Genomic DNA, 57,671 nt, shown 5'->3' with positions numbered 1-57,671 from the left:
GGACGCGCGCCGCGCGATCCGGGACCGGTGAGCCGGGGCAGTTGTTGTTTGTGCCGCGAACCATATCCGGAAGGCCTTGGCTCACCGGTCCCGGCTCTCCGCTTCGCTTCGGCCGGGATGACGATGGAAGAGCTGGAGCAAGGCAAGTCGCCCCGTCGCGCCGTCGCGCCAGCATTTCCTTGCAATCCACCTGCTGCCAGTCCCCCTCTCTGGCCATCCCCCCACGTGCCTGCTAACACTGTCAGCCGGAAAACATGAGATCGGCAGAAGGACGGGCTGCGGGGATGAAGATCGCCACCTGGAACATCAACGGGGTCAAGGCCCGCATCGACACGGCGCTGCAGTGGCTTGCCGAGGCAAAGCCGGACATTGCCTGCTTCCAGGAAATCAAGTCGGTGGACGAGGCCTTCCCCTCTGCGCCTTTCGAGGAACTGGGCTATCACGTCGCCACCCACGGGCAGAAGGGCTTCAACGGTGTTGCGATCCTCTCCCGCCAGCCGCTGGAGGACATCCAGCGCGGCCTGCCGGGCGATGACAGCGACGAGCAGGCCCGCTACATCGAGGCAACCGTTTCGACAGACGGCGGGGCGCTGCGCGTCGGCTGCCTTTACCTTCCCAACGGCAACCCGCTGGGCACGGAAAAATTCCCCTACAAGCTGCGCTGGATGGACCGGCTGATCGCCCATGCCCGCACGCGCCTTGCCGAAGAGACGCCCTTCCTGCTGCTGGGCGACTACAACGTCATCCCCGAGCCGAAGGATGCGCGCAATCCGCAGGACTGGCTGGGCGATGCCCTGTTCCAGCCCGAGAGCCGCAGCCGCTTCCGCAGCCTTCTCAATCTCGGCTTCACCGAAGCCGTGCGCGCCTCGACGGATGCCGCCGAAACCTACACTTTCTGGGATTATCAGGCAGGCGCCTGGCAGCGGAACAACGGCATCCGCATCGACCACATCCTGCTGTCGCCGCAGGCAAGCGACCTGATGCGCGGCTGCGGCATCGACGCCCATGTGCGCGGCTGGGAAAAGCCCTCCGACCATGTGCCGGTCTGGGTCGACCTCGCCGCCTGATATGTGACGAGCCTCGACGGCTCGCCGGTGGATCTTTCGGCCTATCCGGCCGGCTCGCGGCTCCGGGTTCTGCCCAGCCACGCCTGCATGACGGCGACGGCCTATGACGGCTACCACATGATCGAAAACGGCGCCGTGACGGGCTGGTGGCCGCGTGTAAACGGCTGGTGAGCCGTCGCCATCCGGGTGAGATTACCGTAATCAGTGCCCTTGCGGCTTGAAGACCGCGCCTCCCGTGCTACGCTCAAGCCATGAAGACCTTGCGCCTGATCCCCGGGGCTCTGCTATCGGCACTGATCCCCGCCCTGATCACGGCAACTCTCCCGGCTCCTGCGGGGGCCGGCGAGAAGCCGAAGGTCAACTGCATCTGCAAGGCCAACAGTCAGGACTATCACGTGGGCGATGTGATTTGCCTGCGCGGCGTCATCGCCCAATGCGTGATGTCACAGAACGTGACCTCCTGGGACGTGAGCAAGGCCCCCTGCCCTTCGGTTGAAGCCCCGGCGCCTGAACCCGGCGAGCCCACGGATCTGGCTTATGCCAACTTCGAATGAACTTGACTCATCGGAAGTTGGTCAAGCCCGTGCGGCGTCTGAGCATTTTCAAGGCGTGATGCGTCGGATGCCCTTCCCGTGGCTGAATAGCAAAACGCCTGCGGCGCGGAATGGCAAAACGCCTGCGGCGCAGGCCACAGGCGTCAATTTCCACGTGATGCAAAGAGATGTTACCGCAGCGTCGATGCGCTGAGCGCTTCGGCAGAAGGCGCGCGCATCGGCTCATGCTTGGCCATCCAGGCATCGGCACGGCGGGCGGCGGAGCGGCGGATATCCTCACTTGCCAGCGAGAAATACCGCTCCTGCATGTCGACGACCCAGCCCAGATCGCCAACGCCTTCTTCAGCCGCATGGGCGCGGGCAATGGTCATCCACATCAGCCCGCGTTCGCGGTTTTCCAGCGAGTCGGCCAGGTTGAACAGGGTCTCGCCCAGAAGCGCCTGCGCCCCGATGTGCCCCTTGAGGGCCGCAAGGTTGAACCAGCGCACGGCCATCAGATCATTGTTCTCGCGGTAGATCTGCCCCAGCTCATACTGGGCCTCCGCATCGCCGAAATACGAGGCGGCGTGGGTGAAGATCTGGCGGGCACGGGCCGGATTGGCCTTGACCTGCGTATTCTTGATGCCGGTCATGTAGTATTTGCCAAGCGCCACGAAGGCGCTGGAGACGAAAGGTGCCTGCGGAGAGGTGGGGCTTTCGTCGCCATAGAGGCTGACGACCTGATTGTAATACTCGAAAGCCTTGTAGTCGTCCTCGGCAACGCCGTCACCGGCCGCATACATCTGGCCCAGCTTCCAGGCAGCCATCGGCTGGCCGTTCTCGGCCGCGTAGCGCAGGGAATCAAGCGCTGCCTGCTTGTCGCCGGAATAGTATTTCCTAGCGCCAAGGCGCAGCGCCTCGCTCGCAGTCATGCGCTCCGGCGTGATCTGCTCGTTGCTGGCCGGTGTTCCGTCAAAGGCATGAGCAGGCACCAGCAGCATGAGCTGCAGACCGGCTATCTGGACGAGATTCCGCAAGATACGCATGACTCTGGATCTCACCTTGGTGCGGACTGGCGCACCTTTTCCGGCCAAAGCTGCAGCGCGGCTGGCAGCCAGCCTGACCGCCATGCCCGTGGCGCCGTGCGGCGCTGGCCCTGTGTGAATTCGATGGAGAGAAAAATACCCCGGCATTCCGGCAGCATTTGGGCCAGCAGCGCTCCGGCCGCCGGTATTTGAGCTGGCAGCTACGGCACCATGCGAAAAAAATCTGCGGGAGATGGAACCGAAGAAAGAGGAATGCGTTTCACCGCTGTAAAGACAGACTCGGGATGTCATCCCGTCATTCCCTGTCCTGTTCAACGCAAAGATAACGCGCACACCAAACCCCTGATCCAATGGCATACACACTGATGCGTATGCCCGCTTGACTGCCTCGCTCTTCATGCCTGCCACTCATTCCCCCAAGGGGGCGGCGGCAATTTGCTGAAGATCATTCTGCCCTTCCATGCCACAAAGGGTTGAAGCCCAATCGTGGCTGAACGGCGGCAATTCCGGCGCCACAAGTCATAGCGCATCACATCGCGTCTGACTGTTGCGGCGGCGCCACAGACTCGCGTCTGTTTTTTATTCAATCCCGCCACCCTGAGCGCCGCAAAGCTCAAGGTTTCTGCCGCGTCCTGCCGCCAGAACACCTTCCAAAAAGCAAGCCGGGCAACCATTCACGGCTGCACAGCTCCTCTTGCTGCTTCATGGCAGGGACTGGCGCGGGGCCGGACGGCCCTTGCACTCACACTGGATGAAAGCGGTTGACATTCGGTTGTCCAGACCGTTCAAAAGCGCCGTTTCGTTGGAAATCCGCGCGGTTCCGGGGCTTTCCCCTTTCGCCGCAGGCTGGCGGCTGAGACAATCGCGCCGAATCGGGCAGCAGCGAATCGGGCTCCGGCAACGGGAACCGGACATACGGCACGGCCATTTGCGTCACACGCAAGGGCCTGCCCCACAGACTATGGAACATGGAAACGGCATGAGCGCAGACGAGGATCTCTTCGCAGGATCAGCAGCAGCGGCAGGGAGTGCGCCCGCAAAGGCAGCCCCCAAGGCGGCCAGCAAAGCAGCCCTTGCGCCCGCGCCCGCCGTCCTAGCGGCCGCAACAGCACCGGCTGAAGCGGCAAGCCCCGCACCGCAGCGCAGTTCCGCAGCCGGTGAGGACTATACGGCAGCCGACATCGAGGTGCTGGAAGGCCTTGAGCCGGTGCGGCGCCGTCCCGGCATGTATATCGGCGGCACCGATGAAAAGGCGCTGCATCACCTCTTTGCCGAAATCATCGACAACTCGATGGATGAGGCCGTCGCAGGCCATGCCACCTGGATCGACGTTGCCGTTGGCGCCGATGGCTATATCACCATCACGGACAATGGCCGCGGCATTCCGGTCGATCCGCATCCGAAGTTCAAGGACAAGTCCGCGCTCGAAATCATCATGACGACGCTGCATGCGGGCGGCAAGTTCGACAGCAAGGTCTACGAGGCCTCGGGCGGCCTGCACGGCGTGGGCTCCTCGGTGGTGAATGCCCTGTCGGAGGAAATGGTGGTCGAGGTGGCGCGCGCGCGCAAGCTCTACCGTCAGGTCTTCCAGCGCGGCAAGCCCGTGGGGCCGCTGGAACTCGTCGGCGACGTGCAGAACCGGCGCGGCACGCTGGTGCGTTTCAAGCCCGACTGGCAGATCTTCGGCAAGGAAGCAAAGTTCGAACCGGCGCGCCTTTTGCGCATGGCCCGCTCCAAGGCCTATCTGTTCGGCGGCGTCGAAATCCGCTGGCATTGCGACCCTGCCCTGCTGGACGAGAAGGACAAGACACCGGCCGAAGCCGTGTTCCACTTCCCCGGCGGCCTGAAGGACTTCCTTTCCGAAAAGCTGGGCAAGGAGCGCAAGGTCATCGACGACATCTTCGCCGGCAAGCTGGGCCAGCCCGGCAAGCACGGCGCGGTGGAATGGGCCGTCACCTGGTTTGCGGGCGACGGGTTCCTGTCTTCCTACTGCAACACGGTGACGACACCGGAGGGCGGCACGCATGAGGCGGGCCTGCGCTATGCACTGCTGCGCGGCCTCAAGGCCTATGCGGATCTCGTCGGCAACAAGAAGGCCGCGATCCTCACCTCGGAAGACATCATGACCTCGGCCGCCGGCATGCTGTCGGTCTTCATCCGCGAGCCGGAGTTTGTCGGCCAGACCAAGGACAAGCTGGCCACCAACGAGGCAACGCGCATCACCGAAAATGCCCTGCGCGATGCCTTCGACCACTGGCTGACCGCCTCCCCCACCCAGGCCAACAAGCTGCTGGAATGGGTGATCGACCGGGCAGAAGAACGCCTGCGCCGCCGCCAGGAAAAGGACGTGGCCCGCAAGACCGCCGTGCGCAAGCTGCGCCTGCCGGGCAAGCTGGCGGATTGTTCGGCCAACCAGTCGGAAGGCACGGAGCTGTTCATCGTCGAGGGTGACTCGGCCGGCGGCTCCGCCAAACAGGCCCGCAACCGCAACAATCAGGCCGTGTTGCCCCTGCGCGGCAAGATCCTGAACGTTGCCAATGCCGGGCGCGACAAGCTGGTCGCCAACCAGCAGCTGGCGGACCTGATCCAGGCGCTCGGCTGCGGCACCCGCACCCACTACAAGGATGCGGACCTGCGCTACGAGAAGGTCATCATCATGACCGACGCCGACGTGGACGGTGCGCATATCGCCTCGCTGCTGATCACCTTCTTCTACCGCGAGATGCCGGAGCTGATCCACAACGGCCACCTCTATCTCGCCGTGCCGCCGCTCTACCGCCTGACGCAGGGCGGCAAGACCATCTATGCCCGCACGGACGAGCATAAGGACGAGCTGATGGCCACCGTCTTCAAGGGCAAGAGCAAGGTCGAGATCGGCCGCTTCAAGGGCCTTGGCGAAATGCTGCCGGGTCAGCTGAAGGAAACCACCATGGATCCCTCCAAGCGCACCCTGCTGAAGGTGCAGGTGGTGGCGGGCGACGAAGCCGGCACCAGCGACACCGTCGAACAGCTGATGGGCAACAAGCCGGAAGCCCGCTTCCGCTTCATCCAGGACCGCGCCGAATTCGCGCATGACCTCGACATCTGAGCGTGAAGCGCCCGTTTCAAGCTAACGGCGAAGTCAAGCTGCGGCATTTGCGATGAGAGGCAGGCGCCCGCGTGCCTGCTGATTTGCTCCCAACTGGCGGCTGTTAGCATTAACAGGGCCGTTTCAGGGTCAAAACCTCAGGAAAACATTGACAAGAGGGCCTTTAACTGTAGGGTGGCGCCAATTCCGGACCCGGGCAGAGCTTGGGTCCGTCCAGCTACAGCGACCCAGAATCGGACCTCGTTCTCAATGTCATTTGACACTCTCGGCCTCAGCGAGAAAGTACTTCAGGCGGTTACGGCTGCCGGTTACAACGAACCGACCGCCATCCAGAAGGGCGCCATTCCCCACGTGCTGGAGCGGCGCGATGTTCTGGGCATCGCCCAGACCGGCACCGGCAAGACGGCCTCTTTCACGCTGCCGATGCTCACCCTTCTTGAAAAGGGCCGCGCCCGCGCACGTATGCCCCGCACCCTGATCCTTGAACCGACGCGCGAACTCGCGGCGCAGGTTCAGGAGAATTTCGAGCGGTATGGCGTCAACCACAAGCTGAATGTCGCCCTGCTGATCGGTGGTGTTTCCTTCGGCGAGCAGGACAAGAAGATTGACCGCGGCGCCGACGTTCTGATCGCCACACCGGGCCGTCTGCTGGATCACGTCGAGCGCGGCAAGCTGCTGCTGCAGGGCGTCGAGATCCTCGTGATCGACGAAGCCGACCGCATGCTCGACATGGGCTTCATCCCGGACATCGAGCGGATCTGCAAGCTGATCCCCTTCACCCGCCAGACCCTGTTCTTCTCGGCCACCATGCCGCCGGAAATCCAGCGCCTGACGGAAACCTTCCTGCAGAACCCGGCCAAGGTTGAAGTTTCGACACGCTCCTCCACGTCCTCGACCATCACCCAGCATCTGGTGGCGACCGGCGGCGAAGACTATGAGAAGCGCCAGACCCTGCGCGATCTTCTCGCCCAGGCCGAAGACCTGCAGAACGCCATCGTCTTCTGCAACCGCAAGGTTGACGTGGCCACCCTGTTCCGCTCGCTGGAGCGGCATGGCTTCAATGTCGGCGCGCTGCATGGCGACATGGACCAGCGCACCCGCATGACCATGCTGGACAATTTCCGCAAGGGGAACCTGAAGCTGCTCGTCGCCAGCGACGTGGCTGCCCGTGGTCTCGACATTCCGGATGTGAGCCACGTGTTCAATTTCGACGTGCCGATCCATGCGGAAGACTATGTCCACCGCATTGGCCGCACGGGCCGCGCCGGACGCCTCGGCGTTGCCTATACGCTGGTTGACGGCGACGACCAGAAGTATCTGGGCGCCATCGAGAAGGTGATCGGCAAGAGCATCGACTGGCTGGGCGAGCCGCTGGACTTTGAAGCTGCCATTGCCGAGCGCAAGGAGCGCCGCAAGGCCGCCCGCTCCGGCGGTGCCAAAGCCGAGCGCCCTGCCCGCCGCCCCCGCGGCGGCAGCCGCACCCAGGAGGCTGCGCCGGACGAAAGCCCGCGCGAGGAAGCTGCAGAGGTTGCTGAGGCCAAGGCACCCGCCCGCACCCGGACACGCCGCCCGCGCAAGAGCGAGACGGCCGAGGTGCAGGATGCGGCGCCGGCCGTGATGGCGGAAGATGCTCCGCAGCCGCGCATTGCCCCGCAGCAGGCACAGCCGCAGGACACCGGCCGCGAGCGCAACGACCGGCACCCCCGCGACGGCAACCGCAATCAGCCGCAGCGCGACCGCAACGGTGGCAACAACCGCCGCGGCCGCCATCAGGATGACGACCAGCCGGTTATCGGCCTCGGCGATCACATTCCCGCTTTCCTGCTCCGGGATCCGCGCGCTAAAAAGGCGTCCTGATCCAGGTTCTGAAGTCAGGTGTGGAAGCGCCGCCGCATCTGATCAGTGCGGCGGCGTTTTGCTGCGGCAACGCAGCCTGCGCCAACTGCAGCCGGAACGTACAGGGCAATCTCTGGCCGTAACGGAAACATTGTATACAGTAGAACGGAGGGCAACCGCCCCAGATTTATGCGCAATTTAACTCAGCGTTAAATTACATACTACTAGTGTTACAACATATCGAAGCGCCTCTTTGCAAGTGGCGCTCTTTTTTGGTGGGGGCCAGGATGGCAGATGCGGAGGATTTCAAGAGAACCATCACTTATGGTGAAGCGGCGCTCTCGTATATTCGACGCAATGTGATTCCTGCGCATCCGCGCAATTACGAAACCTGGTATACATATGCGGCCGGTTTCAACCAGGCCCTCAATCGCGCGATCAACGATCTGATCGCGACGAAGGGCTCGATCTCAGCCGACGATCTGCAGCGGATCTATTCGCGCTTCCTGTCTCCCAACCGGCTTGGTGACCGGGTTGACGAGGTGGGCACACGCGTTGCCGAAGAAGTGCAGGACCTGGTCGATGCGATCCGCATCAGCACCGATGCGACGTCTGACTTCGGGAGAGCCCTCGACAATGTTCTGGGCAAGCTGCATGAAGCGCTGAATGATGAAGGGCTGAGGGATTTGACCTCGGCCATGGTCAAGGCGACCCATGCCGCCATTGCGGCCAACCGCAATCTCGAGAGTCAGCTGCTGGAATCGAACCGGCAGATCCGTTCGCTGAAGGAGAGCCTTGAGGCGATCCGCTACGAATCCCTCACCGATGAACTGACCACGCTCAGCAACCGGCGGCATTTCGACCTTGCCATTGACCGGGCGATCGAGCTGGCTTCACGCACCGGCGAAGGCTTTGCCCTGCTGCTGACGGATATCGATCACTTCAAGAGCTTCAACGACCGGTTTGGTCATCAGACCGGCGATCAGGTTCTGCGCCTCGTGTCTCTGGCCGTGAAGCAGAGCATCAAGGGTCAGGACATTGCCTGCCGCTACGGTGGCGAGGAATTCGCCATTATCCTGCCCGAGGCGCAGATCGACGATGCCATGGAGGTGGCAGAGCAGATCCGCAAGGCCGTCATGGGCAAGGAACTGGTGAAGCGCTCGACGGGTGAAAATCTCGGCCGCCTGACCCTGTCGATCGGCGTCAGTCTGTATGAAGGCGGTGATACGAGCCAGATGATCATCGGCCGCGCCGATGCTGCACTTTATGCCGCCAAGCACAGCGGCCGCAATGCCGTCCGCAGCCTGCAGAGCAACGAGCTTGCGGCCCATCAGAACGGCAGCCGCGTCGCCTGACACCCCTTAGCGGACCGCGCCCTGTTCGGGCACGTTCAGGCCCCGTCCAGCCCCATCTGCCAGAAATCAGCCTCCAGAACGCTGGCCTGCCGGAACAGATGCTCCAGCCGGGCCTTGCGTGCCGGTGTCTCATAGTCTGCCGCCAGACGGTCCATCCAGGCCGCAAAGCCGACGGCGACGTCCTGATAGGCTTCACTGGCGTATTCACTGATCCAGCGGGCATAAGGGTTCTGCGGGTCGGAGCCGGACGGCGTCTTTGCGAGCCTGGCGCCGATCTCGGCATAGCCCAGAACGCAAGGGGCCAGCGCGACGAGGAGATCCAGCAGATCCCCCTGCCCGCCCGCGTCCAGGACAAAGCGGGTGTAGGCCATGGTCTGGCGCTCTTCCCGCGCCCTTTCCAGATCCTCGCGCGAAAGCCCCCAGCCGGCGCAGAGCTCGACGTGAAGATCCATCTCCATGTCGAGAATGGCCTTCACTCCGGCAAGCGCGTGGCGCATGTCGCCGAGCGTCGGGCTCTTGTAGATGGCCAGCGCATAGGCCCGGGCAAACTGGATGAGGAACAGATAGTCCTGCACCAGATAATGCCGGAAAGCGGCTTGCGGCAGCGTGCCGTCCTGCATCTGGCGGACAAAGGAATGCTCGACATAGGCCGTCCAGTCCGGACCGGCGGCCTCACGCAGGCGGGCAAAGAAACTCATGGATCTGCCTTCTGAAGATTCTGGCGGAGGTGTCAGGCGAAAGACGTGTCAGGCGGAAAGCGCAGCCGGATCGGCCGCCTTGAGCGATACGGATTCGCCGCAGCCGCAGGACGACACTTCATTGGGATTGCGGAAGACGAAGCCGGAGCGGAATTTCGTCGTTTCGAAATCCATCTCGCTGCCGATCAGATAGAGCACCGCCGCCGGATCGATGAAGACCTTCGCGCCATCAGCCTCGATCACATCATCGCCCGGCTGGACGCCGTCCACCAGCGCCATGGCATATTCCATACCGGCGCAACCGCCCTTCTTGATGCTGATGCGCAGACCGGCCTTGGGCTCATCGGCGCCGTCCACCAGCTCGCGCACGCGCTCTGCGGCTGCCGGGCTCACCTTCATGATCTGCATCTTGCGGGCCAGTGCCATGGGCTTGTTCCTTTGTGGGGGAGATGCCCCTTCAAATAAACCGGTGGGTATTATATGGGGATTCCGCTCAGCTTTCCAACCGGCTGCCTCCCCTGCCCGCTCTCAATACCAGTTGAGCGCGACGCGGGCTTCCTCGGACATGCGGTCCGGCGTCCACGGCGGGTCAAACACCATGCTGACGTCCACGGCGCCGATGCCGGGCACAGCGCTGATGGCGTTTTCCACCCAGCCCGGCATTTCCCCGGCCACCGGGCAGCCCGGCGCGGTCAGAGTCATGTCCACCTTCACCGAGCGGTCATCCTCGATATCGACCTTGTAGATGAGGCCAAGCTCGTAGATGTCACAGGGGATTTCCGGGTCATAGACGGTCTTCAGCGCCGCGATGATGTCATCGGTCATCCGCGCCAGTTCCTCGGCCGGGATGGCGGAAGAGCTGGTGTCTGCGGCGGTTTCCGGCTCAGCGGAAACGTGAGCGGGACTGTCGTTCATGGGTCGATCCTCAGGCAAAGAAGTCCTGCGCCTTCTGCAGGGCGGCCGCAAGGGCGTCCACTTCCTCGAAGGTGTTATAAAGGCCGAAGCTGGCGCGGCAAGTGGAGGTGACGCCATAGCGCGCCAGCAGCGGCTGGGCGCAATGGGTGCCGGCACGTACCGCGACGCCTGCCCGGTCCAGCACGGTGGCCACGTCATGCGCGTGGGCGCCCTTCATCTCGAAGGAGATGATCGCGCCCTTGCCTGGCGCCGAGCCGAAGATGCGCAGGGAGTTGAAACCGGCGAGCTTCTCCGTGGCATAGGCCAGCAGCGATGCCTCATGCCGGGCGATGTTCTCGCGGCCGAGGCTGTCCATGTAGTCAAGCGCAGCGGCAAGGCCGATCGCCTGCACGATGGGCGGCGTACCTGCCTCAAACCGGTGCGGCGGCTTCGCATAGGTAACGATATCCTCGGTCACGTCGGCGATCATCTCACCGCCGCCGCAGAACGGGCGCAGCCGCTCCAGCGCCTCCGGCTTGCCATAGAGCACGCCAATGCCGGTCGGACCATAGACCTTGTGGCCGGTCAGCACATAGTAGTCGCAGTCCATGTCGCGCACATCGACGGGCATGTGCACGGCAGCCTGACTGCCATCCACCAGCACCTTGATTCCGCGCGCGTGGGCGATGCGGCAGACGTCCTTCACCGGCACCACGGTGCCCAGCACGTTGGACATCTGGGTGATGGCGACGAGCTTGGTGCGCTCGCTCAATGCCGCCTCGAAGGCCTCCAGATCGAAGGAGCCATCCTCGCGCACATAGACCCACTTCAGCACCGCGCCGTTGCGCTCGCGGTGGAAGTGCCAGGGCACGATGTTGGAGTGGTGCTCCATGATCGACAGCACGATCTCATCGCCCGGGCCGAACGTATCCGGGCCAAGGCCGTAGGACACGAGATTGATGGCCTCGGTCGTGGAGCGGGTGAAGACGATCTCGTCCACCGATCCCGCATTGAGGAAGCGGCGCACGGTCTCGCGCGCGGCTTCGTAATTCTCCGTCGCCGTGTTGGAGAGGAAATGCAGGCCCCGGTGCACGTTGGCATATTCCTGCGAATAGGCCTTCACCATGGCATCGATGACCGCCTGCGGCTTTTGAGCCGAAGCGCCATTGTCCAGATAGACGAGCGGCTTGCCGTAGACTTCCCGCGACAGGATCGGGAAATCACGGCGCACGGCGGCAACGTCATAGCCGGTAGCAGGGGCAGCAGCAGTCTGGCTGGCGGTCATCATTCTCTCCAATCAACAGCAGCTTACGGTCAGCCGGCGATAGCCAGCCACTCCCGCACGCGGGTCTCCAGCAGCTCGGTCACGCTCTCGCTGCCGAATTCCTCGATGGCTTCCGACAGGAAGGCGAGGACCAGCAGGGTGCGGGCTTCCGCCTCCGGAATGCCGCGGGCGCGCAGGTAGAACAGCAGGTCTTCATCGATCTGGCCGCTCGTCGCGCCGTGGGCGCACTGCACGTCATCAGCGAAGATTTCGAGTTCCGGCTTGTTGGCCATCTCGGCATCTTCGGACAGGAGCAGCGCCTGCGTCATCATCCGGCCGTCCGTCTTCTGGGCGTGCGGCCGCACGATGATCTTGCCCTGATAGACGCCCTTCGCACCGGCGTCGATCACCGTCTTGAAGAATTCCCGGCTCTCGCAGTTCGGCACCGCGTGGTCCACCACCAGCGTCTGGTCGCCCAGTTGCTGGCCGCGCACCATGGTCACGCCGTAGAGCTTGGCCGTGGAGTGCTCACCGGCAAAGGTGACGTAGGACTGGTTGCGGGCAAAGTCGGTCCCGGCGATGAAACCGAGCGTCTTCAGCTCGGCCTTCGCACCAAGATGCGAGAAGGCGGTGGAGATGTGCGGCGCACGGCCCGAGCCCACGATCAGGCGGGTTACGGTCAGTGCAGCTTCATCGGCCAGCACCTGATCGGAGACGGCGTTGACGACAGCATCCTCACCGGCGGTGACGAAGCTCTCCAGCAGGGTCAGGCTCGCGCCCTTGGCCAGTTCGGTCCGCACGCGGGAATAGACCGCGCCACCAAGCGCCAGATGCACGATTTCGACCGGCAGGTCCACGGCCGTGCCCGCCTTGACCTTCAGCACCACGCCGCCCTGCAGCAGCGCCGTATTGAGTTCAAGTGCCGGATTAACTCCGGCGATTTCCGAATTGGAAAGAAGGGCTTGCGCAGAATTTTTCACAGCATCATTGAAGTTTGAAACCTCAACGCCAGCTGCTTCCAGCTTCGCCAGATCGGACACTTCGGCCACAAGACGGCCATTGGCGAGCACGATGCGCAGGCGCTCCAGCTCCGCATAGGTCTCGGCATCTGCGAGAGCAGCCTTGACCGCCTCCAGGGAAGCCGCGGCTGCCGGGGCAACGTAGCTCTTCAGGAAGGCGCGCAGGTCCGTGTACTTCCACTCCTCGATCCGCCGGTGCGGCAGGCCGGTCGCCCGGAAACGGGCGAAGGCGGCTTCCCGCAGGCTGATCAGATCGGCGCCACCGTCCTTGAGCGCCGCAAAATGGGCCTCAAGATCGGTTTCGGCCTGTGTCGAGACGACACGCAGGTTCGCAGTCATGGTCACTCCCCGTGGCTCAGGCCGCCGCGCCGACGTAATCGGCGTAGCCGTTCTTCTCCAGCTCAAGCGCCAGTTCCTTGCCGCCGGTCTTGACGATCTTGCCCTTGGACAGAACGTGGACGACATCCGGCACGATATGGTCGAGCAGGCGCTGGTAGTGGGTGATGACGATCATCGCCCGCTCCGGCGAGCGCAGCTTGTTGACGCCTTCCGAGACGATGCGCAGGGCGTCGATGTCGAGGCCCGAGTCCGTCTCGTCCAGCACGCAGAGCTTGGGCTCCAAGAGGGCCATCTGCAGGATTTCCGAACGCTTCTTCTCGCCGCCGGAGAATCCGACGTTGAGCGGACGCTTCAGCATGTCCATGGTGACGTTGAGGTCGGCCGCCCTGGCCTTGACCAGCTTCAGGAAGTCCGGAACCGACAGCTCGGCCTCGCCGCGCGCCTTGCGCTGTGCGTTGAGGGCGGTCTTCAGGAACTCCATCGTGGCAACGCCGGGAATCTCTATCGGATACTGGAAGGCGAGGAACACACCTGCAGCCGCACGCTCGTCGGCTTCCATCTCCAGCAGGTTCTCGCCGTTGAACAGGATCTCGCCCTCGGTGACCTCATAGTCTTCCTTGCCCGCCAGAATGTAGGACAGGGTCGACTTGCCGGAGCCGTTCGGGCCCATGATGGCGTGAATCTCACCTGCCTTCACGGTCAGGTCGATGCCGCGCAGGATCTCGGTGCCGTCTTCGGCGATGCGGGCGTGCAGGTTCTTGATCTCAAGCATTGAGATGGTCCTCATTTCAGTCCGGATTCAAGGTCCGGTGTGTGTCATCAGTGTCAGGAGCCGGATGCCGGGCATTCGCCCGCCCCCGGCGTTCAATTGCGTTTGCCTAAGACCTTACTTCTGTCATCCCCGGGCTTGTCCCGGGGATCTGAAGCAGGCTCCATCCGAAGACCGGTCCGACTGATTGCAGTCATTCCACGTCCTCGTGTTTTGATTTGGCATTCCCGATCCCGTCCCATAACCCATACATGCTGATCCAGTCTGGCAGATCCTCGGGACAAGCCCGAGGATGACGGAGTGGGTGTTCGACTTCTCGCCTACGTTACCCCACGCTGCCTTCCAGGCTGATCGAGATCAGTTTCTGGGCTTCGACGGCGAATTCCATCGGCAGCTGCTGGATCACGTCCTTGACGAAGCCGTTGACGATCAGTGCGACCGCCTCTTCCTGCGAAAGGCCGCGGGCGAGGCAGTAGAACATCTGGTCGTCGGAGATCTTCGAGGTGGTGGCCTCGTGCTCGAAGACGGCCGATGCGTTCTTGCTCTCGATATAGGGCACCGTATGCGCGCCGCAGTCCTGCCCGATCAGCAGGCTGTCGCACTGGGTGAAGTTACGGGCGTTCGAGGCCTTGCGGTGCGCCGAGACGAGGCCGCGATAGGTGTTCTGCGACTTGCCTGCGGAAATGCCCTTGGAGATGATGCGGCTCGACGTGTTCTTGCCGAGATGGATCATCTTGGTGCCGCTGTCGACCTGCTGATAGCCGTTGGAAACGGCGATCGAATAGAACTCGCCACGCGAATTGTCACCGCGCAGGATGCAGGACGGATACTTCCAGGTGATGGCCGAGCCGGTTTCCACCTGCGTCCAGGAGATCTTGGAGTTCTTGCCACGGCAGTCGCCACGCTTGGTGACGAAGTTGTAGATGCCGCCCTTGCCGTCCTTGTCGCCGGGGAACCAGTTCTGGACGGTGGAATACTTGATCTCCGCATCATCGAGCGCGATCAGCTCGACGACAGCCGCATGCAGCTGGTTCTCGTCGCGCTGCGGCGCGGTGCAGCCTTCCAGATAGGACACGTAAGCGCCCTTGTCGGCGATGATCAGCGTGCGCTCGAACTGGCCGGTGTTCTTCTCGTTGATACGGAAGTAGGTGGACAGTTCCATCGGGCAGCGCACGCCCTCCGGCACATAGACGAAGGAGCCGTCGGAGAAGACCGCCGAGTTCAGCGTCGCATAGTAGTTGTCCGTCACCGGAACCACGGAGCCGAGATACTTGCGGACGAGGTCCGGGTACTCGCGAAGGGCTTCGGAGATGGAACAGAAGATGACGCCGGCCTTCTTCAGCTCGTCCTTGAAGGTGGTGACAACGGAGACGCTGTCGAACACGGCGTCCACGGCGACGCGGTTCTTCGGCTCGACGCCGGCAAGAATCTCCTGCTCGCGCAGCGGAATGCCCAGCTTCTCGTAGGTCCGCAGCAGCTCCGGGTCCACCTCGTCAAGGCTCTTCGGCCCTTCGACGGACTTCGGCGCGGACCAGTAGTACAGCTCCTGCAGGTCAATCGGCGGATAGCTGACACGGGCCCAGGTGGGCTCTTCCATGGTCTGGAAGCGGCGCAGCGCATCGAGGCGCCACTCGGTCATCCACTCCGGCTCGTTCTTCTTGGCCGAAAGGAAGCGCACGGTTTCCTCGGAAAGGCCCTTTGCCGCCGTTTCCGACTCGATGTCGGTGACGAAGCCATATTTGTACTGGTCGACGTCAATCGCTTTGACCCGGTCGATCGTTTCCTGCACAGCGGGCATGTCTTTGTCTCCATTCCGCCGCCCTCAAGTGCGGGGCGGTCCATCTTCCCTGCCCCCGTTCTACGGCAGCAGGGTCATCTCAGGTTCAGCCCGCCGGCACAAAACTGGCCGCGGGCGGTTTCAGGCCCCGTTCGGGGCAATTTCGAAGCCGTATCTTCAGGCTGCCTTGCCGGTTGCCGAAGGGTTGAGCGTGGCCGCCACACTGGCCCAGACCTCCAGGAAGCGGGCAATGTCCGCCTCCTGCGTTGTCCAGCCAAGGCTGACCCGCAGCGCACAGCGTCCCAGATCCTCCGAAACGCCCATGGCGGTGAGCACATGCGACGCGCCGACCTTGCCCGAGGAGCAAGCCGAGCCGGAGGAAAGGGCGATGCCGTTGAGGTCCAGAGCCATAAGCGCCATTTCGGACGGAACGCCCGGAACGGCAAAACACGTCGTGTTCGCAAGGCGGGGCGCATCCGCGCCAAACACCACCGTTGATCCAGATATAAGGCGCAAACCCTCTTCGAGAAGCCCCTGAAGCCTTGCGAGACTTGCGAATTCCTCAAGCATTGTGGAGCCATCGCGCGCAATGGCACCGAAAGCAGCAATAGCGGCGGCATTTTCCGTGCCCGCCCGCCGGTGCTGCTCCTGCCCGCCACCAATCAGCAGAGGCGCAGGTGCCAGCGCAGATGTGCGCAGCACAAGCGCGCCGATGCCCTGCGGACCGCCCATCTTGTGGGCCGACAGGCTCACCGCATCCGCCTGCCATCCGGCAATATCCACCGGCAGGCGGCCACCGAACTGCACGCCATCCACATGGAAGATGCCGCCAGCGGCCTTCACCTTTGCACCGATTTCGGCCAGAGGCTGGATGACGCCTGTTTCATTGTTCGCCGCCATCACCGACACAAGCGCGGGGCCTCCAGCGGCCAGCAGCTCGTCCAGATGATCAAGCCGCAGGACGCCGTTTTCGCCGGTGGCGATATGGGAAATCTCGCGCGCAGCAAAGCGCCCGCCCGCGCGCACGCTCGGGTGCTCAACGGCGGACATCAACAGCCGGTCCAGATAGACCGGACCATCATTGCCCTGCCAGCGCGGGCTGAGGGCCAGCACATTGGCTTCCGTCGCACCGCTGGTGAAGATGACGGAGCGGGCCTTGACGCCGCACATGGCGGCCAGCGCCTCGCGCGCATCCTCGACGACACCGCGCAGCTTGCGCCCTTCCCCATGCACCGAAGACGGGTTGCCCGTGACGCCCAGCACCTCGACCATGCGCGCAAGCGCCTGCGGGCGCAGAGGCGCGCTCGCGTTGTGATCCAGATAAAGCCGCTCGGTTCCGCCGTTCATGGCCCGGTTCCAACTCCATTCAGCCTGGTTTGCCCTCTTCGCCTGCAGGCGTTCGGACAAGGCCGGTAGCGCCTCTTTTTCAAGTCAAGTCAACGGAAAACTTGAAATTCCCCGCCCACATGATGATAAGTGCGCCAAGCGCCCGAATTCGAACCGGCACGCTTCACGCGGCTGCATTCGAATTTGAAGCATTCTAAAGAAGCTTGTAGAAACTCGGAACCTCAGAGTCAAGTTTCCTGCTCAGGGATTCCACGTACAAATTCCTCATTTTTTCCGGACCAGAAGGCCCGGAAAGCGAGAAAAGGACATCGCGCTTCATGCCCGAGGTGATTTTCAACGGCCCTGCCGGACGTCTGGAAGGCCGTTTCCATCCCGCCAAAAAGCGGAACGCGCCCATCGCACTGGTGCTGCATCCGCATCCGCAGTTCGGCGGGACGATGAACAATCAGGTCGTCTACCAGCTGTATTACATGTTCGCCCAGCGTGGTTTTGCCGTGCTGCGCTTCAACTTCCGTGGCGTCGGCCGGTCGCAGGGGTCCTTCGACCACGGTCAGGGCGAGCTTTCGGATGCCGCCGCTGCCCTCGACTGGGTGCAGACGGTTCATCCCGACGCACGCGGCTGCTGGATTGCCGGCTTCTCCTTCGGCGCCTGGATCGGCATGCAGCTTCTGATGCGCCGTCCGGAAGTGGAAGGCTTCATCTCGGTTGCCCCTCCGGCGAACCTCTTCGACTTCTCCTTCCTTGCCCCCTGCCCGTCGTCCGGCCTGCTCATCCATGGCGATAACGACAAGGTCGTGCCGCAGAAGGACGTGCAGAACCTCGTCGACAAGCTGAAGACGCAGAAGGGCATCGTCATCGATCACGAGACGATCCCCGGCGCGAACCACTTCTTCGAGAACAGCGTCGAGGAACTGATGCTGCGCTGCGGCACCTATCTCGACAAGCGCCTCGGCGTTGACGCCCTCCCCGTCCTGCCGCCGCCCCCGGCCGACACGGGCGAGGAGTTTGCCGAAGATCTGGACGAAGACGAGGAGTGATCCCCGTCATTTGTCCGGCGAAAGCCGTTCACGGCGTATCGAAACCCGTCAGAGCAATCTGGCGGGTTTTTGTTTGGGGGGATGCAGCGTTCCTTCCATTTTTTGCGAAGCCTCTGCATCCTCCACGCCGTCCCGGCTTCCGGGCCTGGACCCGTCAGGTGCACGTCTCCCCTCCGCCGTCATCCCGGTTTGCCGCACAGCGGCAAGACCGGGATCTAGTAACCCCGGCGGAGATGACGGCAAAGACCGGGAATACTGGATCCCCGCATGCGCGGGGATGACAAGCTGAAGCGCTTTGGGCATTTCCCCGCGAGTGGCCGCAGAGGCATCGGCCTGTCCGGACAAACTCATGCCATCGCCCCCCGCTCAACAAAAAAACCCGCCGGATAACACCAGCGGGTTCTTCAAATTCAAGCAGCACTGCGCGGCTTACTGGCCCAATTACTGGCCAGGCGTCCAGGCCTGATAGTCGCCGGTCACTTCCGGGCGCTTTTCCGGGGTCAGGATCGAGCCCTTGGGACGGTAAGCCTCCGGCGTGCCGGTGCGGTTGCCGTGATGCGGCGCCTGCCAGGACTTGGCGTGATAGTTCTCTTCTGTCGGCGGCGTATCGACGCGGTGGTGCATCCAGCCATGCCAGCCCGGGGGGATCATCGAAGCTTCGGCGAGGCCATTATAGATGACCCAGCGCTTCTTGCCGCCCCGCTCCTTGTAATAGGTGTTGCCGAACTCGTCCTGACCGACAAGCTCGCCCTTGCGCCAGGTGAAGAACCGGGTGCCCATGGTCTGGCCGTTCCACCAGGTGAAGATTTGCAGGAGAAGGGTCTTCATCCGCTGTCTGCTCCGAATCGGGCGGACCAACTGCCGCCCCCGAAAAGGACTGGCTGCCAATGCAGCCAGATGTTGCGGCAACATGTAGCCGGAATTCTCCGGCCCGTCCACACGGCTGCGGCATTTTGCGCCGCTTCGCCGCAGCGCCGGAACAGGAAACCGGCCGCCTGGCGCTGCAGCTATCTCAGAGCCTTGCGCAGCGCAGCGAATCGCGGCCCCGGCACCGGCGGTTTCGGCTCGTCCGTCTTCGGCTTCTGCACCGGCTTTGGGGCGGTCCGGGCAACAGCCGCCATGCGTCCGGCCTGCGAATCAAGCGCCGCTGCGGCGTTCGAGCCATCCTCGTTGAAGACGTGCTCCACCGTCTCCTTCACTTCCTGATAGCGGCGGGTCGCCCGCTGGTGATAGGCGCGTGCTCCATCCAGCGTCTTCATCTTGTCCGCCTGCTGCTCCAGCAAAAGGCCAACGCCTTCAATGGAGTAAAAACCGTTCTTGTCAGGGATCATCTCCCTTGCATCATTGAGCAACCAGTTCAGCCGGGCGTGGAGCATGGAGGGCGAAACGGGCTTGGCCAACAGATGATGCGCCCCTGCCCGGAAGGCCTTCTCGACAAAGGCCCGCGTGCCATGGGCGGTGACGAACAGCAGCGGCACAAAACAGAGCGGTGCCATGTTCTTGTGCCGGATCAGCCGCAACATCTGGTAGCCCGTAGCCGGTTCCATACGCCAGTCGGAAAGAATGAGATTGGGCGGTTCGGTGAGCATGGATTCCAGTGCCGCATCCACCGTATCGAACACCCGCACCCGCTCGACCTTGAAACTTAAAAGTATCGAGCGAAGAATGGTCTGCATCTGCCTTGAATCCTCGACGACAACCACGTCGAGTTCCTCAAAGGTCAGGCCATAGGCCGCATGATGGTTGGACATGAAATCAGGGCCCCTGCCGGAGATGAACCGCCCTTCTTCTCGCATGCCGCGCTTAAGCCCGCTTGAAATGCGGTGGCGGCCTTTTCGTCAAATTGTCATCATCAATCAGCAACATGGCAGGCATTGCTGGCATCGTCACCGCTTGGGCCCCTCGCGCGCTTCAACTTGATGCAAAATTGCAATGACCTGCATCAAATCACGGCTTTCCCCCGCTCTCCCCGATTTCCACAAGAGCTACTAGATTTAGATTGCCGGCCAATTTTTACACACAAGCGATAGTTCCACAAACTTGACGGTAACCGATGATTCACACTAATGTCCGGAACGTCACGATGAGTGTTCCGGCGGGCAGACTGGCGTCTGTTTCCGCCCAGTAGAACCGGTTTCCGGCAGCATCATGGACAGCGGCAGCGGCCTCCCGCGCGCCGCCTTCCGTTGCGCTGGCAGCTTGGACATCGCGGCACCCGGCTTCTGGCCGTCCGCATGCGGAAACACCAGTGGCAGGCCACCAGGGTGGCAGGATCAGGGAATTCCTCACTGAAAGAGTGAGCCCGGCTCTGAACCGGGCCTCGATTGACAGGGTAGCGGCACTATTGAACGTCCGGGATGCGGCTGCGCCCGGGCAACGGATTTTTGCGGCCTGACGCAAGGCGGATCGCCTGCCGGGCCGGCACGTTGAAGGGGGCATGGGAATGCGGATTGAACGGCGTTACACCAAGGATGGACAGTCCCCTTACGCTGAGATCGACTTCACCACGACCACGAGCGAGATCCGCAATCCGGATGGCTCCGTCGTGTTCCGTCTCGCGGACATTCAGGTTCCGGCCCAGTTCTCGCAGGTCGCCTCCGACATTCTCGCCCAGAAGTATTTCCGCAAGGCCGGCGTTCCGGCCCGCCTGAAGCCGGTGGAAGAGAACACCGTTCCCTCCTGGCTGTGGCGCCGCGAGGCCGACATGGCCGCTCTCGAAGCCCTGCCCGAGGGCGAGCGCTTCGGCTCTGAAACCGACGCACGCCAGGTCTTCGACCGTCTGGCCGGCACCTGGACCTACTGGGGCTGGAAGAGCGGCTATTTCGACGGCGAGGCCGATGCCCAGACCTTCTACGACGAGCTGCGCTTCATGCTGGCGACCCAGAAGGTGGCGCCGAACAGCCCGCAGTGGTTCAACACCGGCCTGCACTGGGCCTATGGCATCGACGGCCCCAGCCAGGGCCACTTCTATGTCGATTTCCAGACCGGCGAGCTGGTGAAGTCCGCCACCGCCTATGAGCACCCGCAGCCGCACGCCTGCTTCATCCAGTCCGTCGAGGACGATCTCGTCAACGAGAACGGCATCATGGACCTGTGGGTGCGCGAGGCGCGCCTGTTCAAGTATGGCTCGGGCACCGGCTCCAACTTCTCGCGCCTGCGCGGTGAAGGCGAAAAGCTGTCCGGCGGCGGCCGCTCCTCCGGCCTGATGAGCTTCCTGAAGATCGGCGACCGGGCTGCGGGCGCCATCAAGTCCGGCGGCACCACACGCCGCGCCGCCAAGATGGTGGTCGTGGATGTGGACCATCCGGACATCGAGGACTACATCAACTGGAAGGTCAAGGAAGAGCAGAAGGTGGCCGCCCTCGTCACCGGCTCGAAGATCTGCCAGAAGCACCTGACCGCCATCATGAAGGCCTGCGTCAACTGCGAGGCGGACAATGGCGACTGCTTCGACCCGGCCAAGAACCCGGCCCTGAAGCGCGAAATCCGCGCTGCCAAGAAGATGATGGTGCCGGAAAACTACATCCGCCGCGTCATCCAGTTCGCCCGTCAGGGCTACACCAACATCGAATTCCCCGCCTACAACACCGACTGGGATTCGGAAGCCTATCTGACCGTTGCCGGCCAGAACTCCAACAACTCCGTGCGTGTGACCGACGGCTTCCTCAAGGCCGTGACGGATGACGGCACCTGGGACCTGACCGCCCGCAAGGACGGCAAGGTGATGAAGACGCTGAAGGCGCGCGAGCTGTGGGAGCAGATCGGCTATGCCGCCTGGGCCTCGGCCGATCCCGGCATCCAGTATCACACCACCATCAACGACTGGCACACCTGCCCGGCCTCGGGCGAGATCCGCGCCTCCAACCCCTGCTCGGAATACATGTTCCTGGACGACACGGCCTGCAATCTGGCGTCCCTGAACCTGATGCAGTTCCGCCGCGAGGACCGCTCCTTCGACGTGGACGCCTATGAGCATGCGGTGCGCCTGTGGACCGTGGTGCTGGAAATCTCCGTGCTGATGGCGCAGTTCCCGTCCAAGGAAATCGCCGAGCTGTCCTACCGCTTCCGCACCCTCGGCCTTGGCTATGCCAACATCGGCGGCCTGCTGATGACCTCGGGCATCCCCTATGACAGCGATGCGGGCCGCGCCCTTTGCGGTGCCCTGTCGGCCATCATGACCGGCGTGTCCTATGCCACCTCCGCCGAAATGGCCGGTGAGCTGGGCGCCTTCCCCGGCTATGGCGACAATGCCGCCCATATGCTGCGCGTCATCCGCAACCACCGCCGCGCCGCCCATGGCGAGGCAGCGGGCTACGAGGCGCTGTCCACCAATCCGGTGCCGCTGGACCATGCCTCTTGCCCCGACAAGGCGCTGATCGAGCGGTCGAAGCTGGCCTGGGACCGGGCGCTGGAGCTGGGCGAAAAGCACGGCTACCGCAATGCGCAGGTCTCCGTCATTGCCCCCACCGGCACCATCGGCCTGGTGATGGACTGCGACACCACCGGCATCGAGCCTGACTTCGCGCTGGTGAAGTTCAAGAAGCTGGCCGGCGGCGGCTATTTCAAGATCATCAACCGCGCCGTGCCCGAAGCCCTCGAGGTGCTGGGCTACAAGCCGAGCGAGATCGCCGAGATCGAGGCCTATGCCGTCGGCCATGGCTCGCTGGATCAGGCGCCCGGCGTCAATCCCTCCAGCCTCAAGGCCAAGGGCTTCACCGAGGACAGCCTTGCCAAGCTCAAGGGCTCGCTGAAGTCGGCCTTCGACATCAAGTTCGTCTTCAACCGCTGGACGCTGGGCGATGAACAGCTGACCGCCCTCGGCGTCACGGCTGAGCAGATGAACGACCCGGCCTTCGAGCTGCTGCCGTTCCTCGGCTTCTCCAAGGCCGAGATCGAGGCTGCCAACATTCACGTCTGCGGCGCCATGACGCTGGAAGGCGCGCCCTTCCTGAAGAAGGAGCATTACCCGGTCTTCGACTGCGCCAACCCCTGCGGCAAGACCGGCAAGCGCTACCTTTCGGTGGAAAGCCACATCCGCATGATGGCCGCCGCCCAGCCCTTCATCTCCGGCGCCATTTCCAAGACGATCAACATGCCGAACGAGGCGACCGTCGACGACTGCAAGGAAGCCTACATGCTGTCCTGGCGGCTGGCGCTGAAGGCCAACGCGCTCTACCGCGACGGCTCCAAGCTGTCCCAGCCGCTGAACTCGCAGCTCATCGCCGATGAGGACGAGGACGCGGAAGAGGCCGCCGAGGCGATTGCCGCAAAACCCGCCGCTGCCAAGGCAGAAGTCATTGCCGAGCGCATCGTCGAGCGGATCATCGAGCGCACCGTGCGTGCCCGCGAAAAGATGCCGGACCGCCGCAAGGGCTACACCCAGAAGGCCCGCGTCGGCGGCCACAAGGTGTATCTCACCACCGGCGAATATCAGGATGGCCGCCTCGGCGAGATCTTCATCGACATGCACAAGGAAGGCGCCGCCTTCCGCTCCCTGATGAACAACTTCGCCATCGCCATCTCGCTCGGCCTGCAATATGGCGTGCCGCTGGAGGAATATGTCGACGCCTTCACCTTCACCCGCTTTGAACCGGCGGGCATGGTGCAGGGCAACGAGGCGATCAAGAACGCCACGTCGATCCTCGACTACATCTTCCGCGAACTCGCCGTCTCCTACCTGGGCCGTCATGACCTTGCCCACGTGCCGCCGGAAGCCATCGGCAACACCGGCATCAGCGCGGGCGCCAGCGAAGGGCGCGGCGAACAGGGCGTCGTCTCCCACGGCCTCGTGCGCGGCCAGACCGAGCGCTTCCGCCTCGTCTCCGCCAGCGGCGAACCGGCCGGCTCGCTCGCCGGTCAGGGTCCGGCTCATGGTGCAGCTCCGGCCGTAAAGGGGACCGCAAGCGCCCCCATCGCCCAGACTGTCGCCCAGACCTCCGCCGTCGCCACCGCCTTTGCCCGCTCGGGCAACACGGAACTTGCCGTCAAACTCGAAACCGCCCCCGCCCCGGTAGCGGCGCCCTCTTCCGCAGCCGAGCGCATCGCCCAGGCCCGGATGAAAGGCTACGAAGGCGAAAGCTGCTCCGAATGCGGCAACTTCACCATGGTCCGCAACGGCACCTGCCTGAAGTGTGACACCTGCGGCTCCACGAGCGGGTGCAGCTGAGGGGGGTGAGGTTTGTCTGAATGGGTTTGTCACCGATGTCGCTAGAGCAGTCATTAGAAGCCATTTAGCTCTGTAAAAAAACTTCGTCGTCAAACGCTAAACTTGCGCGCTGATGAGCCGACGATCCGGGCACCGAAAGGTGCCCGGAAAATGCATAAAGGAACAAATAGTGAAACAATCGCATCCGTGGGCTGAGTCCCTCGATGCACCAGTTTGGAGATGAAACACACATGGCTAATGCATGGAAGCATGATCGGGCAAAGGCTGCGATCGACGCACGCATCAACGATGTCAAGACCGTTACTGTGGTCGACTACACGCGCGACACCTCATTGAAATCCATTCCGACGAGCAAGGCGTACCGCGTCGATGGCGTTCATATCTACGTAGAGATCGTCAACTTCGACGATATGCTTTGGTCGACTGAGACCGAGGGCGAAACGTGTCATAAGCGAGCGCTCCGGTTTCTGAATTTGCACTATCGCGCGGTTCATCGGATTCTGGCCGATGCCAACGCCATCCGTGTCGACTTCCATAATCAGCGGCTTCATGCTGTGGTCGCCAAGCCTTACGGCGACGATTCCGCTGAGGATCGCGTTAACCGTGCTGTCGCGATCGCCAAATTGATCACCGACGTGCTCGCAGAAACCGGCGACGACGACGAGAAAATTCCGAATGCGCAACTGCGAATCGGGATCGATACCGGAAAGACGCTTGCGGTGAACAACGGGCGTAGCGGTAACCGCGAGCCGCTTTTCCTCGGCCGTCCCGCAAACATCGCAGCGAAGCTAGCTTCCAACAACGAGGCTGTCGGGATCTATCTGAGCAACGAAGCCCGTGCAGCGAGTGGCCTCGACGCGGCGGACGATCCCGCAATGACCAAATTGACCGACGAAGAGATCAAGGCCTGCGATGCTTCGGCGAAGCTCGGGCTCAGCAAAGAAAAAATCGTTGCAGACTGGAGGAAGGACAACGAAGCCAATCCTATCGGGGCATTTGCTTTCTCGCGGGCGACTCCGCCACTGAAGAACTTGGACATTTCTGTTCTTACGCCGGGTAATTCGAGGCGCATGGAGATGGTCTCGATCTATGCCGACGTCGACAACTTCACGGCCTACGTAAACGCTCACATCGATGACGAGCCGGAGAATGTGGTCCGGTGCCTTCATGTTATCCGTGCCGAGCTCGACAGGATCATCAGTGCAGACTTTTCGGGCCGAAGGATCCGCTTCATTGGCGATTGTATCCATGGCCACATCCTGGAAGGAACGGCCTATAACACCGATACCGATGCCACCATCTCCACTGCGGTACTTTGTGCTGGCGGACTTCGCAGCAGTTTCGATCTTGCTCTCGAACGCCTTCAGGATAACGGTGTGGACACAGACGATCTGGGCCTTGCCATCGGCTTTGACTTTGGCCCGGGTTCGATCACACGCCTTGGAATGCAGGGGAGCCGCATTCGGTGCTCGACCGGCCGCTCGGTGCTGCTGTCCGAGGCCGAACAGAAGCGGTGCGATGGAACGCAAACGGCAATCGGCCAGTCTGCCTACGAAGAGGGGCCGTCTTCGGTACGGAAGCTCTTCGGGGCGTCCCGTCGGGTCGCTAAACTGACCTACGATGTCGCACTCGAAGCACTTGCCGCCGAGGATGATTCCACAGCAAAGGCGGCGCGGGCCATGCTCTATGCGGCAGCGAGTCCTGCCATTGCTCGAGCGGCAGAGGCACCTTTCCGCCCGCATGCAAAGATCGATTGAGGCCAGCGTTGTCGCCTATCGAACATCTTCATAGCGTGGCACATAAGAACCACGCCCGGCTCATCTCTGGCAACGGCGAACGAGCGATATACGGCGTCAGTCCGCCTAACGCCTCCGGCGCTCCCTCATGCGAGTTCATCCTAGAAATCTCACGTGAGGGAGAGACAGTGTCTGTGAAAGAGGCAGAGGCGACCCTCCTACCGTCTTTCTGCGCGGAGCGGCACATCAATTCGGGCGGCACGTTCTGCCTCTACTGGGGTGAAGTTGAACCAACGCAGATCAAGGACCACGAGGATGCGGAGGCTTGGTGGGGAAAGCTTCTGACCTTTCTGCTCCGCCAACGTTCTGCAGCCGCGCTACGGCGCTGGCCGGGTAAGGCTGACGCTCGCGCGCATGGTTCGGAGGCTGCGCGCTTCCAAGCCATAGCAGAGGAGCATGCTGCAGCCCTTGGTCCCAAGTTCATTACCTTACTGAGAGATAATCGCCTTAGCGTGGGGCGCGGGTACCGCCGGGATCGCATCACACTTTTTCAGGACGGTCAACGCATGGTTACCGTACTGCCCACCGCACAACGCATCATGACACTGCGTCAAAGATGCAAATGCGAACATGCCGATGTTCACCGTTTACCGCTGGCCTCCTGTGGTGACCATGCGCGGAGGCTTGCCGAACTCGTCCTTAACATGGATGGCTGGCAGAAAGCAGAAGCCAATTTCTATAGGTATCTGCGCGCCAGAAATCAGATCTGCTGCGGAACTATGGACGATTGCCCGCTTGCAAAACCTTCCGGCTGAGGAAAAGAACATGGCCAAAAACGACCAACAGGAAGCCTATGAAAAGCTGCTTTCCGCGAACCACAACAGAATGATCGAGTTCTCTAGGTTTGCCGAGGCAAAGAATGCTGCCCTTCTGACTTTTTGCTCCGTCTGGATGGGAGCGATCATCACGCTTCTCCGATCTTCGGAGGAACTGCCAATTGGGTTCAACCACGCTTTAAAAGGGGCCCTGCTCTTTCTCTTCGTCGCCGCCGTGATCAGCCTGCAATCTCTACTGCCCAAGTTTCTTGACCATATGCATAAGCGCGAGGATGACTACAAGTGCCTCCTTTATTTTGGTGATATCGCCAAGATAGGAACAAAGGACTACCCTGATATGGCGGCTGATCTTTACCTACCAACTGGCAACGACTCAACGACCGCAACCTACCTCCATGATCTGTCGGTACAGACCGCGATCCATGCGAAAATCGCGGATCGGAAATTCCGGATGTTCAACTTGGCCGGAACCCTGGTTCTGACTGCTTTCGCAATCATGACACTTCCGCCGCTGGTCTTCGGTACCCGCTGGGTAATCAGCCAATTGCATTGCTGATGGTATCACGATGACAATAGCAGACGGCATCAGGAGTAACGCGACCACGACATTCCAAACCTGTTGCCCCGCGCGGGAAGGGACAACAGTACCTGAGCCCACGGATCTCAAATTCTCAGGTGACGCGTACACTTCAAAACAGCTACGATCCTTTTACGCGGAGTTGGACGGCTCAACCATTAGATCGAGAAGAAGAAACGGCAGTTCGCAGAAAACGAGCACACAACTCGACTGCATAGCCTTTGGTGAACTCGGCTAGCAGCTGTTCGCTCCTACCCCGCCAATTGGAGTATCGAAAACCGTCGCGCCTCTAGTCGCGGCGGATTAAAAGCTCAGTGGTGGGTCAGAGCGAATATCCGGGACCGGTGAGCCGGTGCCTCCCGTCACGATCCAGTTGCACCCCGGCTCTCCGGTCCCGGCTCGGGGGCCGGGATGACGCATTGAGAGGGTTGAGGACCATAACAGGCCCCGGCACAAGGCCGGGGCGGCGCGGCTCGGGGTTTTCTGGCCCGGAGGAGGTGGCCTGGAGGAGGTGGCCCGGCGGCGGTGGCTGCCCGCTGGCGGCGGTGATGGCGGCCTCCGTTCTCAAACCGCTTTTCATCCGTAAAGCGCAAGCAATAACAAAAACCGATCCAAGAGCGGGTTAGGCGGGTACAAGCACCACCCCACACTCCGCGCCGTCCCGGTCCTGTGCCGGGACCTGTAAGGGACGCAATGGCTGGAGAACTGTCCGGAATATACCCCCCGACAGGTCAGCCCCCTCCCCTCCACCATCATCTCACACGAAGCGCAGCGGAGATCCGGGAGCGGTGAGCCGGGGCCTCCCGTTCACGATCCAGTTGCACCCCGGCTCTCCGGTCCCGGCTCGGGGGCCGGGATGACGCATTGAGAGGGTTGAGGACCATAACAGGCCCCGGCACAAGGCCGGGGCGGCGCGGTGCGGGGTTTTCTGGCCCGGTGGAGGTGGCCCGGCGGCGGTGGCTGCCCACTGGCGGCGGTGATGGCGGCCTCCGTTCGCAAACCGCTTTTGCCCGCAAAGCACAAGCAATACCAGCAGCCGATCCGAATGCGGGTTAGAAGGGACCTCCTCGCCCCACACTCCTCGCCGTCCCGGCCCCAGATCCTAAACTTGGGCCGGGACCTGTAAGGGACGCAATAGCCAAAGAGCTGTCAGCCCCTCCCCTCCATCATCATCCCGGACGAAGCGCAGCAGAGATCCGGGACCGGTGAGCCGCCCCCCGTCACGCTCCATCAGCAGCCCGGCTCTCCGGTCCCGCTCGGGGGCCGGGATGACGGATTGAGAGGTTTGAGGACCATAACAGGCCCCGGCACATGCTCCGAACTTCCGGGCCAAGGCGGCGCAGCGGGAGGTGTCCGCAACGGTGGAATGACAGCGAACCGGGGCATGGAACGGAGGCGGCAGCGCCGGCAGGGCTCATATGTGCGCAGCACGCCGCCGGTCCGGCTGAACAAATGCCCCACACTGGATATTTCCGGGAAAGAGATCTATATTTGACGCTGCGAGGCAGACATGAAGATTGAGACAAGCCACTATCCGCAGCTCAGGCTGCTCTGCTGGAGCCGTCCCGGAAATCCGGTGCTGGACGGACAGGAGGCTTTTGATCTTTACGAGCGCAACTGGCGTTTTGTCGATACGGAAGCTCTCGAGGACGGCGAACGCGGCCTGATTGCGTTGCTGACAGCACGCTATGGCAACGGCATCATGCTGGCTGCCTGAGGCTGGCATGGCAAGGTTTTTCAAGCGCCCGCACCATCAGGCCATTCTGACTGCCCTGCATGGGCTGAACGGCGAGTTGATGCACCGTGCGCAGTGCTTTTTTGGCGGCGGCACCGCAATCGTGCTGCAACTCGGCGAATACAGAGAAAGCGTTGACATCGATTTTCTCTGCGCCTCGCAGGAAGGTTACCGCCTGATCCGGCAAACCGTCTTTGGCGCAGGGCTTGCGGGTCTGATCCGGCCGGAGGCTGAGATTACTCCCCTGCGGGAGGTGAAGACGGATCAATATGGCATCCGCACAGCATTTGAATGCGGCGGCGCGCAGATAAAGTTCGAGATCATCCGGGAAGCGCGTGTCACCCTGAACGGTGCTTTCGATCCGGACCTGAGAGTGCCGGTTCTTGCCCGCACCGACTTGTATCTGGAGAAACTGCTGGCCAATGCCGACCGCTGGGCAGACAGGGCCGTACTCAGCCGGGACATCATTGACCTTTCGATGATGATATCCAGCTGGGGCGAGATTCCGGCTGCGGCATGGACACGCGCCCGCGAGGCCTACGGCGACACGGCCGGGCAAGCCTATGCGCAGGCAGTCGAATTGATCCGCGACCCTGAATACTTGCGGCATTGCATGGAAAGAATGGCTATGAGTGCCACCTTTGCGGACACCATTCTCGCACCGCATGGCGGACCTCTGCCCAAGGCCCGCTAAGCCAGCGGCTCAAACGCTCCCGGATACGGCACCTGCGGGTCGCATGGACGCTGTCCACCCGGCAATTTGCCGCCCCTTCCCTGCCCCGCAAGAAAAAAGGCGGCCCCGGTTGGGCCGCCTTCATCAGGTTTATGCGTTCAGACCTCAGCTTTCCGCCGTTCCCCGCGCCTTGCGGGTGGCCTCGAGGGCTTTCTGCAGATAGGCGTCGCGGTCATAGACATCGCCGAAATAGCCGATGCTGCCATCCGTCTGCGGCCAGGCGGTGAAATAGGCAATATAGACCGGGATGTTCCCGGCAACGTCTTCCGAGTTGTTCTTGCCCGTGGCAATGCGGCTGGCCACATGCGCCTCGGTCTTGCCCAGCACGGCGGCGGCCATGGCGCGCGGGTCGGCAAGGCGCACGCAGCCGTGGCTGAAGGCGCGCATGTCCTTCTTGAACAGCGAGCGCGACGGCGTGTCATGCATGTAGATGGCGTGCTTGTTGGGGAAGAGGATCTTCAGCTCGCCAAGCGCGTTGTCATCGCCCGGGCGCTGGCGCACGTTGACCCGCATCTTGCCGGTGGCCACCGCATGCCAGTCAACACTGGCCGAGGAAACCGGCTTGCCCGCCGCCGTCGTCACCTCATATCCGGCCTTGTCGAGCCACGCCGGATCCTGCTGCAGCTTCGACAGCTTCTCATTGACGATGATCGAATAGGGCACGCCCCAATAGGGATTGTATTCCACCGTCTCGATGGTGTCGTAGAAGAAGTTGGTCTGGTTCGACTTCTTGCCGATGACCGCGCGCATTTCCAGCGGCGCCTTGCCCGGCTCGAAATAGGCAACCGTGAAGGCCGGCTGGTTGATGAAGACGCGGCGCTCGCCAAGATTCTCCGGCAGCCAGCGCATCCGCTCCAGCGCCAGTTCCACCTTGGCGATCTTCGAGGCGTTGCTTTCGCCCATCAGCGCCTGGATGGTGCCCGCCCCCACCACGCCATCGGCATTGAGCCCGGCTTCGGCCTGATAGGCCTTGACCAGACCGGCGATGGCATCGCTGTAAAGCTCCTCGCCCATATAGGTGTCGAGCAGATCCTTGTGCGCCTCCAGCAGCGCCGCCGAGCCGCGCAGGCGGATGGCGGCGACCACATTCTTCACCTCGGGGCTGGACTTGCCGGCTTTCAGCAGCGTGCCGGCCGCAATCACCACCTGCGGGGTATCGGCGGTCTCGCGCTTCAGCCGCGCCAGCTCTTCAACCAGCGCGGTAAACTGGGGCGATGCCAGCTGGCGCGAGCGCAGGTACTGTCCCGCATCGGCAGCCGCCGCCAGCCCTTTCGCCTCGGCCGTCAGGTCCACCTTGTGGCGCGGCAGGTCGTGATAGCCGGAGATGCGGTTCGGATCGACCCGGCCACGGCGCGCGTCCAGCACATAGGTCAGCGCCGCGATAGACGCCTTCACCTCAAAATCCACCAGAGCCGCATCGCGGGCCGCCGGCTCAAGGCCGGTGAGCGCAGGCGCCTCGACCCGGTAATCGGCCGGATCCAGCCCGAAATCCCCTGCCCGCTCCAGCTCGGACTTCAGCGCGGCGAACCGGGCACCGGGCGCACCATTTTCGACCCAGACGAAACGCGGCTCCTGCGCATAGAACGCTTCGACCGCCTTGGCCACTTCCGGCAAGGCCTTGAAGCTGAGCGCGGCAAAGGCCGGGCGTGCCGCGTCAAAGGCCAGAGCCGCCTTATCTCCGGCGGGCTCCGGCTGAACGGCCGGCGAAGCGATGCTGCCGGTCTGGTCAGCCACAGAGTGAGGTGCAACGGCCTGAGGTGCAACGGGCTGAGCGGACACGGTCAGCGCTGTGCCAGTCTCACCGGACGTGGCACCGCCGGCCGTTTGAGCTGCTGCGGGCTGGGGGCTTACGGCCAGCGCCTTCAGAGAGAAGGCCGCCAGCTGATCGGCCTTGTACGTGTAATATTTCGGAGCGGAGACCTTGTTGGCGGCGATCACGGCCTTGTCCAGCACCGGCGCCGGTGCCGGCTGAACAGGCTGGGGCTCGTCCACGGGACGTCCGCCGAAAATCCGGTCCAGAAACGCATCGGCAGGCTGAACGCTGGCGGTCAGCGTGAGGGAAGCAATGGCAGCGCTTGCCAGAAGTGTGGAGAGGAAACGTGCGGGCTGCAGCGTATGACGCATGGTCTCAAAAGGCCTCAAGCTCGAAATCAGATGAGGACCGGCCACTCGCCCCCGGGGCCAATCCGCTCAATGATGCCGGGGCAGTCCACAAAGCCTCGCAGGTATAAGATCTTGCCGCTGTGACCGGTGTCACAGGAACGGCGGACCGGCAGATGGAGCCCGGTTTCCGAACGTTCAGACCCTGCAGACTGTTCCGCTGGCAGAGCGCAAAGCTACCCTGCCAGCGGCAACCAGATGGTTAATGAAACCCAACCTTCACAACAGTTTGAAACGAATGCCCGGCCCCGGCGCGCCCCTGCATTTCTCTGCAAGGGCGGTCATCAGGCCCGGCCATCCGCAGGCTTCCGCAACACTCCGTCAGAACGGGATCTCGTCGTCCATGCCGCCGCCATAGCCGCCGCCTGCACCACCGGAGCCGCCAGAGCCACCGCCATAACCGCCGCCGCCACTGGAGCCGCCACCGTAACCGCTGCCGCCGCTCGAACCACCGCCATAGCCGCCGCCACCGCTGGAGCCGCCTTCATAGCCGCCGCCTGAGCCGTAATCCGGCAGTGCGCCACCACCGCCGCCGCCGCCGCCTTCACCGCGCCCGTCCAGCATGGTCAGTGCCGAGTTGAAGCCCTGCAGCACCACTTCGGTGGAGAAGCGCTCCTGGCCGCTCTGGTCCTGCCATTTGCGGGTCTGCAGCTGCCCTTCGATGTAAACCTTCGCGCCCTTGCGAAGATATTGCTCGGCAATCTTGCAAAGGCCTTCATTGAAGATCACCACCCGGTGCCATTCGGTGCGCTCGCGCCGCTCCCCCGACCCGCGGTCCCGCCACGTCTCGGACGTGGCAATGCGCAAATTGGCGATGGGACGGCCATCCTGCGTGCGGCGGATCTCGGGATCCGCCCCCAGATTGCCAACCAGAATGACCTTGTTCACGCTACCCGCCATACCAGTGGCTCCTGCTTTTGTCTGTCGTTTGTCGTCCAATCCCGGCACGGGCACAGCCCAAGGCCGGCGCCGCCCTGCGCCTGCCCGCTGCTCACAAGAACAGCCTGGAAACACGCCCCTTCCGGCCCGGAAGCCAGATCAGGCGCCCTTCTGGACGGCAGCAGAAACCGGTTGATCGGGCGACCCTAACGCCTCTTCGCCCCTCATGCGAACCATTCTGCCCGGCTGCGCCGCGTTGTCCACAAACCTGGCCGCTTTCAAGCCGCTGCAGGCATAGATTGTTCTTTTTTTGTTCCTATCGTCAAGAGCCATTTGCCTGCCTTGGCGGAAAAGGCCCAGCCCCGCCGGAAAAGAGGCACGACAGCAGTTTTTCGCGGAGATGCGGCTTGCTTCAGATTTTTGTTCCTGTTACGTTCCTTACGAAATGTGATCCGGCAGACCCGCAAAAACGTAGGCCAAGCCGCAGATTGTCAAAGGCCCGCCCTTGAAGATGCGAAGGAAGGACCGCAGATGAGACAGACGGAACATTCCGGACAGACGGGTCCGTCCTTGCCGGTCAAGCACGAACCATCGCCGCAGCTCAGGCTTTTCTCAGGCTGATTTTTTCACGAGCCTTCCATCGCGCCTGACCGGAACAGGCCAGGACATTCTCACCCGCACAGCATTTTGCCAGTTGAGGCCTGTTGTGCGGCGCTTATAACTGCTGCCAGTTTTCATGCCCGCGCCGGGCAAGTTCAGGACGATACCGATGGCCAAGGATGCCGCCGCCGAACCGCAGAGCAAGGAACAGGGATCTGCCCTGACGGGCCTCAGCCGTGACAAGATGATTTCCATCCGCGGCGCGCGCGAGCACAATCTCAAGAACGTTGATCTGGACCTGCCGCGCGACAAGCTGATCGTGATGACGGGCCTGTCCGGGTCGGGCAAGTCGTCTCTCGCCTTCGACACGATCTATGCGGAAGGCCAGCGCCGCTATGTCGAAAGCCTCTCGGCCTATGCCCGCCAGTTTCTGGAGATGATGCAGAAGCCGGATGTGGATCAGATCGACGGCCTGTCTCCCGCCATCTCGATCGAACAGAAAACCACCTCGCGCAACCCGCGCTCGACGGTGGGCACGGTCACCGAGATCTATGACTACATGCGCCTGCTGTTTGCGCGCGTGGGCACCCCCTACTCGCCGGCGACGGGTTTGCCGATCGAGAGCCAGACCGTCAGCCAGATGGTCGACAGGGTCATGTCGCTGGAGGAAGGCACCCGGCTTTACCTGCTGGCTCCGGTGGTGCGCGGGCGCAAGGGCGAGTACCGCAAGGAACTGGCCGAGCTGATGAAAAAGGGCTTCCAGCGGGTCAAGATCAACGGCGAGTTTCATGAGATTTCCGAGGCCCCGGCCCTCGACAAGAAGTTCAAGCATGACATCGATGTGGTGGTGGACCGCATCGTCGTGCGCGAGGACATTGCAGGCCGTCTTGCAGACTCCTTTGAAACGGCGTTGAAGCTGGCCGATGGCATTGCCATTGCCGAATTTGCGGACAAGCCGCTGGAGATCGCCACCGGCAAGGATGCGGTGCTGCAGAACCGCAATGAAACCCATGAGCGGATCATCTTCTCGGAGAAATTCGCCTGCCCGGTGTCCGGCTTCACCATCCCCGAGATCGAGCCCCGCCTCTTCTCCTTCAACAATCCCTTCGGCGCGTGCCCGTCCTGTGACGGCCTCGGCACGACGCTGGCCTTCGAGGCGGACCTGGTGGTGCCCGATCAGAGCCTGTCGCTGCGCGAGGGCGCGGTGCTGCCCTGGGCCAAGACCGGCTCGACCTCACCCTATTATGCCCAGACTCTGGAAGCCATCTGCCGGCATTTCAAGGTGTCCATGGCAACGCCCTGGCGCGAGCTGCCGGATGACGTGCGCCATGCGGTGCTGTACGGCACCGGCAAGACCGAGCTTGAGTTCGTCTATGACGACGGTGTGCGCAGCTACCGCGCAAAGAAGACCTTCGAAGGCGTTCTGGGCAATATCGAGCGGCGCTGGCGCGAAACGGATTCGGCCTGGGTCCGTGAAGAGCTGGAGCGTTTCCAGTCCAACCACCCCTGCCCGGCCTGTAACGGCTACCGCCTGAAGCCCGAGGCGCTCGCCGTCAAGATTGGCGGCAAGCACATCGGCCACGCGGCGGACATGTCGATCCGCGATGCCGGGGCCTGGTTCAACGGGCTGGATGACGCGCTGAACGGCAAGCAGCAGGAAATTGCCGCAAGGATTCTCAAGGAAATCCGCGAGCGGCTGAAATTCCTCAATGATGTGGGGCTGGAGTATCTGTCGCTGTCGCGCAATTCCGGCACGCTGTCGGGCGGCGAAAGCCAGCGGATCCGTCTGGCCTCGCAGATCGGCTCCGGCCTGACGGGCGTTCTTTATGTGCTGGACGAGCCGTCGATCGGCCTGCATCAGCGCGACAACGCAAGGCTTCTCGACACGCTGCGCCACCTGCGCGATCTCGGCAACACCGTGATCGTCGTGGAGCATGACGAGGATGCGGTGCTGACGGCCGATTATGTGGTGGATGTGGGGCCGGGCGCAGGCGTCCACGGCGGCCAGATCGTTGCGAAGGGCACGCCGGCGCAGATCATGGCAGACCCGAATTCGCTCACAGGGCAATATCTGAGCGGGACGCGCGGCATCGCCTTGCCCGCAGAGCGGCGCAAGATCAACAAGAAGCGCCAGATCAAGGTCATCGGCGCGCGCGGCAACAATCTGAAGAATGTCACGGCGGAAATTCCGCTTGGCACCTTCACCTGCATCACCGGCGTCTCGGGGGGCGGCAAGTCCACCTTCCTCATCGACACCCTGTTCCGGTCGGCCGCACGGCGGCTCAACGGCGCACGCGAGAACCCTGCCCCGCATGACCGGATCGAGGGGCTGGAGCATCTCGACAAGGTGATCGACATCGACCAGTCGCCCATCGGCCGGACCCCGCGCTCCAATCCTGCGACCTACACGGGGGCCTTCACGCCGATTCGGGAATGGTTCGCCAGCATGCCGGAATCAAAGGCGCGCGGCTATCAGCCCGGACGCTTCTCCTTCAACGTCAAGGGCGGCCGCTGCGAAGCCTGCCAGGGCGATGGCGTCATCAAGATCGAGATGCACTTCCTGCCCGACATCTATGTCACCTGCGATGTCTGCAAGGGCAAGCGCTACAACCGTGAAACGCTTGAGGTGCAGTTCAAGGGCAAGTCGATCGCCGATGTGCTCGACATGACCGTTGAAGAGGCGGCAGGCTTCTTCTCGGCCGTTCCGGCGGTGCGGGAAAAGATGGAAACCCTGGCGCGGGTGGGGCTCGGCTATATCAAGGTGGGCCAGCAGGCGACGACGCTCTCCGGCGGTGAGGCACAGCGTGTGAAGCTGGCCAAGGAACTGTCACGCCGGTCCACCGGCCGCACACTCTATATCCTCGACGAACCGACGACCGGCCTGCATTTCCATGATGTGGCCAAGCTGCTGGAAGTGCTGCACGAGCTGGTCGAGCAGGGCAATTCGGTGCTGGTGATCGAGCATAATCTCGAGGTCATCAAGACAGCGGACTGGCTGATCGACTTCGGTCCTGAGGGCGGCGATGGCGGCGGCACGGTAGTGGCCGAAGGCCGTCCGGAGGATGTGGCCGCGAATCCCGCAAGCCATACCGGGCAGTTCCTCAAGGAGCTGCTGGAGCGACGCCCGCAGAAGCGGACAGCCGCTGCCGAGTGACAAGGAAAGGGCGCCTCTGATCGGGTGCCCCGCCCTCTCCGGGAGCGGACGCCGGAGGCTGAGGACGCACAGACGCGCCGCATATCGGCCGCTGGCCGCCTTGAGCGAAGCGGAGATCCGGGGACGGCTCGCAGCGGGAGTTCTCCCGGGGGACCGGCATGACGGGCGGTATAGGCGTGAGGCCTGCCGGGTGCCGGTTCGGGCTGTTTTCAGCAGTTTTCAGCAGTTTCCGGCATCTCTTCCGCGAGCAAGCAGACTGACCCGCGGGCCGCAGCGGCGGCCCACGAGGGCTTCAAGGCCGCAGATCCGTGTCTATGAATCCCTTGTGGCAGCTTCCAAAGTATGGCTCACGCCATGCACCCGGCGCATGTGGCAAGCGCGAATCCGGCTATCGCTGCATTGCAACACAAGTCTTGCAGCACCACGCAATCGGGACACAACCGGAGGCCTCCTGCATATTTCCTGCTGCAGCGCGAATTTCTGCGTTTTTATCGGTTTAAATTCCCTTCACCTCGCCTGATGACCGCTCATCATCGTTTGTTTTTCCGCTTTGCATAATTCGCATGACTGACATGCCAAACTTCCACTTCTCGCAAATGCGAAAACGGACTATCTCTTGGACATCGGAACGGCGCTGCACCGCACAATAGCCAAACCGGCCGCGGGCCGACAGCTGACGCTCCAGACGGTTCAAGGAACACGAAAATGATCGACACTGTTGTTCGCAAGTACAATTCCTGGGTCAACTACCGCCGCACGGTGGACGAGCTGTCCCGTCTGTCCAATCGCGAACTCAGCGACCTGGGCATTGGCCGCGGCGATATCCGCTTCATCGCACGCCGCGCCAGCATGTAATCGAGATCGCGGTCACAGGCTCTCCTCCTCCCAAGCCTTGTGACTGTGTGCCGGCGGGGTTCTTCTCCTCCCAAACCCTGCCTGCTGAAACAGCGCCCGCCAGTACCTCCTCCCACTGGCGGGCGTTCGTTTGTCTGACGTTCGATACGTCTTTCAAATCAAATCGCTAGACCTTATGTCAGGCTGCCGCAGATTTGCCGGCGGCCTTTTTGCTGTCCGCCCAGCCCTCCCCTTCGCTCACCGTTATCCCTTCCGGCAAAGCAACTCTACGGCAGGTGCGCGGCCCTGATTCCGCCCTGCGGCGGAGGGCTTCGCCACAATCCGGCCACATGCCCTTCACCTGTGCAGATGCACATTAATCATGCATTGCATTGCCTGCAGGGCAGGCATGTTGAAGCCCCCATAGCTGAAACCGGCGAACAGGCATAGATAAGGGTCACAAGATGCAACGCCAACAAGAGCGCTGCCACAGCTTCAAAGACAAAGCAAAGAACGGATAAAATCATGCTGCACGACATCGTCTCGAAGTATCGCTCGTGGAAGAAGTACCGCGCCACCTATGAAGAGCTGGCCCGCATGTCCTCGCGTGAGCTGAGCGACATCGGCATCTCCCGCGCGGACATCGCCTCCGTCGCCCGCGGGGCCATGCGCTAAGACGCAGCCCCAGCCCTGTTTTCGCTGCTCTGCAGCATAAGCAGGCCAGCCATGCAGAATTGTGCATGGCGGTATCGCCCGGCCCGCGGTACAACATACTCAACAACGGGGCGCCAAGCGGTGCCTCAGCTCTCCCGGACCAAAGGATTCCTCCTCCCACCTGCGGTCCGGAACAAGCCGGTTCTCCTCCTCCCGAACCGGCTCTGGAAAGAGCGCTCGCCGAACTCCTCCTCCCATCGGCGAGCGCTTTTCTCGTTTTAAGCACCCCTTCAAATTTTCATCACCAGGCACCTGCTGCGGCAAACCAGCTTTCGAGCGGCTGCACCACAGGCGGCTCCGCATTGGCGCGCACCCAGCTGTCGATGGCATAGGCCTGACCGCCCGCATTCTCCCGCAGAACCGCCGTGGCATGCGGATAGCGCCCGTCCAGCAGGAAGCCGCGCGCCACGGGCGATGCGACACGATGATGGCGCAACATCCCCGCGCGTTCTGCATAAAGAAGCAGGCTGGTGGTGTTGCTGGCCTCGTCGATACAATCCATCTGACCCGGCACACCGGCATTGCGCATGTCGAGACCGCCAATATCCGGCGCGGTTCCAAGCGCTGCCGTCACGCGTGCCTCCTGCCACTGGACGGCCCTGGACACGGCCCTGCGCTCTGCCGCAGGCGATTCCTTGCCTGAGGCGAGAATCGATGCAAGCTTCCGCTTGTCCGCGCCGGAAAAATCCACCGGCGCCTTGTAGGTGCAGCCGAAGCCGTGACAGATGTAGAGCCTGTCCTCCCTGGGAAGCAGCGCTTTGCGGTCGCGGTACCAGGTCTCCGGCCCCAGCTCCGCCTGCGCCGCGCAGCCCGCCAGCATCGCGACTGCCAGCAGCATCTGAAGGGCGCGTCCTGCCTTGCTGAGGCGCAGGTGCCTTGCCTTGGTCTGCATGTGCCGCCTTCCCTTTAAGCCGGAGCGCTGCCCGTCCGCGCCAGTCTCCGGACCTCTCTCTGCCCAGCCTACGGCAAATGCACCTGTCCCGCCAAACGCCAGACCGCCCCGGCTCAGGTTCAACGGCGGCTTTCCGTTGCATCGCCCCGGTCATGCGGGTATCAGGGGCTTGAGATGCAGGACCGCAGCGCGGACTGGCGCCGCAGGACCGGCCGCCGGGACATATGTCCGGTCCAGCCCCTTTTCAGCACAAGCACAGGCAGAGCCACGTGACGAAACCCATTCATGTGATCGGCGGCGGTCTCGCCGGTTCGGAAGCAAGCTGGCAGATCGCCCGCGCCGGCGTTCCGGTTGTTCTTCATGAAATGCGCCCGGTGCGGGCAACGGATGCCCACAAGACGGACGGGCTGGCCGAGTTGGTCTGTTCCAACTCCTTCCGCTCCGACGATGCGGATTACAATGCCGTCGGCCTGCTGCACTGGGAGCTGCGTCAGGCAGGCTCGCTGATCATGCAGGCGGCCGATGCCCATCAGGTGCCCGCCGGCAGCGCGCTGGCGGTGGACCGGGACGGTTTTTCGGAAGCGGTGACTCAGATGCTCACCTCGCACCCGCTGATCACCATCGAGCGCGGCGAGCTGACCAGCCTGCCGCCGGAGGACTGGGACAATGTGATCATTGCCACCGGCCCCCTCACCTCTCCGGCTCTGTCGGAAGCGATCCTGGCGCGCACGGGTGAGGATTCGCTCGCCTTCTTCGACGCCATTGCCCCGATCGTGCATTTTGATTCCATCAACATGGATGTGGCCTGGTTCCAGTCCCGCTATGACAAGGTGGGTCCGGGCGGCACGGGCAAGGATTACATCAACTGCCCTCTGGACAAGGCCCAGTACGAGGCCTTCATCGATGCGCTGATCGCAGGCGAGAAGACCGAATTCAAGGAATGGGAGGCCAACACCCCCTATTTCGACGGCTGCCTGCCCATCGAGGTGATGGCGGAGCGTGGCCGCGAAACCCTGCGCCACGGGCCGATGAAGCCGATGGGCCTCACCAACGCCCATAACCCGACCGTCAAGGCCTATGGCGTGGTGCAGCTGCGCCAGGACAATGCGCTCGGCACGCTCTACAACATGGTCGGCTTCCAGACGAAGCTGAAATATGGCGCACAGGCCGAGATCTTCCGCATGATCCCGGGGCTGGAGAATGCCGTCTTTGCCCGTCTCGGCGGCTTGCACCGCAACACCTTCCTCAATTCACCGAAGCTGCTCGATGGCACGCTGCGGCTGAAGGCCGATCCGCGCCTGCGCTTTGCCGGGCAGATCACCGGCTGCGAAGGCTATGTGGAATCGGCCTCCGTCGGCTGCATGGCCGGGCTGTTTGCCGCTGCGGCCGCCCAAGGGCGCGAGCTGACGCCGCCGCCCGCCACCACGGCCATGGGCGCGCTGCTGGCGCATATCACCGGCGGCCACCTTGTGCATGAGGAAGAAGGCGCGCCGCGCTCATTCCAGCCGATGAATGTCAATTTCGGCCTGTTCCCGCCGGTGGAAGCCCCGAACAAGGGCGAAGACGGCAAGCGCCTGCGCGGGGCGGAAAAGGCCAAGGCCCGCAAGCTCGCCATGACCCAACGGGCCCGCAGCGATTTCGGCGGCTGGGTGCAAGAAATCAGTCTTCCGCAGATGGCGGGCTGAGTGTGGCAGGTTGAAGACGCCTTTGGCAGGGCGGGCTCCTTGCGCCGCTGACAGGGCCCGGTACAAGGCCGGGACAGCGCGGAGGAAAGTCATTTCATTTCTTTCAAAACAAACAGGGCTCCGCATGCGGAGCCCTGTTTCGTTTCAAATGAAGGAAAAAATCAGCCTTCGGCATCGCTCGCACCGGCCTCGCCCAGCTCGCGGCGCAGGTCGTCCACCATGCCGTCGATGAAGGGGCCGATGGCGGCGGAGCGGGAGCGGCGGTGGCGCTCGGCGCGCAGGATGGACTGAACCGCTAGGAACGCGCGGCTGAGATCGTCATTGACGACCACATAGTCATATTCGCTCCAGTGGCGCATCTCGCCGACAGCAGTCTTTAGCCGTCTCAGGATCACGTCATCGGCATCTTCCGCACGCCGGTGCAGGCGGGATTTCATCTCGGCAATGGACGGCGGCAGGATGAAGATCGACACCACATCCTCACGCATCCGCTCATAAAGCTGGAAGGTGCCCTGGATATCGATGTCGAACAGCACGTCCCGGCCGCTGCGCAGCGCCTGCTCCACCGGATCGCGCGGCGTGCCGTAGTAATTGCCATGCACCTCGGCCCATTCCAGCAGCTCTTCCCGGTCGCGCATCAACTCGAACTTTTCGCGGGAAATGAAATGGTAGTGCACGCCGTCAATCTCGCTAGTGCGGCGCGGGCGCGTCGTCACGGAGATGGACAGGGACAGGCTTGTCTCCTGCCCCAGCAGGTTGCGGGCAATCGTCGATTTGCCCGCGCCCGAAGGCGAGGACAGAACGAGCATGAGGCCGCGGCGGTGTGCCTCGGCCTCATCGGCGGTAACGGATGTCCCGGCGGGACGGGCGGACTTGCTGCCGGCCATTGATCACTCCAGATTCTGGATCTGCTCACGCATCTGGTCGATGACGGATTTCAGCTCAAGGCCGATGGCCGTCAGCGCCACGTCATTGGATTTCGAGCAGAGCGTATTCGCTTCCCGGTTAAATTCCTGTGCGAGGAAATCGAGCTTGCGGCCCACAGGCCCGCCATCGGCCAGAAGCTTGCGGGCGGCAGCCACATGGGCGGCCAGCCGGTCCAGTTCCTCGCGTATGTCGGCACGGGTCGCCAGCAGCACCGCCTCCTGGTGCAGCCGCTGCGGATCCAGCGCGGGCGCAGCCTCCAGCAAGGCCGAAACCTGTGCGGCAAGCCTGTCGCGAATGGCCTCTACCGTGCGCGCCGGATGCCTTTCGGCTGCATCCGTTGCTGCGGCAATGGCGGCCAGCTGGCCGTCCAGCACGGCGCCGATGGCCGCACCTTCCGCCTTGCGCATGGCGGCAAGCGCCTTCAGCGCCTCATCGAAGGACGCGGCGAGCGCTGCAATCAAAGCCGCACGGGCCTCTTCGTCTTCCTCCGGCTCGCGCAGTTCCAGCACGCCCTTGTGGGCGAGGATGCCATCAAGGCTCGGCGGCACAGCTTCGGGCAGGCGCCGCTTCAACAGCTGCACCGCATGCAGAACGGCTTCGAGCGCTGCCTCGTTGATGGTGAGAACTGCATCGCCCTGGTCCCGCTGCAGCGACAGGGAGATGGAGACATTGCCTCTGGCCAGAGCCTTGCCGCAGCGCTCGCGCAGTTGCGCTTCCAGATCTTCCATGCCCGGCGGCAGCCGGAAGCGCAGATCAAGGCTCTTGCCATTGACGGAGCGCAGCTCCCAGTGCCAGCGCACCGCGCCATGAGATCCTTCAACCCGGGCAAAGCCGGTCATGCTGGACAAAGCCATGTCCTGATCCTTCCCCCCGGAACCGGTTCAGGAGACAGACGCCGGGCCGCAAGCACAAGCTGCGGGCCCGCCGTCTGTCTCCTGCCGGTTCAGTTCTGTGTTGCCGGAGCAGCCTCTTCCGGCGCGGGCGCCTCGGGAGCGGCCTCGCTAGCGGCGGCACCGTTGCCACCGGCCTGCTGTGCCCGGCGGGCGCGCTCGATCTCGCGCCACTTGCGCACATTGGCCTGATGCTGCTCGTAAGTTTCAGCAAAGACATGGCCACCCGTGCCATCGGCAACGAAATAGAGATCCTTCGTCCGCGACGGGTTGGACACCGCTTCCATGGCCGCACGGCCCGGATTGCCGATCGGCCCCGGCGGCAGCGCACGGATCTGATAGGTGTTATATTCGGTCTTCTTGTCGAGATCGGCGCGGGTGATGGCACTGCGGTCGGTGGTCCACGCGTCGCCGCCATAAAGCCCGTAGAGAATGGTCGGGTCAGACTGCAGCGGCATCGACTTGTTCAGCCGGTTGACGAAGACACCGGCAACGCGCGGGCGCTCATCGGCGCGAGCGGTTTCCTTCTCGACGATCGACGCCAGAATGACCAGCTCTTCGGGCGTCTGCACCGGCAGGCCTTCAACCCTGCGCGCCCAGATTTCCGCCAGAAGCTTGGTCTGCGCCGCCTGCATCTGGTTGAGGATCTGCTGACGCGAGGCACCGCGCGTGAATGTGTAGGTCTCAGGCAGCAGCGCCCCTTCCGGCGGGATGTCCGTGATCTCGCCGGTGAGAATCTCGTTCTCGCGCAGACGCCGGATCACCTGCGCCGTCGACCAGCCCTCGGGGATGGTGACGGAATAGACCACCGCCTTGCCCTCCACCAGGTCCGTCATCACGTCGCGCATGCTGGAGCCGGCCTTGAACTCGTATTCACCGGCCTTCAGCCGGGCCGCATTCTTGTAGGCCCGCACACCCAGGTTGAACACCAGACCATCGGTGATCACTCCGTTGCGCTCGAGGATGTCGGCGATCCCGCCCAGGCCCTGACCGGAGGAAATGATCACGGTCTTGTCTTCCGTCAGAGGACCAGCGGCATCGAATTCCTGCTTGCCCCAGTAGATGCCTGCACCAATGGCAAGAATCAGGATGACGGCGCTGGAAAGCACCAGATTGATCAGGATGACAATGGGATTGCGCGCATGGCGCGACCGCTGAGGCGGTTCTGGCGCCCGGTCGGGCTGGATGGCCTCGCGTGGGCTCTTTGGCTTGACACGCATGGTCGCTCGCTCCTTCGGATCCTGCCGCCCCCGGCGCCCCGCAAAGAGGGCCCGCAGCAGATTGTCAAGGGTGTGAGGGAGACCCGCACGGCACGGCCGTCAGCCCCTCCCCTCTCGTTCAACTGCGGCCAGATGGCCGGAAGCACTCCGGCCCGGTTCTGTGACACCGCCCGGCTCCGCCGCAGATCAAGGGATTAACCTTGTCAATGCGGCGAAACGAGGAAATCGTGACGGGAGGGCTGTCAGCCCTCGACGCGCCGCAGGATCAGCGAAGCATTGGTGCCGCCAAAGCCGAAGGAATTCGACAGGGCAACATCGATCTGCTTCTTGCGCGGCTGATGCGGCACCAGATCGATCCGGCTCTCGACGGACGGATTGTCGAGGTTGATCGTCGGCGGCGCAATGTTGTCGCGGATGGCGAGGACAGAGAAGATCGCCTCGACCGCACCGGCAGCACCCAGAAGGTGGCCGATGGAGGATTTGGTGGAGGACATGGAGATCTTGTCCGCCGCATCACCCACCAGACGCTCGACAGCGCCCAGCTCGATGGTGTCAGCCATCGTCGAGGTGCCGTGGGCGTTGATGTAGTCGATATCGGCTGCCGTAATGCCGGCACGCTTCATCGCTGCGCTCATGCAGCGGTAAGCGCCGTCACCATCTTCGGACGGAGCCGTGATGTGATAGGCATCGCCCGACAGGCCATAGCCGATAACTTCGGCATAGATGGTCGCGCCGCGGCGCTTGGCGTGCTCATATTCTTCAAGCACGACAACACCGGCGCCCTCGCCCATGACGAAGCCGTCACGGTCCTTGTCGTAGGGGCGCGAGGCCTTTTCGGGCGTGTCGTTGTAGATGGTCGACAGCGCGCGGCAGGCGGCAAAGCCAGCCAGAGCAAGACGGCAGACCGGAGATTCGGTGCCACCAGCCACCATGACATCGGCATCATCAAGCGCGATGAGGCGGGCCGCGTCACCGATCGCATGCGCGCCGGTGGAACAGGCCGTCACGACGGCATGGTTCGGCCCCTTGAGGCCGTGGCGGATGGAAACCTGACCGCCGGCCAGGTTGATCAGACGGCCGGGAATGAAGAACGGGCTGAGGCGGCGCGGCCCCTTGTCCCGCAGCACATGGGCTGCTTCCTCGATGCCCTGCAGGCCGCCGATGCCGGAGCCGATCAGCACGCCGGAGCGGATCTGCTCCTCGTACGTCACGGGCTTCCAGTTTGCATCGGCGAGCGCCTGGTCGGCAGCAGCCATGGCATAAACGATGAAATCGTCGACCTTGCGCTGCTCCTTGGGGTCCATCCAGTCGTCGGGATTGAAGGCCCCTTCGACTGACGGATCGCGCGGGATCTGACAGGCAATTTTACAGGCGAGATCCTCGACTTCGAAGTTGCTGACGCGCTGCGCAGCACTCTTGCCCTCAAGGATCTTCTTCCACGTCACGTCAACGCCGCTACCATGCGGCGTCACCATGCCCATACCGGTAATAACTACTCGTCTCATCAGCCCGCACATGTTTCGGGTGGAAGCGTCGCCGCTTCCCCCCACAGGTCACGAATAACCGGAGATTAACCGGCGTTCTTTTCGAGGAACTTGACCGCGTCGCCGACGGTCAGGATCGTCTCGGCTGCATCGTCGGGGATCTCGACGCCGAATTCTTCTTCGAAGGCCATCACCAGCTCGACGGTGTCAAGGCTGTCCGCGCCGAGGTCGTCGATGAAGCTTGCAGCTTCGACGACCTTGTCGGCGTCGACGCCCAGGTGCTCGATAACGATCTTCTTAACTCGTTCCGCGATATCGCTCATTTTATTTACCTCGGTGGTTTTTACGAACCGGACACACGCTGCAGGATGAACCGGACCTCAGTCTTCGCACAGCCTGCTTACGGGCGCTACCCGGACAAGAGCAACGGAAGGCCCATGAAATCAAGCCATTCCGTCAGTCTTTCCAGAATAATCGGCGGCTAGGTATCACACTTTATCAGGCTTGACCAGCCGCCGCCCCTGGAGTGGACCCGTGTTTTCCGCCAATGGCGTAAAACACGGATTCCAAAGTCAAATCATGGCCATGCCGCCATTCACATGCAGCGTCTGGCCGGTCATGTAGGCTGCCTCGTCGCTGGCAAGATACACAGCTGCACCGGCAATTTCCGCAGCCGTGCCCAGACGGCCTGCCGGAACCGATCCGAGAATCGATTCCTTCTGCTTGTCGTTCAGCACGTCCGTCATCGCGGTTTCGATGAAACCGGGCGCGATCGTGTTGACCGTGACATTGCGGCTGGCGATCTCGCGGGCGATGGACTTGTACATGCCGATCATGCCGGCCTTAGCCGCTGCATAATTGGCCTGGCCCGGGTTGCCGGTGACGCCGACCACGGAGGCAATGCCGATGATGCGGCCATGGCGGCGCTTCATCATGCCCTTGATCGCCGAACGGCAGATGTGGAAGTTGGAGGTGAGGTTCACTTCCAGCACCTGATCCCACTCTTCATCCTTCATGCGCATGAAGATGTTGTCGCGGGTGATGCCGGCGTTGTTCACCAGAATGTCGATCTGGCCCATGGCCGCTTCCGCTGCCGGAACCAGCGCTTCCACGGCGGCGCGGTCGGAAAGGTTTGCGGGGACGACATGCACCCGCTCCTTCAGATCGGCGGCCAGCGCCTCCAGCTTTTCAGCGCGCGTGCCGGACAGGGTCACGGTGGCGCCCTGTGCGTGCAGCGCGCGGGCAATGGCCTCGCCGATGCCGCCGGTGGCACCGGTGACGAGAGCCGTCCTGTTGGTCAAGCTGAACATCGTGATGTTTCCTTCCAGTTTCCTGTCAGCGGTGCGGCCCGGCCAAAGGCCACGGCAGCACCGCATATGATCCGCTGTCAGCCGTTCAGGCGCTCCAGCACGGCATCCACATCGCCCGGCGTGTTGACGGCAAGGCCGCCCGCATCCTTGGCAATGCGCTTGATCATGCCGGTCAGAACCTTGCCTGCGCCGATCTCGACGAAAGTATCAATCCCCTCGCCCGCAAGCCACTCGATGGATTCGCGCCAGCGCACGGTGCCGGTGACCTGCTCCACCAGACGGTTGCGGATTTCCGCCGGATCCGTCACCGGGCGCGCCAGCACATTGGCAACCAGCGGCACCTTCGGCGCATGAATGGTCACGCCCGCCAGCGCTTCAGCCATGGCATCGGCAGCGGGCTGCATCAGCGAGCAATGGAAGGGCGCGGACACCGGCAGAAGCACGGCGCGGCGCCCGCCCTTGGTCTTGGCAATTTCAAGCGCCCGCTCCACGGCCGCCTTGTGGCCGGAGACCACAACCTGCCCCGGAGCATTGTCATTAGCCGCTTCACAGACCTCGCCCGGAGCGCTGGCTTCCGCCGCAACTTCACGGGCAACGTCGAAATCAAGGCCGAGCAGCGCCGCCATGGCGCCAACACCCACCGGCACAGCCGCCTGCATGGACTGGCCGCGCAGGCGCAGCAGACGGGCCGCATCACCGATGGACAGGCTCCCGGCAGCCGCAAGAGCGGAATATTCGCCGAGCGAATGACCGGCGACATAAGACGCAGAGGCCTTGAGGTCGATGCCGCGCGCTTCCATCACGCGCAGCGCCGCAAGGCTGACGGCCATCAGCGCGGGCTGGGCATTGGCCGTGAGGGTCAGCTGATCCTCGGGGCCATTCCACATGAGTTCGGAGAGCTTCTCGCCGAGCGCCTCATCCACTTCTGCAAAGACGGCACGTGCCTCGGCGGAGCCTTCCGCCAGTTCCTTGCCCATGCCCACGGCCTGGCTGCCCTGACCGGGGAAAATGAATGCAACGCCCATAATGCGCGGCCTCCGTCGCTTGGCACCGGCTCTGGAGCGGCCGGCTGTTCTCAACTCATGATGCAAGGGACCGGGAAGACAGACGGGCGGAGAAACCCGCCATTCGATATGTCCCCGCCGCCCTCTTGCGGCAAAATGATCCGCCGCTATGGTCTGGCAGACAGGGCCATGTCAAGAGCATATGCCCCCCGCACCGCAGCGAAAGCGGCCAAAGTCCGTGGGAAACTGCTGGCGGCATGGGGCTGAAACGCTGACGAGAGGCCAGCCGGCGCCCTGCTCCGCTCCGTTCGCCGGCTGTGATTTGATGCAGTCTGCGCTTGCATTTGCGGGCGCCTTCTATATACAGCGCCACTATCCGGAACCTTGGCTGGTGGCTGAACGGAAGGATGCGCAAGCATCAGGGGCGTCAAACTCCCGTCTTCCCGTGTCTCCGCTCTCGTAGGACTTTACGTACCTTTCCGTAGGCACGTTGAGGCTTTGCGCCAGGTTTTCCCGGATAGACGCTAGAGAAAGGCAAGACACACATGCCGCTTTATGAGCACGTGTTCCTGGCGCGCCAGGACATCTCGACCCAGCAGGTCGAGCAACTCGTTGAACAGTACAAGGGTCTGATCGAAGCCAACGGTGGCAAGGTCGGCAAGATCGAGAACTGGGGCCTGCGCGCGCTGGCTTACCGGGTCAAGAAGAACCGCAAGGCCCATTACACCCTGATGAACATCGAAGCTCCGCATGCCGCGGTTGCCGAAATGGAGCGTCAGATGGGCATCAACGAAGACATCCTTCGTTTCATGACCCTGAAGGTCGAATCCCACGATGACGAGCCGTCTGCCATGATGCAGAAGCGCGACCGTGATGACCGCCGCCGCCGCGACGACAAGTTCGGCAGCGACCGCCCGGCCCGTGAGCCCCGTGGTGAGCGGAGCGAACGCGCTCCCCGCCGTGCAGAAGCGGAGTAATTGACATGCCTGAAATCGCACAGATCCCGACGCGCCGTCCGTTCTTCCGCCGCCGCAAGACCTGCCCCTTCTCGGGCGAGGGTGCTCCGGTCATCGACTACAAGGACATCCGTCTGCTGCAGCGCTACATTTCCGAGCGTGGCAAGATCGTTCCGAGCCGCATCACCGCGGTCTCCGCGAAGAAGCAGCGTGAGCTGGCCCGCGCCATCAAGCGCGCCCGCATCCTGTCGCTGCTGCCCTTCGTCATCAGCTGAGATCACGGCTCACGCCTGATCTGATCAAGACGCGGCCCGCCGGCTTCATGCTGCGGGCCGCGCCGGACTCTTGAGGGTCCGGCATCCCGGATTGGGGCCGGCGGGTTTGTGGACCGGCTTCTAACCGCCCGAGAGGCGGGACAGACCGACTGGAGAAATCCCATGGAAGTCATTCTTCTGGAACGCGTGGCCAAGCTTGGCCAGATGGGCGACAAGGTGCGCGTGCGCGACGGTTACGCCCGTAACTTCCTGCTGCCGCAGGGCAAGGCGCTGCGCGCCAACAAGGCAAACCTTGCCAAGTTCGAAGCCGAGCGCGCTCAGCTGGAAGCCCGTAACCTGGAGCGCCGCAAGGACGCCGAGGCCGTTGGCGAAAAGCTGGCCGGCCAGAGCTTCATCGTGATCCGTTCGGCTGCCGAAACCGGCCAGCTCTACGGCTCCGTCTCCACCCGCGACATCGCCTCCGTGGCGACCGCTGGCGGCTTCAGCGTTTCCCGCAGCCAGGTGCACCTGTCCGAGCCGATCAAGACGATCGGCCTGCACACGGTTGCCATCGCCCTGCACCCGGAAGTCGAAGTCTCCATCACCATCAACGTTGCCCGTTCCGCTGACGAAGCCGAGCGTCAGGCAGCCGGTGAGAACCTGACCCTGCGCGAGCAGGACAGCTTCGAGTTCGAGGAAGACGAAGAAGCCGAAGAAGGTGAAGTCGAGGCCGAAGACGAGGAGTAATCCTCTCCGGCCCGGTTTGCCCGGCGCAAGATCAGGCGGTGCCTTCCGGGGCGCCGCCTTTTTCTTTGCCTGTTTTATGGGCGCGCTGACGCGGCTTCCGACCAATATGTGCGCAGGATATCCACAGCCTGCCCTCAGCCCTTGTCCACATGCACCAGTCAAGGCGCGAGATGACTTGTCCCCGTTGATCTTGCGCAGGCTGAGGATAATTGCCTCCCCTGAACTGCGGCCTTTTCCTGCGCCCTTAACCCCGGTAAACGAAATATGACCGCGACCGGGGGACCACATGAAGGGCACTATCCAGAAGATCGAAACCGCGAGCGAGACCATGCGCGTCGCTCCGCATAACGCGGAGGCTGAGCGCCAGCTGCTGGGTGCGATTCTGGTCAACAACGAGACCTATTACCGCGTCTCCGACTTTCTGGAGCCGCACCACTTTTTCCTGCCGCCGCACAAGGACATTTACGAGAAGATCGGCCAGCTGATCCGCGCAGGCAAGACCGCCTCGCCCATCACGCTGAAGACCTTCTATCCTGCCGACATCAAGATCGCGGATCTGAGCGCGACGCAGTACCTGCTGCGCCTTGCCGCCGACGCCGCCTCGATCATCAACGCGGAAGATTATGGCCGCATCATCTATGACCTTGCCGTCCGGCGGAACCTGATCCGCATCGGCGAGGACATGGTCAACATCGCCTATGACGCGCCCATCGACATGCCGCCGAACCAGCAGATCGACGACGCCGAGCGGCGGCTGTTCGAACTGGCGGAAACCGGCCGCAGCGAAGGCGGCTTCGTCACCTTCGGCGATGCGCTGACCGAAACCATCCATATGGCCCACGCGGCCTATAACCGCGAAGGCGCCCTGTCGGGCATTTCCTCCGGCCTGACCGACCTTGACCGGCTGATGGGCGGCCTGCAGCATTCGGATCTGATCGTGCTGGCCGGCCGTCCCGCCATGGGCAAGACTTCGCTCGTCACCAACATCGCCTATAACGTCGCCCAGGCCTATCAGGCCGAAGAGCAGCCGGATGGCTCGCTGAAGACGGTGAATGGCGGTGTCGTCGGCTTCTTCTCGCTGGAAATGTCGGCCGAACAGCTGGCCACCCGTATCATTTCCGAGCAGACCGAGATTTCCTCCTCGAAGATCCGCCGCGGCGACATTTCCGAGGCCGATTTCGAGAAACTGGCCGCCGCTGCCCAGCACATGCAGACCGTGCCGCTTTACGTGGACCAGACCGGTGGCATCTCCATCGCCTCGCTGGTGGCCCGTGCCCGCCGCCTCAAGCGCCAGCGCGGCCTCGACCTGCTCATCGTCGACTATATTCAGCTGCTCTCCGGCTCGTCCAAGAACAGCGGCAACCGCGTGCAGGAAATCACCGAAATCACCACGGGCCTCAAGGCGCTGGCGAAGGAGCTGAACGTTCCCATCATCGCCCTCTCCCAGCTGTCCCGTCAGGTGGAATCGCGTGAAGACAAGCGCCCGCAGCTGTCGGACCTGCGCGAATCGGGCTCCATCGAGCAGGACGCCGACGTGGTGCTCTTCGTGTTCCGCGAGGAATATTACCTGTCCAAGACCATGCCCGAGGAAGGCACGCCCGAATACGAGGCCTGGGTGGACAAGTTCGAGCGAGTCAAGGGCAAGGCCGAAGTCATCATCGCCAAACAGCGTCACGGCCCCACCGGCACGGCACAGCTGCACTTCCAGGGCGAGTTCACCCGCTTCTCGGATCTGGCGCAGGAAGACTATATGCCCGAGCGGATGGAGTAACCCGTCCGGACCGGTCTATGATGGCCGCAGATATGGGCAAGGTGCCGATTCGCCGCTCCGCGTGGAAACCGCTGCGTGAGGGCTCTGCCTTGCTTTTGGCTTCATGACACAGGACCCGCAGAGCATGACAAGCTCCAGTCACGGGCAAACCGTCATCCCGGCCGGCAGCCGTCTGACGATCGATCCGCTCGCCATCGCGCGCAACTGGCGCCGCGTGAAGGACCAGCTCACGCCCGGCACCCAGTGCGCCGCCGCCGTGAAAGCCGATGCCTATGGCTGCGGCCTTGCCGTCACGGTGAAGCATCTGGCGGAGGCCGGCTGCTCCACCTTCTTCGTGGCTACGCCGCAGGAAGGCGTCACTGCCCGTCAGGCAGCGCCCAATGCCATCATCTACATCCTCAACGGCCTGTTCCCGGGCGCAGCTCCCCTGCTGGCTGAGGCAAGGCTGCGGCCGGTGCTGGGGTCCCTGCCGGAAATCGAGGAATGGGCGCTGTTCTGCCGCGAACGCAAGGTGAAGCTGGAAGCGGCCATCCACATCAACACCGGCATGAACCGGCTCGGCCTCAACGCTCCCGAATGCGAGCGGCTGGCGGCGGATGGCACGCTGCTGGAAGCTTTCACCGCGTCGCTGCTGATGAGCCATCTGGCCTGTGCGCCGGAACCGGCCCATCCGATGAACAAGGCGCAGCTTGCCGCTTTCGAGGCGATGAGCGCGCATTTCCCCGGCGTGCCGCGCTCGCTGGCCAATTCGGCGGGCGTGTTTCTGGGGCCGGAGTTCCATTTCGATCTGGTGCGCCCCGGCATTGCGCTCTACGGCGGCCAGATCATCGACCATCCGCCCCTGAAGCTTGAACCGGCGATCCGTCTTGAGGCCCGCGTGCTGCAAGTGCGCAAGGTCCCGGCTGGCGAAGGCGTCGGCTATGGCCTTGCCCGCACGGCGGAGCGCGACAGCCGCATTGCCATGATCTCCTGCGGCTATGGCGACGGGTTTCTCAGGGGCGCGGGCAGCGCCGATGGCAAGCCGGGCGCATCGGCCTGGGTTGATGGGCACGCCCTGCCTCTGTTTGGCCGGATCTCCATGGACATGCTGGCTGTGGATGCCACCGATGTTCCGGCAGACAAGCTGCGCCGGGGCACCTATGTGGAGCTTCTGGGCCCCAACGCCAGCCTTCAGGCGGCGGCATCGGCGGCCGGAACGATTGATTATGAACTGCTGACGGGCCTTGGAAGCCGCCACGCGCGCATCCACGGGCCGCTGGACGGCGGGACGACCGGAGACTGACATGGCCCGCCGCGGCTCATCCTTTGTGTGCCAGGCCTGTGGTGCGATCACGGGCAAATGGACCGGTCGCTGCGAATCCTGCGGCGAATGGAACACCATCGTCGAGGAGGCCGAAGGCAGCGGCGTCGGCGGCGGCCCCTCCAAGGGCAAGGTCACCCGTGGCCGCGTCGTGCCGCTGGTCGGCCTTTCGGGCGAGGCGAAGGAAGCCCTGCGCTTCCAGAGCGGCATAAAGGAGCTGGACCGGGTGACCGGCGGCGGCTTCGTCAAGGGTTCAGCCCTGCTGGTGGGCGGTGATCCGGGCATCGGAAAATCCACACTGCTGATCCAGGCCTCGGCAGCACTCGCCAACAAGGGCCTGCGCTCGGTCTATATCTCCGGGGAAGAGGCGATCGATCAGGTGCGGCTGCGCGCCGAACGCCTCGGCCTTGCCAATGCGCCCGTAGCGCTCGCTTCCGAAACCAGTGTCGAGGACATTCTGGCGACGCTGGAAGCTGGTCCTCCCCCTGCGCTGCTGATCCTTGATTCCGTGCAGACCCTGTGGACGGAGCTGGCGGATTCGCCTCCCGGCACGGTGACGCAGGTGCGCGCCTCCGCGCAGGCCATGGTCCGCTATGCCAAGAAATCCGGCACCGCCATGGTGCTCGTCGGCCATGTTACCAAGGACGGCCAGATCGCCGGCCCCCGTGTGGTCGAGCACATGGTGGACGCGGTGCTCTATTTCGAAGGCGACGGCGCGCATCAATACCGCATCCTGCGCTCGGTGAAGAACCGTTTCGGTGCCACCGATGAAATCGGCGTGTTCGAGATGACAGGCGCGGGCCTGCAGGAAGTGGCCAATCCTTCAGCGCTTTTCCTCGGCGAACGCTCGTCCAATGCACCGGGTTCGGTGGTCTTTGCCGGACTGGAGGGCTCCCGCCCGCTGCTCATTGAAATTCAGGCGCTCGTCGCCCCCTCGCCGCTCGGCACGCCCCGCCGCGCCGTGATCGGCTGGGACAGCGCCCGCCTGTCGATGATCCTGGCGGTGCTGGAAGCGCGCTGCGGGGTTCGCTTTTCGCAGCACGATGTCTATCTGAATGTGGCCGGCGGCCTCAGGATCAACGAACCGGGCGCAGACCTTGCCGTGGCCGCTGCACTGGTCTCTTCACTCAGCGGGCTTGCCCTGCCGGTGAATTGCGTCTATTTCGGCGAGGTCAGCCTCTCAGGCGCCGTCAGACCGGTGGCCCAGGGACAGGCAAGACTGAAGGAAGCGCAGAAACTCGGCTTTGACCGCGCCATCTGCCCGGCCGGAAACATCAAGGATGGGACCGGGCCGGAGCTGAGCGCGGAAGGAATACAGGACCTGAGCGCCTTCATCGCCAAGATTGCTGCCAAGGGCAGCGGGCGGGCCGGCGGCGGGCCCCGGGATGTGCGGAACGACTGACAGCAGCATGGCGCCGCAAGCGGCAGCCGGGACTGCGGGCTACAAGGGTAAAACCGGACGATGCCAATCACGCTCCTCGACGGAATTCTTCTCGTCATCATGCTGATTTCCGCCGTTCTGGCGATGGTGCGCGGCTTTGTCCGTGAAGTTCTCTCCATTGGCTCATGGGTGGCGGCAGCCGTCGCGGCCTATATGCTCTATGGATATGTGCTTCCTTACGCAAAGCAGTACATCAGCAATGACTATGTCGCCCTCGGCGCTGCCATTGCGGGCGTGTTCCTGCTGACGCTGATCATCGTCAGCTACATCACCATGCGCATTTCCGATTTCGTGCTCGACAGCCGCATCGGCGCGCTGGACCGCACGCTCGGCTTCGTTTTTGGCGCCGCACGCGGTATGCTGCTCGTTGTCGTCGGTCTTGCCTTCTTCAACTGGTTCGTTCCGGCGGAGCGCCAGCCCCAGTGGGTGGTTCAGGCCAAGTCCCGTGACCTGCTGACCTCGATCGGCCAGCAGCTGCAGGCCGCCCTTCCGGAGGATCCGGAAAAGACGATCCAGGAGTTCAACCGCTCCAGCCGCCGCAATGCCGATGAGCCCCAGGGTCAAACTCAGGGCCAGCCTCAAGGCCAGCCTCAGGGCGGGAACGAGAATACCGGCTACAGCGCCGCAGAACGTCAGGGCATCGACCAGCTGACGACCAGCGGCACCGGAAACTGATCTTTTTGCCAGCAAGGCTGGCCGCACAACCTCTCAAGGAGCTTCGCCATGTCCGGTCTGACCGACTTCCAGGGCGCAGGGAAACAGTTCCGTTCCGATGATACGGACGACATCTACGGGGACACGCTGCGTGAAGAATGCGGCGTGTTCGGCGTTTTGGGGCATGAAGATGCCGCCGCGCTGACCGCCCTTGGCCTGCACGCCCTGCAGCATCGCGGACAGGAAGCTGCCGGCATCGTCACCTATGACGATAACGAGCAGTTCCGCTCCGAGCGCCATCTCGGCCTCGTCGGCGATCACTTCTCCAGCGCCGAGACGATCAAGCGCCTCGCAGGCTCTGCTGCTGTCGGCCACGTGCGCTACTCCACCACCGGCGAACCGGCCCTGCGCAACGTGCAGCCGCTGTTCGCGGAGCTGGACGGCGGCGGCTTCGCCATCTGCCACAACGGCAACTTCACCAATGGCCTGACGCTGCGCCGCCAGCTGATCCGCGACGGGGCCATCTGCCAGTCCACGTCGGATTCCGAAGTGGTGCTGCAGCTCGTCGCCCGCAGCCGCCAGCCGAAGATCGTCGACCGCTTCATCGAGGCGATCAAGCAGATGGAAGGCGCCTATTCGCTGGTCGCCCTCACCCGCAAGAAGCTGATCGGCGCCCGCGACCCGCTGGGCATCCGCCCGCTGGTGCTGGGTGACCTCAACGGTGCCCCGATCCTTGCCTCCGAAACCTGCGCGCTCGACATCATTGGCGCCAAGTTCATCCGCGAGATCGAGAACGGCGAGGTGATCGTCTGCACCTCCGGCGGCATCGAGAGCTATTTCCCCTTCGGCCGCCGCCCGGCCCGCCCCTGCATCTTCGAATACGTCTATTTCGCCCGGCCCGACTCCGTCGTCGGCGGCCGTTCGGTCTATGACGTGCGCCGCCAGATGGGCGCACAGCTGGCCCGCGAAAGCCACGTAGACGCCGATGTGGTCGTGCCGGTGCCGGACAGCGGCGTCCCGGCCGCCATCGGCTACAGCCAGGAATCGGGCGTTCCCTTCGAGCTGGGCATCATCCGCAACCACTATGTGGGCCGCACCTTCATCGAACCGACCCAGTCGATCCGCACCCTTGGCGTCAAGCTGAAGCATTCGGCCAACCGGGCGCAGATCGAGGGCAAGCGCGTCATCCTCATCGATGACAGCCTGGTGCGCGGCACCACCTCGCTGAAGATCGTGCAGATGATCCGCGATGCCGGCGCGCGCGAAGTGCATTTCCGCCTCGCAAGCCCGCCGATCCGCTACTCCGACTACTACGGCATCGACACGCCGGTGCGCGAAAAGCTGCTCGCCGCCCGTTACAATCTGGAAGAGATGCGCGCCTTCATTGGCGCCGACAGCCTCGCCTTCCTCTCGATCGAAGGCATCTACAAGGCCATGGGGCTTGAAGGCCGCGACAACGAGAACCCGCAGTTCACCGACCATTGCTTCACCGGTGACTATCCGACGCCGCTGACCGACCTGTCGGATGACGTGGAGTTCCGCAAGCCGCCGCGTCTGGTGGAAGTTGGATAAGGCACAATGACTGACAAGATCCTCGACGGCCGCATTGCGGTCGTCACCGGCGCCTCGCGCGGCATCGGCTATTTCATCGCCCGGGAACTCGGCCGCCTCGGCGCCCATGTGATCGCCGTGGCGCGCACCGTAGGCGGCCTCGAAGAGCTGGACGACGAGATCAAGGCCGCAGGCGGCCAGACCACGCTCGTGCCTCTCGATGTCACCGACTATGACGCGCTGGACCGTCTGGGTGCGGCCATTTTCGAGCGCTGGAAGAAGCTGGACATTCTGGTGGGCAACGCGGGCGTGCTCGGCACCCTGTCGCCGCTCGGCCATGTGGACATCAAGACCTGGGACAAGGTGATGGCGGCCAATGTCACCGCCAACTGGCGCCTGATCCGCTCGCTCGACCCGCTGCTGCGCCAGTCCGACGCCGGGCGCGCCGTGTTCCTGTCCTCCGGCGCCGCCCACAAGTGCAAGGCTTATTGGGGCCCCTATTCGGTCTCCAAGGCTGCGCTGGAAGCTCTGGTGCGCACCTACACCGCCGAGACGCGCCAGACGCCGCTGCAGATCAGCCTCGTCAATCCGGGCCCCGTCCGCACCTCCATGCGCGCACAGGCGATGCCCGGCGAAGATCCGGCCACCCTGCCGCATCCCGAAGAGGTTGCCAAGGCGATCATTCCGCTGACGCTTCCCACCTTCACGGACGGCGGCCGCCTCTACGACCACCCCTCGCGCAGCTTCAAGGATTTTGTGCAGGTCGCATCGTAAGGGATTGGAACGGAGGACCTTCTGCTTCTTGCCTCACCCCTTCCCTCCGTCATGCCATGACTTGATCATGGCATCCATGCCACTTCATCTCATCACATGAGGGGGCGGGATGATGCAGCAAGCGTTCCGGAGGCGCTGTCTGAGCGGACAGGCTACGGAGTGGATGCCATGATCAAGTCATGGCATGACGAAGGCGGAGAGATTTTTCAGGCCGGAGCACCGCTCCGGCCTCGTTGCTTTCAGATCACCCTCATGCGCAGCTTCAAAAACTTTGCGCAGGCACGCCATAAGCAGCTGGAATATCTACTGCCTTACCCCTTCCTCCGTCATGCCATGATCAAGTCATGGCATGACGAATGCGGATGGATCTTTCAGGCCGGAGCACCGCTCCGGCCTCGTTGCATTCAGACGCTCTCAGTGGGCTGCCAGCGGCGGGAAGACCGCTTCGCACATGCCGGACCATTCGTCATAGACACCCGGGCAAGCGGTGATGACGCGCACGCCCGTGGCGATGGACGCGTCCACGTCAAAGCCGGTGACCTTGCCGCCGCCTTCCTCGATCATCAGGAGACCGGCGAGGCAGTCCCAGACGTTCATCTTGGATTCGCCATAGGCGAT

General features: G+C 63.1%; 49 protein-coding genes (1 of these 49 cut by a window edge). 26 read left to right on the top strand and 23 right to left on the bottom strand.

The features are described from left to right. The first annotated feature begins 284 nt into the window (after positions 1-284). The 3 genes from xth (at position 285) to AC0CMF_RS02555 (ending at position 1,621) form a co-directional block, all read left to right on the top strand. Positions 285-1,067: an exodeoxyribonuclease III gene (xth, locus tag AC0CMF_RS02565; RefSeq protein ID WP_374630675.1), complete on the top strand. Its 783-nt coding sequence runs from the start codon at positions 285-287 to the stop codon at positions 1,065-1,067. 3 nt (positions 1,068-1,070) lie between these two features. Beyond that, entirely contained in the window at positions 1,071-1,238 is a 168-nt protein-coding gene (locus AC0CMF_RS02560) for a hypothetical protein (RefSeq protein ID WP_374630677.1), read from the top strand. An 80-nt stretch (positions 1,239-1,318) separates the two neighbouring features. Beyond that, positions 1,319-1,621 carry a hypothetical protein gene (locus AC0CMF_RS02555; RefSeq protein WP_374630679.1) on the top strand — a complete coding sequence of 101 codons (303 nt, stop codon included), beginning with the start codon at positions 1,319-1,321 and terminating at the stop codon, positions 1,619-1,621. A gap of 170 nt (positions 1,622-1,791) precedes the next feature. Here AC0CMF_RS02555 and AC0CMF_RS02550 read toward each other — a convergent pair whose 3' ends face one another. Together AC0CMF_RS02550 and AC0CMF_RS02545 are read right to left on the bottom strand one after the other, a co-directional pair. Continuing rightward, a complete protein-coding gene (locus AC0CMF_RS02550) occupies positions 1,792-2,646 on the bottom strand; it encodes a tetratricopeptide repeat protein (RefSeq protein ID WP_082206155.1) in 855 nt (284 codons plus the stop codon). 395 nt (positions 2,647-3,041) lie between these two features. Beyond that, complete coding sequence (locus AC0CMF_RS02545) at positions 3,042-3,320, bottom strand: hypothetical protein (RefSeq protein WP_374630681.1); 279 nt, start codon at positions 3,318-3,320, stop codon at positions 3,042-3,044. Between the two features lie 305 nt (positions 3,321-3,625). On the opposite strand from AC0CMF_RS02545, the gene parE reads away from it, so the two are divergent. From parE to AC0CMF_RS02530, 3 genes are all read left to right on the top strand, one after another. Further along, entirely contained in the window at positions 3,626-5,734 is a 2,109-nt protein-coding gene (gene parE / locus AC0CMF_RS02540; protein ID WP_058900830.1) for a DNA topoisomerase IV subunit B, read from the top strand. A gap of 249 nt (positions 5,735-5,983) precedes the next feature. Further along, entirely contained in the window at positions 5,984-7,591 is a 1,608-nt protein-coding gene (locus AC0CMF_RS02535; RefSeq protein ID WP_123194371.1) for a DEAD/DEAH box helicase, read from the top strand. A gap of 266 nt (positions 7,592-7,857) precedes the next feature. Continuing rightward, complete coding sequence (locus tag AC0CMF_RS02530; protein ID WP_050475196.1) at positions 7,858-8,925, top strand: GGDEF domain-containing protein; 1,068 nt, start codon at positions 7,858-7,860, stop codon at positions 8,923-8,925. Between the two features lie 35 nt (positions 8,926-8,960). Here the strand turns inward: AC0CMF_RS02530 and tenA are convergent, their stop codons facing one another. The 8 genes from tenA to AC0CMF_RS02490 form a co-directional block, all read right to left on the bottom strand. Next, entirely contained in the window at positions 8,961-9,623 is a 663-nt protein-coding gene (gene tenA / locus AC0CMF_RS02525; protein WP_123194372.1) for a thiaminase II, read from the bottom strand. Between the two features lie 48 nt (positions 9,624-9,671). Beyond that, positions 9,672-10,049, bottom strand: coding sequence for a HesB/IscA family protein (locus AC0CMF_RS02520; protein ID WP_174235467.1), 378 nt, complete (start codon positions 10,047-10,049; stop codon positions 9,672-9,674). A 102-nt stretch (positions 10,050-10,151) separates the two neighbouring features. Beyond that, a complete protein-coding gene (locus tag AC0CMF_RS02515; protein ID WP_050475198.1) occupies positions 10,152-10,538 on the bottom strand; it encodes an SUF system Fe-S cluster assembly protein in 387 nt (128 codons plus the stop codon). A gap of 10 nt (positions 10,539-10,548) precedes the next feature. After that, positions 10,549-11,805 (bottom strand): cysteine desulfurase, encoded by a 1,257-nt coding sequence (locus AC0CMF_RS02510; protein ID WP_082676048.1) that lies wholly within the window; start codon positions 11,803-11,805, stop codon positions 10,549-10,551. Between the two features lie 26 nt (positions 11,806-11,831). After that, a complete protein-coding gene (gene sufD / locus AC0CMF_RS02505; protein WP_374630686.1) occupies positions 11,832-13,139 on the bottom strand; it encodes a Fe-S cluster assembly protein SufD in 1,308 nt (435 codons plus the stop codon). A 16-nt stretch (positions 13,140-13,155) separates the two neighbouring features. After that, on the bottom strand, positions 13,156-13,911 hold the full coding sequence (gene sufC / locus AC0CMF_RS02500) for a Fe-S cluster assembly ATPase SufC (protein WP_050475200.1): 756 nt from the start codon (positions 13,909-13,911) through the stop codon (positions 13,156-13,158). A 322-nt stretch (positions 13,912-14,233) separates the two neighbouring features. Then, entirely contained in the window at positions 14,234-15,706 is a 1,473-nt protein-coding gene (sufB, locus tag AC0CMF_RS02495; RefSeq protein ID WP_050475201.1) for a Fe-S cluster assembly protein SufB, read from the bottom strand. A gap of 156 nt (positions 15,707-15,862) precedes the next feature. Beyond that, on the bottom strand, positions 15,863-17,032 hold the full coding sequence (locus tag AC0CMF_RS02490; RefSeq protein WP_374630689.1) for a cysteine desulfurase family protein: 1,170 nt from the start codon (positions 17,030-17,032) through the stop codon (positions 15,863-15,865). Positions 17,033-17,349: 317 nt separating this feature from the next. On the opposite strand from AC0CMF_RS02490, the gene AC0CMF_RS02485 reads away from it, so the two are divergent. Next, the gene (locus AC0CMF_RS02485) at positions 17,350-18,069 is read left to right on the top strand and encodes an alpha/beta hydrolase (RefSeq protein ID WP_050475203.1); all 720 of its coding nucleotides are present in this window, start codon (positions 17,350-17,352) and stop codon (positions 18,067-18,069) included. A 441-nt stretch (positions 18,070-18,510) separates the two neighbouring features. Here AC0CMF_RS02485 and AC0CMF_RS02480 read toward each other — a convergent pair whose 3' ends face one another. Both AC0CMF_RS02480 and AC0CMF_RS02475 read right to left on the bottom strand, forming a co-directional pair. Continuing rightward, positions 18,511-18,897 (bottom strand): NADH:ubiquinone oxidoreductase subunit NDUFA12, encoded by a 387-nt coding sequence (locus tag AC0CMF_RS02480; protein ID WP_050475204.1) that lies wholly within the window; start codon positions 18,895-18,897, stop codon positions 18,511-18,513. Between the two features lie 179 nt (positions 18,898-19,076). Further along, on the bottom strand, positions 19,077-19,820 hold the full coding sequence (locus tag AC0CMF_RS02475; protein WP_208977661.1) for a response regulator: 744 nt from the start codon (positions 19,818-19,820) through the stop codon (positions 19,077-19,079). Between the two features lie 692 nt (positions 19,821-20,512). On the opposite strand from AC0CMF_RS02475, the gene AC0CMF_RS02470 reads away from it, so the two are divergent. The 6 genes from AC0CMF_RS02470 (at position 20,513) to AC0CMF_RS02445 (ending at position 29,813) form a co-directional block, all read left to right on the top strand. Continuing rightward, positions 20,513-24,235: a vitamin B12-dependent ribonucleotide reductase gene (locus AC0CMF_RS02470; RefSeq protein ID WP_472480904.1), complete on the top strand. Its 3,723-nt coding sequence runs from the start codon at positions 20,513-20,515 to the stop codon at positions 24,233-24,235. A gap of 230 nt (positions 24,236-24,465) precedes the next feature. After that, entirely contained in the window at positions 24,466-25,992 is a 1,527-nt protein-coding gene (locus AC0CMF_RS02465) for an adenylate/guanylate cyclase domain-containing protein (RefSeq protein WP_374630693.1), read from the top strand. Positions 25,993-26,027: 35 nt separating this feature from the next. After that, positions 26,028-26,786 (top strand): E2 domain-associated cysteine-rich protein, encoded by a 759-nt coding sequence (locus AC0CMF_RS02460; RefSeq protein WP_374630702.1) that lies wholly within the window; start codon positions 26,028-26,030, stop codon positions 26,784-26,786. 10 nt (positions 26,787-26,796) lie between these two features. After that, positions 26,797-27,363: a Pycsar system effector family protein gene (locus AC0CMF_RS02455; protein ID WP_374630695.1), complete on the top strand. Its 567-nt coding sequence runs from the start codon at positions 26,797-26,799 to the stop codon at positions 27,361-27,363. Positions 27,364-28,894: 1,531 nt separating this feature from the next. Next, positions 28,895-29,101 carry a hypothetical protein gene (locus AC0CMF_RS02450; protein WP_050473287.1) on the top strand — a complete coding sequence of 69 codons (207 nt, stop codon included), beginning with the start codon at positions 28,895-28,897 and terminating at the stop codon, positions 29,099-29,101. A 7-nt stretch (positions 29,102-29,108) separates the two neighbouring features. Continuing rightward, a complete protein-coding gene (locus AC0CMF_RS02445) occupies positions 29,109-29,813 on the top strand; it encodes a nucleotidyl transferase AbiEii/AbiGii toxin family protein (protein ID WP_374630697.1) in 705 nt (234 codons plus the stop codon). 144 nt (positions 29,814-29,957) lie between these two features. Here the strand turns inward: AC0CMF_RS02445 and AC0CMF_RS02440 are convergent, their stop codons facing one another. Continuing rightward, positions 29,958-31,976, bottom strand: a complete 2,019-nt coding sequence (locus AC0CMF_RS02440; protein ID WP_374630699.1) for a L,D-transpeptidase family protein — start codon at positions 31,974-31,976, stop codon at positions 29,958-29,960. Between the two features lie 357 nt (positions 31,977-32,333). Then, positions 32,334-32,912, bottom strand: coding sequence for a single-stranded DNA-binding protein (locus AC0CMF_RS02435; protein ID WP_050473285.1), 579 nt, complete (start codon positions 32,910-32,912; stop codon positions 32,334-32,336). An 823-nt stretch (positions 32,913-33,735) separates the two neighbouring features. Here AC0CMF_RS02435 and uvrA point away from each other — a divergent pair. The 3 genes from uvrA (at position 33,736) to AC0CMF_RS02420 (ending at position 38,154) form a co-directional block, all read left to right on the top strand. After that, a complete protein-coding gene (gene uvrA / locus AC0CMF_RS02430) occupies positions 33,736-36,645 on the top strand; it encodes an excinuclease ABC subunit UvrA (protein ID WP_457167698.1) in 2,910 nt (969 codons plus the stop codon). Between the two features lie 705 nt (positions 36,646-37,350). Then, positions 37,351-37,500, top strand: a complete 150-nt coding sequence (locus tag AC0CMF_RS02425) for a DUF1127 domain-containing protein (RefSeq protein ID WP_019966089.1) — start codon at positions 37,351-37,353, stop codon at positions 37,498-37,500. A 504-nt stretch (positions 37,501-38,004) separates the two neighbouring features. After that, positions 38,005-38,154 carry a DUF1127 domain-containing protein gene (locus AC0CMF_RS02420; RefSeq protein WP_019966090.1) on the top strand — a complete coding sequence of 50 codons (150 nt, stop codon included), beginning with the start codon at positions 38,005-38,007 and terminating at the stop codon, positions 38,152-38,154. 280 nt (positions 38,155-38,434) lie between these two features. Here AC0CMF_RS02420 and AC0CMF_RS02415 read toward each other — a convergent pair whose 3' ends face one another. Further along, entirely contained in the window at positions 38,435-39,085 is a 651-nt protein-coding gene (locus AC0CMF_RS02415; RefSeq protein WP_374631229.1) for a hypothetical protein, read from the bottom strand. Between the two features lie 224 nt (positions 39,086-39,309). On the opposite strand from AC0CMF_RS02415, the gene trmFO reads away from it, so the two are divergent. Then, on the top strand, positions 39,310-40,770 hold the full coding sequence (gene trmFO / locus AC0CMF_RS02410; RefSeq protein ID WP_374631230.1) for a methylenetetrahydrofolate--tRNA-(uracil(54)-C(5))-methyltransferase (FADH(2)-oxidizing) TrmFO: 1,461 nt from the start codon (positions 39,310-39,312) through the stop codon (positions 40,768-40,770). 161 nt (positions 40,771-40,931) lie between these two features. Here trmFO and gmk read toward each other — a convergent pair whose 3' ends face one another. From gmk to fabD, 7 genes are all read right to left on the bottom strand, one after another. Further along, positions 40,932-41,657 carry a guanylate kinase gene (gmk, locus tag AC0CMF_RS02405; RefSeq protein WP_186393337.1) on the bottom strand — a complete coding sequence of 242 codons (726 nt, stop codon included), beginning with the start codon at positions 41,655-41,657 and terminating at the stop codon, positions 40,932-40,934. Positions 41,658-41,660: 3 nt separating this feature from the next. Next, entirely contained in the window at positions 41,661-42,551 is an 891-nt protein-coding gene (locus AC0CMF_RS02400; RefSeq protein ID WP_374631232.1) for a YicC/YloC family endoribonuclease, read from the bottom strand. Positions 42,552-42,640: 89 nt separating this feature from the next. Then, on the bottom strand, positions 42,641-43,807 hold the full coding sequence (gene mltG / locus AC0CMF_RS02395; protein WP_050473280.1) for an endolytic transglycosylase MltG: 1,167 nt from the start codon (positions 43,805-43,807) through the stop codon (positions 42,641-42,643). A gap of 242 nt (positions 43,808-44,049) precedes the next feature. Then, positions 44,050-45,312, bottom strand: coding sequence for a beta-ketoacyl-ACP synthase II (gene fabF, locus AC0CMF_RS02390; RefSeq protein WP_374631234.1), 1,263 nt, complete (start codon positions 45,310-45,312; stop codon positions 44,050-44,052). A 65-nt stretch (positions 45,313-45,377) separates the two neighbouring features. Beyond that, positions 45,378-45,614: an acyl carrier protein gene (locus AC0CMF_RS02385; RefSeq protein WP_050473278.1), complete on the bottom strand. Its 237-nt coding sequence runs from the start codon at positions 45,612-45,614 to the stop codon at positions 45,378-45,380. A gap of 249 nt (positions 45,615-45,863) precedes the next feature. After that, a complete protein-coding gene (gene fabG / locus AC0CMF_RS02380) occupies positions 45,864-46,601 on the bottom strand; it encodes a 3-oxoacyl-[acyl-carrier-protein] reductase (RefSeq protein WP_058899881.1) in 738 nt (245 codons plus the stop codon). A 77-nt stretch (positions 46,602-46,678) separates the two neighbouring features. Beyond that, positions 46,679-47,626, bottom strand: a complete 948-nt coding sequence (gene fabD / locus AC0CMF_RS02375; protein ID WP_019966099.1) for an ACP S-malonyltransferase — start codon at positions 47,624-47,626, stop codon at positions 46,679-46,681. A gap of 524 nt (positions 47,627-48,150) precedes the next feature. Here fabD and rpsF point away from each other — a divergent pair. The 9 genes from rpsF to AC0CMF_RS02330 all read left to right on the top strand — a co-directional run bounded on the left by rpsF (position 48,151) and on the right by AC0CMF_RS02330 (position 57,053). Further along, a complete protein-coding gene (gene rpsF / locus AC0CMF_RS02370; protein WP_019966100.1) occupies positions 48,151-48,582 on the top strand; it encodes a 30S ribosomal protein S6 in 432 nt (143 codons plus the stop codon). A 5-nt stretch (positions 48,583-48,587) separates the two neighbouring features. Then, a complete protein-coding gene (gene rpsR / locus AC0CMF_RS02365) occupies positions 48,588-48,836 on the top strand; it encodes a 30S ribosomal protein S18 (protein WP_050473275.1) in 249 nt (82 codons plus the stop codon). A 162-nt stretch (positions 48,837-48,998) separates the two neighbouring features. Continuing rightward, positions 48,999-49,562, top strand: a complete 564-nt coding sequence (gene rplI / locus AC0CMF_RS02360) for a 50S ribosomal protein L9 (RefSeq protein ID WP_123194384.1) — start codon at positions 48,999-49,001, stop codon at positions 49,560-49,562. A gap of 286 nt (positions 49,563-49,848) precedes the next feature. Next, positions 49,849-51,333 carry a replicative DNA helicase gene (locus tag AC0CMF_RS02355; protein ID WP_374631238.1) on the top strand — a complete coding sequence of 495 codons (1,485 nt, stop codon included), beginning with the start codon at positions 49,849-49,851 and terminating at the stop codon, positions 51,331-51,333. A 124-nt stretch (positions 51,334-51,457) separates the two neighbouring features. Next, complete coding sequence (alr, locus tag AC0CMF_RS02350; protein WP_208991360.1) at positions 51,458-52,615, top strand: alanine racemase; 1,158 nt, start codon at positions 51,458-51,460, stop codon at positions 52,613-52,615. 1 nt (position 52,616) lies between these two features. Then, a complete protein-coding gene (gene radA / locus AC0CMF_RS02345) occupies positions 52,617-54,035 on the top strand; it encodes a DNA repair protein RadA (RefSeq protein ID WP_374631240.1) in 1,419 nt (472 codons plus the stop codon). A gap of 60 nt (positions 54,036-54,095) precedes the next feature. Then, positions 54,096-54,749: a CvpA family protein gene (locus AC0CMF_RS02340; RefSeq protein ID WP_374631242.1), complete on the top strand. Its 654-nt coding sequence runs from the start codon at positions 54,096-54,098 to the stop codon at positions 54,747-54,749. Positions 54,750-54,797: 48 nt separating this feature from the next. Further along, positions 54,798-56,300, top strand: a complete 1,503-nt coding sequence (gene purF, locus AC0CMF_RS02335; protein ID WP_019966107.1) for an amidophosphoribosyltransferase — start codon at positions 54,798-54,800, stop codon at positions 56,298-56,300. A 6-nt stretch (positions 56,301-56,306) separates the two neighbouring features. Beyond that, positions 56,307-57,053: an SDR family NAD(P)-dependent oxidoreductase gene (locus AC0CMF_RS02330; RefSeq protein ID WP_058899885.1), complete on the top strand. Its 747-nt coding sequence runs from the start codon at positions 56,307-56,309 to the stop codon at positions 57,051-57,053. Between the two features lie 414 nt (positions 57,054-57,467). On the opposite strand, the gene AC0CMF_RS02325 is transcribed toward AC0CMF_RS02330, so the two are convergent. Continuing rightward, positions 57,468-57,671 carry the end of an inositol monophosphatase family protein gene (locus AC0CMF_RS02325; protein WP_208977442.1) on the bottom strand. It continues 597 nt past the right edge of the window, so 204 of the gene's 801 nt are visible here — the last part of the coding sequence; its start codon lies off the right edge, out of view; its stop codon occupies positions 57,468-57,470.

This window comes from Pannonibacter sp. CBAS1226, assembly GCF_055685825.1.
Note: the sequence above shows the minus strand (reverse complement) of the source record. Positions and strands in the feature narration are given on the sequence as shown.

Bases quoted from the DNA above. Each gene is read 5' to 3' on its own strand.
- xth (WP_374630675.1), top strand. From the start codon at position 285: ATGAAGATCGCCACCTGGAACATCAACGGGGTCAAGGCCCGCATCGAC.
- gmk (WP_186393337.1), bottom strand. From the start codon at position 41,657: ATGGCCGGCAGCAAGTCCGCCCGTCCCGCCGGGACATCCGTTACCGCC.
- AC0CMF_RS02545 (WP_374630681.1), bottom strand. From the start codon at position 3,320: ATGGTTGCCCGGCTTGCTTTTTGGAAGGTGTTCTGGCGGCAGGACGCG.
- fabF (WP_374631234.1), bottom strand. From the start codon at position 45,312: ATGAGACGAGTAGTTATTACCGGTATGGGCATGGTGACGCCGCATGGT.
- AC0CMF_RS02485 (WP_050475203.1), top strand. From the start codon at position 17,350: ATGCCCGAGGTGATTTTCAACGGCCCTGCCGGACGTCTGGAAGGCCGT.
- sufB (WP_050475201.1), bottom strand. From the start codon at position 15,706: ATGCCCGCTGTGCAGGAAACGATCGACCGGGTCAAAGCGATTGACGTC.
- AC0CMF_RS02490 (WP_374630689.1), bottom strand. From the start codon at position 17,032: ATGAACGGCGGAACCGAGCGGCTTTATCTGGATCACAACGCGAGCGCG.
- AC0CMF_RS02355 (WP_374631238.1), top strand. From the start codon at position 49,849: ATGAAGGGCACTATCCAGAAGATCGAAACCGCGAGCGAGACCATGCGC.
- purF (WP_019966107.1), top strand. From the start codon at position 54,798: ATGTCCGGTCTGACCGACTTCCAGGGCGCAGGGAAACAGTTCCGTTCC.
- AC0CMF_RS02435 (WP_050473285.1), bottom strand. From the start codon at position 32,912: ATGGCGGGTAGCGTGAACAAGGTCATTCTGGTTGGCAATCTGGGGGCG.
- radA (WP_374631240.1), top strand. From the start codon at position 52,617: ATGGCCCGCCGCGGCTCATCCTTTGTGTGCCAGGCCTGTGGTGCGATC.
- parE (WP_058900830.1), top strand. From the start codon at position 3,626: ATGAGCGCAGACGAGGATCTCTTCGCAGGATCAGCAGCAGCGGCAGGG.
- rpsR (WP_050473275.1), top strand. From the start codon at position 48,588: ATGCCTGAAATCGCACAGATCCCGACGCGCCGTCCGTTCTTCCGCCGC.
- AC0CMF_RS02530 (WP_050475196.1), top strand. From the start codon at position 7,858: ATGGCAGATGCGGAGGATTTCAAGAGAACCATCACTTATGGTGAAGCG.
- AC0CMF_RS02440 (WP_374630699.1), bottom strand. From the start codon at position 31,976: ATGCGTCATACGCTGCAGCCCGCACGTTTCCTCTCCACACTTCTGGCA.
- fabD (WP_019966099.1), bottom strand. From the start codon at position 47,626: ATGGGCGTTGCATTCATTTTCCCCGGTCAGGGCAGCCAGGCCGTGGGC.
- uvrA (WP_457167698.1), top strand. From the start codon at position 33,736: ATGATTTCCATCCGCGGCGCGCGCGAGCACAATCTCAAGAACGTTGAT.
- AC0CMF_RS02555 (WP_374630679.1), top strand. From the start codon at position 1,319: ATGAAGACCTTGCGCCTGATCCCCGGGGCTCTGCTATCGGCACTGATC.
- AC0CMF_RS02515 (WP_050475198.1), bottom strand. From the start codon at position 10,538: ATGAACGACAGTCCCGCTCACGTTTCCGCTGAGCCGGAAACCGCCGCA.
- AC0CMF_RS02425 (WP_019966089.1), top strand. From the start codon at position 37,351: ATGATCGACACTGTTGTTCGCAAGTACAATTCCTGGGTCAACTACCGC.
- fabG (WP_058899881.1), bottom strand. From the start codon at position 46,601: ATGTTCAGCTTGACCAACAGGACGGCTCTCGTCACCGGTGCCACCGGC.
- sufC (WP_050475200.1), bottom strand. From the start codon at position 13,911: ATGCTTGAGATCAAGAACCTGCACGCCCGCATCGCCGAAGACGGCACC.
- AC0CMF_RS02385 (WP_050473278.1), bottom strand. From the start codon at position 45,614: ATGAGCGATATCGCGGAACGAGTTAAGAAGATCGTTATCGAGCACCTG.
- AC0CMF_RS02480 (WP_050475204.1), bottom strand. From the start codon at position 18,897: ATGAAGACCCTTCTCCTGCAAATCTTCACCTGGTGGAACGGCCAGACC.
- AC0CMF_RS02400 (WP_374631232.1), bottom strand. From the start codon at position 42,551: ATGGCTTTGTCCAGCATGACCGGCTTTGCCCGGGTTGAAGGATCTCAT.
- AC0CMF_RS02455 (WP_374630695.1), top strand. From the start codon at position 26,797: ATGGCCAAAAACGACCAACAGGAAGCCTATGAAAAGCTGCTTTCCGCG.
- sufD (WP_374630686.1), bottom strand. From the start codon at position 13,139: ATGACTGCGAACCTGCGTGTCGTCTCGACACAGGCCGAAACCGATCTT.
- AC0CMF_RS02465 (WP_374630693.1), top strand. From the start codon at position 24,466: ATGGCTAATGCATGGAAGCATGATCGGGCAAAGGCTGCGATCGACGCA.
- rpsF (WP_019966100.1), top strand. From the start codon at position 48,151: ATGCCGCTTTATGAGCACGTGTTCCTGGCGCGCCAGGACATCTCGACC.
- AC0CMF_RS02445 (WP_374630697.1), top strand. From the start codon at position 29,109: ATGGCAAGGTTTTTCAAGCGCCCGCACCATCAGGCCATTCTGACTGCC.
- AC0CMF_RS02340 (WP_374631242.1), top strand. From the start codon at position 54,096: ATGCCAATCACGCTCCTCGACGGAATTCTTCTCGTCATCATGCTGATT.
- AC0CMF_RS02510 (WP_082676048.1), bottom strand. From the start codon at position 11,805: ATGATGACCGCCAGCCAGACTGCTGCTGCCCCTGCTACCGGCTATGAC.
- alr (WP_208991360.1), top strand. From the start codon at position 51,458: ATGACAAGCTCCAGTCACGGGCAAACCGTCATCCCGGCCGGCAGCCGT.
- AC0CMF_RS02330 (WP_058899885.1), top strand. From the start codon at position 56,307: ATGACTGACAAGATCCTCGACGGCCGCATTGCGGTCGTCACCGGCGCC.
- trmFO (WP_374631230.1), top strand. From the start codon at position 39,310: ATGTCCGGTCCAGCCCCTTTTCAGCACAAGCACAGGCAGAGCCACGTG.
- AC0CMF_RS02535 (WP_123194371.1), top strand. From the start codon at position 5,984: ATGTCATTTGACACTCTCGGCCTCAGCGAGAAAGTACTTCAGGCGGTT.
- AC0CMF_RS02415 (WP_374631229.1), bottom strand. From the start codon at position 39,085: ATGCAGACCAAGGCAAGGCACCTGCGCCTCAGCAAGGCAGGACGCGCC.
- AC0CMF_RS02450 (WP_050473287.1), top strand. From the start codon at position 28,895: ATGAAGATTGAGACAAGCCACTATCCGCAGCTCAGGCTGCTCTGCTGG.
- tenA (WP_123194372.1), bottom strand. From the start codon at position 9,623: ATGAGTTTCTTTGCCCGCCTGCGTGAGGCCGCCGGTCCGGACTGGACG.
- mltG (WP_050473280.1), bottom strand. From the start codon at position 43,807: ATGCGTGTCAAGCCAAAGAGCCCACGCGAGGCCATCCAGCCCGACCGG.
- rplI (WP_123194384.1), top strand. From the start codon at position 48,999: ATGGAAGTCATTCTTCTGGAACGCGTGGCCAAGCTTGGCCAGATGGGC.
- AC0CMF_RS02520 (WP_174235467.1), bottom strand. From the start codon at position 10,049: ATGGCACTGGCCCGCAAGATGCAGATCATGAAGGTGAGCCCGGCAGCC.
- AC0CMF_RS02550 (WP_082206155.1), bottom strand. From the start codon at position 2,646: ATGCGTATCTTGCGGAATCTCGTCCAGATAGCCGGTCTGCAGCTCATG.
- AC0CMF_RS02475 (WP_208977661.1), bottom strand. From the start codon at position 19,820: ATGTCCAACCATCATGCGGCCTATGGCCTGACCTTTGAGGAACTCGAC.
- AC0CMF_RS02470 (WP_472480904.1), top strand. From the start codon at position 20,513: ATGCGGATTGAACGGCGTTACACCAAGGATGGACAGTCCCCTTACGCT.
- AC0CMF_RS02420 (WP_019966090.1), top strand. From the start codon at position 38,005: ATGCTGCACGACATCGTCTCGAAGTATCGCTCGTGGAAGAAGTACCGC.